Source organism: Serratia sp. X10 (assembly GCF_017811775.1).
GTDB lineage: Bacteria > Pseudomonadota > Gammaproteobacteria > Enterobacterales > Enterobacteriaceae > Serratia > Serratia ureilytica.
The window spans coordinates 113,667-171,337 of record NZ_JAEIOH010000005.1; the positions used below are offsets into that span (position 1 = coordinate 113,667).

The following is a 57,671-nucleotide window of genomic DNA, read 5'->3' on the forward strand; positions in this document are numbered from 1 at the left end:
TTTGTCGCGCTCCGAGCGCGCCAGCTCCGCCGCCCGCTGGGGATCGATCAGGTCGTTTTTCCAGTTGGAGATGGTCGAAATCAGCTGCGCCACCAGCGTTTTATCGCTTTCCAGCCACTTTTCGGTCAGCTCTTTCAGCAATGCCAGCTGATCCTGGTCGTCGAACAGCGAAAAGTTGGACTTCATGCCCAGCGCCACATATTCCCGCTTGATGATCTCCAGCCCCAGGGTGTGGAAGGTGGAAATCATCAGCCCGCGCGCCTCTTTGCGTCCCAGGGTTTGCGACACGCGCTCTTTCATCTCGCGCGCGGCTTTGTTGGTAAAGGTCACGGCGGCGATGTGCCGCGCCTGGTAGCCGCAGTGGTGGATCAGGTGGGCTATCTTGTTGGTGATAACGCGCGTCTTGCCGGAACCGGCACCGGCCAACACCAGGCAGGGCCCGGTAACGAATTCGACGGCTTGTTGTTGGCTGGGGTTTAATCGCATGGCGCTGACTGGCTCGACTGTAAAACGTGGAAGGGAATTGTAGCAGAAAGCGCCGATGAGATTTAGCGGGTATAATCAGCGCAATTTTCGCATCGATAAAGGCAATACCATGGCAAAAACGGCGTGCGCCCTGCACATTCTGGTAGACAATGAAAAGCTGGCCAACGAGCTGCTGGCCAAGCTGAAGCGCGGCGTCAGCTTCGACACGCTGGCGCGCAAATACTCGAGTTGCCCGTCAAAACGCAACGGCGGCTCGCTGGGCGAATTCAACAAAGGCGCAATGGTGCCTGCGTTCGATAAAGCGGTGTTCAGCATTCCGCTGCTCAAACCTTACGGCCCGGTCAAAACCCAGTTCGGTTACCACATCATCAAGGTGCTGTACCGCAACTAGGGGGCCTGAGCCCCCTGCCACGAATTACTGCGCGCCAGCGGCGTCCGTCGCCGGCGCAGCCACCGCGGTGTCGGCCGGTTTGGCTTCTTCCGTCACCACCGCCGGCGCCGGCATCATGATGCCGTCATAGGTATCCTGCAACTGCTTCATGCTCATTTCCGGCTCGCCCTTCGGCTGCATCAGCACCAGCGTCGCCTCCTGAGACAACTGCAGCTTCAGCGCCTGATTCAGCGTCTCCAGCGTCAGGCTGGACAGGAACTCCTGGCGCAGCTTCTGGTACAGCTCCGGCGCGATATCCACCACCCCGCTCTGCTGTGACCGCAGACGCTGGCTCATCAGCACGTCGGTGTCGGTACGGGCGTAGGTCGCGAACAGCTTGCTCAGCTGATCGTTTTTCTGCGCCAGCAGCGCATCGAATTCCTCTTTCGACAGGCCGTTGTCACGCACGTTGGCCAGTTCGCGGGCAATGAAGCCCAGGCTGCCGTTCAGATTGTTGTTCGGCGTATCCAGGTGGATGGCGCACTGCCCGCGCTGGTACTGCACGCGGCAGTCAAAGCCCAAATGCAGGTTTTTCTGGTCGCTTTTTTCCAGCGTCTGCTGGAGGTGCCAGAACAACGCCTCGCGGGCGAGATCGCCACGCCAGTAGCGCAGCAGGCTTTGCGAATCGCGAATCGGGTGCCATGGCGAATCCCACATGATCGACAGCGTATCCTGCTTCACCTGCTCGCTGATCAGGCTCACCGGCTGCTGCGGCAGCGGCGTCAAGGTCGGCAACGGAGCCGGGGTTTCACGTTTGCCCTGCAGCGGCGAGAAGGCCTTGTTGATCTGCTCGCCCAGGCTGCGGCTGTCAACCTTGCCGACCACGAACAGCGTCATGGCGTCCGGTGTGTACCACTGCTGATAGAATTTCTTCAACTGCTCAAGGTTGACCGGCCGTTTCGCCGGCTGCGCCGGATCGTGCGCCAGCAGCGTCGAGCCTTTCAGGCGGTAACGCCACCAGGCGTCTTTGGTATTGGGTGGGAAAGTGCCGACCGGATTGATGCTGGAATTCATCACCGCGTGCACCGTGTGCTCGTCGATCGCCAGTTTGCCGGTGGTGTCCGCCAGCCAGGCCAGCGCTTCTTTCAGCAGATCGGGCCGGTTGTTCGGCAAGCTGAGGTTATACATGGTGAAATCGTACGAGATGATAGCCGGCGGCAGCGGCCGCTCGTTATCTACGCTCTGCTGCCACAGCGCCCGCAGCTGCGGCGCCGTGAAGCTTTCGCTGCGCGTCAACGCCAGCCGCGGCAGCAGGTGGGCAAAGCCGGTCTGCTGCGAAGACTCCACCAAAGAGCCGGTATTGACGATCAGCCGCAGTTCCACGCGGTCGCTCGGCCGCTGCGGCGTATCGAGAATCTGCCATGAAAACCCGTTGGCCAGCGCCCCCTGCTGCCAGGCAGGATCGGGTTGTAGTGCTTCAGCCTGCACGCTGCCACTGGCTGCCGCCAGTAGCAGCCCACCAACTATAAGATGAATTCTGGTGCCCTGCATGTGAACCCCTACTTAATGACTATCCAATTTCTTATGCAAATGCGTGTATTCCATTCAATGGAATCATAAAAATACGCCCTGAGTTTCACGGTGGGGCGGAAAGCAGAAAGTGTACCATCGTGTTAGACCGCGCGCCTTTGCGGATGTCACTCATTAGAGTGAAAAATAATAGATTGCGGGGTTTTTAATGCAAAAAATCGTTACGAGGCAGGGGAAGAAGCTCACCGGCCGCGGATGCGGCCGGTGATTTATCGCCGAAATCAGGCGGAAGGCAGCGTTTTGTCCGCGCCGGTGTTTTTGTTGTTCAGGGTGTCTTTCAGCTGCTTCTCATCCAGCTGATTACACCATTTGGCCACGACCACGGTCGCCACGCCATTGCCCACCAGGTTGGTCAGCGCGCGGGCTTCCGACATAAAGCGGTCGATGCCGAGGATCAGCGCCAGGCCGGCCAGCGGCAGGTGGCCTACGGCGGAGATGGTGGCGGCCAACACGATAAAGCCGCTGCCGGTCACGCCCGCCGCCCCTTTGGAGGAGAGCAGCAACACCACCAGCAGGGTAATCTGATGCATGATATCCATGTGGGTATTGGTCGCCTGAGCGATAAACACCGCGGCCATGGTCAGGTAGATAGAGGTGCCGTCCAGGTTGAAGGAGTATCCGGTCGGGATCACCAGGCCCACCACCGATTTCTTGCAGCCCAACTTCTCCATTTTATCCAGCATGCGCGGCAGCGCGGATTCGGACGACGAGGTTCCCAGCACGATCAGCAGCTCTTCTTTGATGTAGTTGACGAATTTGAAGATGCTGAAGCCGTTGGCGCGGGCGATGCTGCCCAACACCACTACCACGAACAGGATGCAGGTAATATAGAAACACACGATCAGCTGGCCGAGTTGCACCAGCGTGCCGACGCCGTATTTACCGATGGTAAACGCCATGGCGCCGAAGGCCCCCAGCGGCGCCAGGCGCATGATCATGTTGATGATGCCGAAAATCACCCGCGAGAAGCTGTCGATCACGTTGTAGATCAGCTGCCCTTTGTCGCCCAGACGATGCAGGGCGAAGCCGAACAGCACCGCGAACAGCAGCACCTGAAGAATGTTGCCGCTGGCGAACGCGCCGATCACGCTGCCGGGGATGATGTCCAGCAGGAACGGAATGATGCCCTGCTGCTGCGCCTGCTCGGCGTAGATCGCCACCGCTTTGGCGTCCAGCGTACCGGGATCGACGTTCATGCCAGCGCCCGGTTGCACCAGGTTGACGATCACCAGGCCGATAATCAGCGCGAGGGTGCTGACGATTTCAAAATACAGCAGCGCGATGGCGCCGGTGCGCCCCACCGCCTTCATGCTTTCCATGCCGGCGATGCCGGTCACCACGGTGCAGAAAATCACCGGGGCGATAATCATCTTGATCAGTTTGACGAAGCCATCGCCCAAGGGTTTCATCTGGGCGCCGAGGTCAGGGTAGAAGTGGCCAAGCAGGATACCCAGCGTGATCGCCGTCAGCACCTGAAAATAGAGGCTCTTAAAAATTGTTGTTTTCATATGAACATCCTATGGGGGGAAGACACGCACCAGGCGGCAGTCTAAAAATCCAGCCTGTTCATTGCTTGCGCGGAAAATAACACCCACTTAACAACATGGAAATAATTTGTTGCACCCACTCCTCAGGGTTGATGTGAATTTAAGAGCTGAAACGCGTCAGTCGGGGTGCAAAGCTGAAAATTGCGTAAGCCTTTGTTTGCACTAACGCAAAAGAGGTATGAGGAGAATAGCGATTTTCGGACGGGGAAAAGTACCGGAAAGGTAACGCGGCGCTCACGGCGCCGCGCGGCAAAACTCGGTTTCGAACGCTTCACGCGGCAGCGGCCGAGCGAACAGGAACCCTTGCCCGCTGCGAATGCCGTGCTTCAGCAGCCAGTCGCGCTGCTCGGCGTTTTCCACGCCTTCGGCCATCACCGGCAACGCCAGCACTTCGGAGATTGAACTGACGATGCGCACCATTGCATCGTCGGCCGGCAGCCCCTGAATGAAACTGCGGTCGATTTTTATCAAATCGATCGGCAGGGATTTCAACCGGTTCAGGTACTCCAGGCTGGAGTAACCCATGCCGAAGTCGTCCAGCGCGATCGACAGCCCCAGATCGTGCAGCTCGCGCAGCAGCGCCAGCGCGCGGTCGAGATCGTCGATGCGTACCGTCTCGGTGATCTCCAGCAGCAGCTTGCGCGGATCGATCCGATACTGCGCCAGCAGATTTTTCAGATGCGGAACAAACGCCTCGTCCTGCATCTGAATGCCGGAAACGTTGACCGCCAGCGGCAGCGCAATGCCGCGCTGCTGCCAGTCCGCCAGGATACGGCAGGACTCTTCCAGCACCCAGTTGCCGAGCGGCACAATCACGCCCAGCTCTTCCGCGAGCGGAATGACGTCGGCCGGCAGGGTATAGCTGCCGTCGTATTGCTGCCAACGCAGCAACGCTTCTGCGCCAATCACCTCGTTGGACTGCATGTCGATCTGCGGCTGCAGGAACAGCGTGAAATGCCGCTGCTCAATGCCGTGCAGGATCTCGCTCTCCTGCGTCAATCGCTTCTGCGTGCGCTCCGTCAGGCTGGGTTCGAAGAACAGGATCTGATTTTTCCCTTCGCGATGCGCGGACATCATCGCCGAGGTGGCGCTGCGCAGCAGCTGTTCCGCGCTCTCCCCCTGATTGAGGTAGTGGGCGATGCCGATGCTGGCGTTGGGCCGCAGCGCCAGGCCTTCCAGCGTCAACGGCGCGTTGATCTCCGCCATGATGCGCCGCGCCAGCTGCATGGCGTGGAACGGCCGCTCGATGCCCTTGGCCAGGATGGCGAATTCGGTATTGCTCAGCTGTGCCAGCACGCCGTTTTCGTCAATGCAGCCGCGCAGCTTCTTCGCCAGCGCCAACAGCAATGCCTCACGCATCGCCGGGCTCATCACGCCCGACGCTTCATGCAGCGTCTCGATGCCGATCACCAGCAGGTTAAAACGCTCGGGGCGCAGGCTGGAGGCGATATGCTGTTCCAGCAACGCGTTCAGCAAGGCCGGGTTCGGCAGTTCGGTCACCGGGTGGCGGGTGCTCAGGCGGCTCATGTCGGCATGCGCCTTGGCCAGCGTCTGTTGATTGCGGTTGTAGTTGCGCACCAGCAGGCCGAGCTCGTCGTCCTGGTGCAGCGCCGGCAGCATCAGCTGGTGATAAGGCGCCTCGTCCTGCGAGATGTTTTCCAGCTCTTTGGCCATCGCGCGCAGCGGATGCACCATCAGCCGGTTCATGCACCAGGTGATGGACACCGACAGGATCAGCGCCAGCAGCAGGTAGGTCGACAGCATGGTCGACAAAATGCTGAGGATAAACTGGTACATGCGGAACGAATCGGCCTGCAGCACCAGGTAGGCCAGCGGCTGCTGATTGGCCGGCACCCGTTCCAGCGAATAGAGCGGCACGGAAATTTGGATAGGCAACTCAAACAGCCGGGCGATCAGCGTCGGCACCGGCCGCTCCGGCGGGAAATTGGCGTGCAGCGCCTGAAACTCGTTCGGCAAGACGATATCCGCCCGGCTCAGAATGCCGACCGGCAACAGCGTATTCAGCACCTTTTTGGCTTCCGGCACGTCCATGCGCAGCACCGCTTCCGCCAGCGGCTGGCGTACGGAGTGAGCGATATTCTCCAGTTGCTGGGCGTAGTCATCCCTGCGCTGCTGCACAAAATGGAACAACTGAATCACGATAAAGATACAGATCGTGACCAGCGCCACGCCGGACACTGTCGCCATCTGCTTAATCGTTAACGAACGCCTGACCCGCAAACCTGCTCTCCGTAAAATCGGGCTGAAACAAAAAGGGGGCTGACTCTCACCCGCCCCCTCGAACCGGGCTGAGTATACTCGATCATCGGCTGTTTTTATCCGGCTATGCCGCAGGCATAACCAAGAAAATCGCGGGTTTCAGTCTTTTCCTAGAGCGAACAAACACGACCCGGACACAGGGTAACAAAACTCCCCGGTGTCCGACACTCTGAATCTCTCTCCTCCCGGTTACTTGAAGTCGGCATACGGCGTCAGCGGCTGCGGCGGCAAATCGAGGTCCCCCTGCCAGCCGGCCAGAGAATAACGCAGATAAATCAACGCGTGGCTCGGCGTATAGTTCTTCGCCTGCTGAATATCGATGCCGGTGCCGAGCGTCCAGTGCGAACTGAGACGGCGTTCGACGATCGCCCGCAGGGTATAACCGACGCCGCTCGAGGCGCTGCCGTCCTCGACGGCGAACTTATCAGGCAGTGAATCCGGGATCAGGCCTTGCAGCGGATAACGGCGCTGGCTGTCGGTTTTCGAATGCGACAGCGAAACCGAACCGCCCAGCTCCCACGACCAGTTCTCAGTGCGCTGACGATAGTTGACCGGCAGCGACAGCGACAGATATTGCTGCGGGCTGTAATAGCCGCCCTGTCCCAGCGAATAGCCGCTCAAGTCTTTCTGGTAGTGCCACAGCATGGTATTGAGCCCAACGCTCAGGCGGCGATTGTCTTCGTTGATCAGCTTGTAGTAATAGCCGGCCATCAACCGCTGCCGCTGGTTGTCCGCCACGTTCTTGCCGGTGATCTGGTGCGCGCTGAGATCGGCCCACACGCCGTTCGCCTCGCCGCGATCGTAGCTGGCGCTCAGGCTGACGCCGGTGGCGCGCACGCCGCCCCAGGTAGTGCCGGTATTCGGATCCTTGGCGCCGCCAAACGCCAGCAACGAGCTGGAGATCGGCCGCCGCGAGGCCGCCAGCGTCCAGCCGATGTGGTTCCAGTCGCCGCTGTAGGCCAGGCCGCCGCTCCAGTCGACCACCTCGAAGCCCATCGGCGTCGTGCCGATATCGGCGGCCCAGCGATCGTTTTTCCAACCGGCCGCCACGCTGGTGCCGGTGGTTTTCTGGTGTTCATCGCCGCGGCACCCTTGCGTGTGGCAGGTGCCGAAGGTTTCGTAGTATTTGCCGCTGCCGTCGGTCGAGAAGCGGCCGGCATCCAGCTGCACGGTGTCGGTGCGCAAGAAGGCGCGCCCGTCATACAGCGGCATATCCACCTGCAGCATGGTGTCGTGCGCGTTGAAGTCGGAAATGCCGCCGGTGCCGCTCGAGCGCCAGTAATCGTGATCGAGCGTGACGTTCACGTCTTGCTGTCGATACAAATCCGCGGCATCGGAGCGGATGCCGCGTTTCAGCCAGTCGTCGCCCGGATTATTGCGCGTCAAATAGGTGTAGCTGTCATTGTCCTGCGGCAGCGTCGGCGTGATGCCGCCGGCCACCATCGCCTGGCGGTAATCCTGCTGCGCCCGCTCAGGCTGTTGCTGAGCCCGCTCCAGACGGGCGGCGTCGCGGTAGATCAGCGCCTTGGTCTGCCCCGCGGGTTCTGAAGTCGCCGCCGTTTTCAGTCGGTCGAAGATAGCGGTAGCCTGCTGCGCATCGCCGACCGCGCCCCAGGCATTGGCGACCCGCCGTTGGCTGTTGAGCGAAGCGTCTTGCGGCTGCGGTTCGGTTTTCAGCCGCTGGCGCGCCGCTGCCAGATCCCCTTGCGCCACATAGGCTTCGATCTCGCCCAACTGCGCATCCGGATTGTTCGGTTCACGGCGTTTCACCCGCTGATAGTCGTCCAGTGCCGCCGCATACTCCCCGCGCGCCAGCGCCCAGTCGGCGAGCAGCAAGTCAATGCGCGTGTCCGCCGGCTGCCGGCGCAGATAGGCTTCCGCCGCCGGTTCGTCACCGGCCGCCCGCAGCCCTTCGGCATGCGCGATCGTCGCCTGCATTTTCAGCCGCTGCGCCAGTTCGCGCATGTTGTCGTTCCACTGCGCCGCCGGCAGCGTATTGAGCTGCATCAGTGCCTGCCGGTCGCGATCGCTGCCGGAAAGATAGAGCGCATAGGCGTAGACCAACTGCGGATTGGCGTGCTGGCGCTGCGCCAGCTGCCGGAATAAGGCGTCCGCCTGCTGCGGCTGTCCGGCCTGGCGCAGCGCCTGGGCATAGCGGTAGGTCAGCCAGACGTCGTCGGGATCCAACGGCTGGGCGCGGCGATAGATTTCCGCCGCCTGCCGCCACTGTTGTTGCGCCGCTAACGCCTCCGCCTGCTGTTTCAGCATATCGAGCCGCAGCCCATCGAGAGTGCTGCGCAGCTTGGCCTGCTGGTTGCCTGGCAGCTCATTAAGGTAGGCCAGCGCTTTTTCCGGCGACTGGCGCTGATAGATATTCACCAGACCGCGCAGCGCGCTGCCGTTACCGGGATCGCGCCGCAGCGCCTGCCGATAAAACCCTTCCGCCGCGGCGTCATCCTTGCTCGCCACCGCCACATCGCCCAGGCCGATGAACGCGTCGCCGTCGCTGTCGTCGAGCTGACGCGCCTGCTGATATTTCTGCCTGGCCAGCGCGAGATTGCCGGCCTTGAGCGCTTTGTCGCCCTCGTCGATCGCCAGCCAGTAGCCGGTGCTCTTGATCAGGCTTTGCCACTTGCCGCTGTCGTAGCCGTTCTTGTCGGCTGCCAGCGCCTGGCGAAACAGCTTCAGCGCTTGTGGGCGATTGCCGGCGCGCGAATAGGCCTGGCCGAGCGCGCCCAGCACCTCGGCGTCGTTCGGCGTCGCCGCCAACGCCTTTTGCAATTCCGGAATGGCCGCCCGGCTGCCGCCTTTATCCACCTGCGCCAGGCCACGCACCCGCGCCTGATAGGCCGGATCGGCCAACAGTTTCTGCTGTCTGGCCAGCTCTTCGCGGGCGCTGGTCGCCTGATCGCCGGTGTCGAACACGCCGAGGAAACGGTTGAGCGCCGCCACGCTCTGCGCGCTGACCGGCATCGCTTTGACCTTGTCCAACCACAGATCGGCGGCATCGCCGCGCCCGGCCGGATCGGCGGCGATCTTCTGCAGCAGTTCATAGGCCTGCGCGTCCTGATGCTGGCTGAACAGCATGCGCGCCAGCGACATGCGCAGCGCCACGTTGCCGGAATATTGCTGATCCAGCGCCTGCAGCTGCTTTAACGCCTTCGCCTCCTGCCCCGGCAAACGCGCCACCAGCCGCCAGTATTCCACCGCCAGATCGAGCGTCGGCGGCTCACCGTGGAACAGCGCATCGTACTGCGCCTTGGCCTCCGGCAACCGGCCGGCGGTCGCCATCAGGCGGGCCTGCTGCAGCTTTTGCCGGGTTTCCGGCTGGGTCAGCAGCATGTTCATTTGCGCCTGGCGATAAGCGCTGGACTGCGGCGCGAGGGTTTTCAGCTTGTCCAACTGCTGCTGCGCCAGCGCCATGTTGCCCTGCCGCAGCGCCAAACGCATGCGCGCGGCGATCACGTCCGGGTTGTTCGGATCCATCAGCTCAAGCCGGTACAGCGACTGGCGCACCAGATCGTCCTTGTTGCCGGCCTCGCCAATGCGCACCTGCTCCAGCAGCCACTGCTCCGGCGCCACGGCCTCCGCAGCGCGCGCCTGCGGCAGCATCGCCAGACTCAGCGGAATCAAATTCAGCCAGTTTATTTTGAAGTTGTGCATTGGCCGTCCCACGAGGGTTGCAATTCACCCTGACGATTAAAGCGATAACGTTGTTGATCCCACCCCTGGCCGAACAGCGTCAGCGAGGCGCTGAAATAGGCGTCGTCACCCGGCGGGTGTTCGCCGATCCGTTGCCGCTGGGCCGCCAGCGCGTCGGCCTGCGCCGCCAACATCGGCAACATCGCGGCGGAAAAGCCGACCGGGCCGTCGCCGGTGGTTTTGCCGCTGGCGGTATCGGTTTTCTCCGGTGGCACGCCCTGGCTGGCGGTGAGCTGCGCCATCGGCTGGAAGCGTTTGAGCAGCGCCGCCTTGTGTTCATCGTCGTCCGCCAGCATGCCGGCCCACAGATAGACCCGAATGGCGTCGTAGCTGCCGACGTTCGGCTTGACGGTGTCCGGCTGCCAGCCGGCGCCGACCCGCCATACCACCCAGTCCGGCGAGAAGCCGTGCGGCGCGCTCTCCAACCACAGCCGCTGATTGATCTCGCGCATCGCGCGCCACGGGCCGTTCAGCGCCGCAAAACGCGTCAACAGCTGCGGCGGCAGGTAGCTGGGGTTCAGCCGCCAGCGATCTTCCGCCACGAACCCGACTTTGCCCGGCAGCAGCATCAGCCCCAAGCCGGGGATGTCGGCCACTTCCTCGCGGCCGATGCGCTGCAACAGCAGCGTCCCCAGGGTTTGATAACGCCGGCTTTTCCACAGGCGGCCGGCTTCGAGCAGGTTATAAGCGATCCACAGATCGGCGTCCGACGCCGAGTTGGCGTCCAGCACCTTCCACTGCTTGTCGTCGCCCTCGCCCCACAGCCAGGCGGGTAAACGGGCGCTGAGATCGCCCGCCGCCAGGTTGTTCTCCGTCCAGGTCAACAGCTGGTCGAAGGTCGGCCGGTCATTGGCCACCAGGGCGAAGAACAGGCCGTAACTCTGCCCCTCCGACGTGGTGATTTTGTTCGGGCTGCTCGGATCGATCACCCGCCCCTGCGGGCTGATGTAGAACTGCTTGTACTGTTGCCAGCCCGGCCATTCGCAGGCCGCCGCCGCGCTGAAAGCGCACAGCATCAGCATGCCGAGCGACAGGCGTTGCAGCATCGCGTTCACCGCCGTCAATCCCGATCTTCAGGCGCCAGACGCCGCCGGCTGAAGGCCTTCAGGCCGCGCCACAGCATCAGCCCCAGGATCACCACCAGCACCACCGCGAGCACCGCCAGCAGGACCGGATGGGTGGAGAGGGCATACCAAAGCCGCTCCCACCAAGGCAGGTGGCCGACATAGTAAACATCGCCGACGCGCAGGCTGTTGACCCCCGATTCGCGGATCACCGCCACCGAGCCGAACACCGCGGCGCGCTTGCCGCTGTCCAGCAGGGCATTGTTCAGCAGCTCATAGCCGCGCGGGCTGTCCGCCAACAGCGCCACGATGCTGCGCTGGTCGTTGAACGGCGACTGCACGCCAATGATCGCCGACATCGCCCCCTCGGAACTGACGGTGGTCTTGCTGTCCGGCCGAGTATCCTCCGCCAGCACTTCCGAGCTGGGCAGCGGCGGCTGACGCGTCGGCTGTTTCACCCAGCTTTGGGTCGCGTCCACCAGCAGGCTGATTTTCTTGTCGTCGCGCAGCGCCTGCGGAATGGTGCCGACCATCAGGATATCGTCGTCACGATCCTTGGCCTGAGACCAGTCGTCGCTCAGCGTGAAGGCCAGCGCCGGGTAGCCGGTTTGCGCGCCGATCACGCCCAGCGCGTTCAGCAGCGCGCTGACCTGCGCCGGCTGAGGGTTCTGGTTCACCAACACCAGCGTTTGCGACAGATCCGCCAGGCGGCTGAACGGGAAGCCGGCGTTGGCGAAGGCGCGTAGATCCGGCATCGCCATAAAGTGGCGGTAGCCGGAGAAATCGATGGTGGAAGCGCCATCGATCACCGCGTGGTTTTGCGTGAAGGAGTAGGTTTCGCAGCGCCCTTCCGCGCCGCTGGCCAGCAGCGTGGTGTAGTCGAAATCAAAACGCAGCTGGTTGGTAGCCCCGAGCCGCAGCGCCGGGATGCTGACGTTCTTGTCGGAATCGAGCAGCCCCTGCGTCAACGGCAGGCGCAGCAGCTGCGCGCCCTGCTCGTGTTCCGGCACCAGCGAGTAAGCCTGCACAAACTGGTTGTTCAGGCTGACGCTCAGCCGCGAACCGTCCTGAATGCGCGGCGCGGTATAACGATACTTGAGGTGCATGTCGATGCCGGTGCTGCGGATCAGGAACAGATCCGGCGGCAAGTTCATGGTCAGCGAAATCGGGCCGGGCTCGATGCCGCTGGTTTGCAGCTGTTCGGCGTATTGCTGCAGTTCGGCGAAGGTCATCGGCCGATCGGTGCGCACCCAGTTCGGCGCGTCGTAAGGCTGGCGCGGCGCCAGCTGTTCCACCTTGTCCACCGTCACGTTCTGGCCGCGGAACAGGATGTCGCCCTGCGCGATGCCTTTCACCGCGGTGATCAAATCGTTGTCGTCGCGCCCCTGAATCAGCAGCAGTTTGACGTACGGATTGTCGGGATGGCTGATCATTTCCACCGTCGGGCCGTTGACCGCCGGGTAATCGCGCAGGAAATCCGGGCGCTGCTTATTGGTGGCGAACACCACCGCGTGCTGCGTCGGCAGCGCGTTGTACAGCGTCGGGAAGGATTGCCCGCGCCACTGCGCCTTACTGCCGAACCAGGAAGCCAGAATGCCCGCCGCGCGCTGTTGGGCCAGATCCGGCTGGCCGGCGAACACCATCGGCAGCGTCAGCGGCCGATTGTCGCGGCTGTCGAAGAACGGCTCAGGGAAATGCGACAGCTCGTTTTTCACCGGCAGCGTCTGGAAGCGCAGCTTCAGCGCGCTGGATTTGCTGACGTCGAGCCACAGCGAAGTGCTGGCCGGGTTTTCGCAGATGTTCTGATAATGGCCGACGAACACCAGCCGGACGCGGTTAAAATCGGTGATATAGCGCGGATCGATCGCCATCTGGATGCGATTGGGCTTGCCCAACTGCTCCTTGGCGATCGTGGTTACGCCCATCAGCTCGTCGTTCAGGTAGACCTTGACGTGCGACTCGACCGGGATCAGCGCCGGCGACGGCGTAAATTCCAGGTCGAGCATCGCCTGCGAGACCACCTCATCGCTGCGCACGCCGAATTCGATCTGCCCGTCCGGCCGGGTGCCGCGCAGAACAAAGGTGCCCGGCGGCGGCGCTATCTGCGCGAACGGCAGCGACACGTCGCGCACCGGCGCATTCGGATCCTGCGGCGCGGCGGCCGGCGGTGGCGCGGTCGCCGTATCGGCCGCCGCGGCGATCGGCGGCTGGGCCGCCACGGTCGGCGCGGTGGCGGTTTCGGCCTGCGACAGGGTGCTGATGCCTAAGGCCAGAGCAGTTAACCAGGTTATTTTTCTCGTCATCGTATCATCATCAATGTTGGAGCCTGTTCACCGGGCGAGTGAGCGGGCGGTTGAACTCGCAGCTAACCCACGGTTTCTTGTTGACCCAAGGTCGGATCCCTGCCGACGCCGCGCGGAATAAACGACACTACCCAGGCGGTCAGCGACGTGACCCCGACCAGCAGACCGCGCACCAGCGGCGGCGCGTAGTCCGCCATGCGCACATAGCCGCGGAAGCCCAGCGCCAGCACGTCGCGCAGGCTTTCTATCGGCCGGTCTTCAGGGAACCCGTCCTGCCACAGCGCCCAGGTATCGGCGCGGGCGAAGGTGCACTGAATAAAATCGATGTGTTCACGGGTGCCGAGATCGAGCAGGCGCACCCCCACCTTGTTGCCGAAGGCGCGCGTCACCACGCAGGGGAAGCTGTATTCCTGCTGGCCACGTTTGAGCAGCAGCGAGGCCTTGTCGCCCTCTTTCAACGTGTCCGCCACCCGCATCTCGATGCCCACGCCGCCATCGGAGTAATCGCGCAGCGTGCAGGGGTAGAGGTGGCCGTCGGCACGCGCGATCGCCGCCGGCATGGCGATCTCCACGCGGTGCGCCTGACGCACCTGTTTGGCTTCCACCGCCACCGCCACCGCGCCGCCGAGAATGGTCATGTTGTACAGCACCCACACCAGGCTGATGATCACCGTCATCACCTCGTCCGTCGGGCCATAGGCCAGCCGCCAGGCGCCGAACGCCAGCCCGGCGAGGTTAAGAACCACCAGGAACATGTAAGGCCGGGTGATCACCCAGTCGACGTGCTCCTCCTCCACCAGCCCGCCCTTGGCGGTCACGTTGAATTTGCCCTTGTGCGGATTGAACAGCGCCACCGTCGTCGGCCGCGCGATATACCAGGCCAACACCGTTTCATAGATTTCGCTCCAGAATGAATGGCGATATTTCCCCTGGATGCGCGAGTTGGTCAGGCTGGCGTGGATCATGTGTGGCAGCACGTAAAGCGCGATCGCCAGCGCCGGCGCGAAGATGATGTAGGCATGCAACAGCAAAAACGCCAGCGGCGCGGTGAGGAAGATCAGCCGCGGAATGCCCGACAGGAAGTGCAGCATGGCGTTGGCGTAGCACAGGCGCTGCGCCAGTTTCAGCCCCTTGCCAAGCAACGGGTTGTCGAGCCGGAAGATCTGCACCATGCCGCGCGCCCAGCGAATGCGCTGGCCGATGTGCGCCGACAGGCTTTCGGTCGCCAGCCCGGCGGCCTGCGGAATGCGGATATAAGCCGAGGTATGCCCGCGCCGGTGCAAGCGCAGCGAGGTATGGGCGTCTTCGGTGACGGTTTCCACCGCGATGCCGCCGATTTCGTCCAGCGCGCTGCGGCGCAGGATGGCGCAAGAGCCGCAGAAGAAGGTGGCGTCCCACATGTCGTTGCCGTCCTGCACCAGCCCGTAGAACAAAGTGCCCTCGTTGGGCGTCTGACGGAAGCGGCCAAGGTTGCGCTCGAACGGATCCGGCGAGAAGAAGTGGTGCGGGGTCTGCAGCATCGCCAACTTTTTGTCTTTGAAGAACCACCCCATGGTCAGCTGCAGGAAGGAGCGCGTCGGGACGTGGTCGCAGTCGAAAATCGCCACGAACTCGCCGGTGGCCTGCTTCAGCGCGTTGTTGATGTTGCCGGCCTTGGCGTGTTCGTGAGTCGGCCTGGCGATGTACTTCACTCCCACCTCGGCGGCGAACGCCCGGAACTCGGGGCGATTGCCGTCATCAAGGATATAGATGTTCACTTTCTCTTTCGGCCAGTCGATGCCCAGCGCCGCATAGATGGTGGGCTTCACCACCCCGAGGTCTTCGTTGTAGGTCGGCACCATCAGATCGATGGTCGGCCAGGTGGCGCTGTCTTCGGGCAACGGCACCGGCTGGCGGTTAAGCGGCCAGATAGTCTGGAAATAGCCCAGCACCAACACCACCCAGGCGTAGGTTTCCGCCACCAGCAACAGCAGGCCGCAGACCAGGCTGAGCGGATCGTCCCAGTTCAGCGTGGCGGTATAGCGCCACCACAGGTAACGGCAGGAGACGGTCAACGACAGCACGATCAGCATCAACGCAGGCAAGCGCCCCGGCACCCGGCGCACCACCATCGCGATCCCCCACAGCAGCAGAACGAACACGAACTGCGCCGACAGATCGAACGGTTGCGAGATGCACAGCATGGCGAGGATCGCCGCCAGCACGCCGACCAGAATGAACAGCGCGCGCCGTAATCCGCGGTTCATGCGGCCGAGTCGCTCTACCGAGCGCTGTTCCACGCCGGCGTTTTTCAGCCGCTGCGGCAAGCCCTGCAGCCAATCGGCATAGCGCTGCTGCAGCCGCCGCCAACCGGCGAAATAATCGCGCTGCACCGGCGCGCGGCCGCTGCGGAACAGCAGCAGCCACAGCCCTTGCAGCAGATAGCGCAGCGCATCCGCCGGACGCGGACGTTCGGCAGACAGGTGCGGGAACCAATAAGCGCGGCCGGCGCGCACGCGCCGCCAGGCCGGTGACTCCAAACGCAGCAGCATCCACCCCAGCGCCACCAACAGCGTAGTGAAAAAGGCGGTCAGCGCCGACGCCCCGCTGCGGCGATAGGCGCGGTAGCGCGCCTGCACCGCCTGACGCACCGGCGGCACCAGCAGCAGGCTCAGCACCCGACTCATGGCGCAATGCCCCGTTTGAGGTTGATCAGGCACCAGTTGGCCAGCGTCAGCACTTCATCCGCCGCCAGGCTCTCGGGGCGGTACTCGCCCAGCGGCTGTTTGGCCGCCAGCGCTTCCGCCAACGCTTCATCGCGGTGGATAACCACCGGCAACAGGCCGCTCAGCGTTTGCAGCCACAGCTGATGCAAATCCTGCTGCAGCCGGCTGGCCGAAGAGTAATGGTTAATCAGGAAATGACTTGCGTGCGGCAGCGCCTGCTGATGGAGCCGTACCTGGCAGTTGGCGTCGGGGTTCAACAGCACGAACACGCTGTCGGCCAGTTGCAATGCCTGCTGCGCCAAAACGCCGTCCCCGACCGGAACATCCAGCAGGATCCAGCGCTGCGGATCGCCGGCCATCAGCTGACGCAAATTATCGCGCCAGCGATCGGGATGCGCCTGACACCGATGTTGCACTTCCAGCCGTTCCGCCGCATTCAGGCGGCCAAACGGTAAAAAGTCGAGGTTTTCGCAATAGCGCAGCGCGCCTTCCCGCCAACCGCCGCCATCCTGTTCCGCGCGTGCCCAGCCGCGCGCCAGTTCGAACGGCGTATTGAAATGCAGGCGCAGCAGATTATCCGGCGTAAAGTCTATCGCCAGCACCGACTCGCCAAGCTGGCGCAACGCCCAGGCGAGCGCCGCCGTGACTGACGTCGTCCCCATTCCACCCCGTAACCCTTGCAGCGCAATCGCCGGCATAGATCAGTGGCTCCCCGCGTTCTGCGCCAATTCGGCCAGCAGCGGCCAGCGCGTCATCATTTGCGTTAACCGCTCCTGCCGCGAAATATCGACATAGCTTAATTTTGGTAATGAAAAAGCCTGGCTGAGCGCCTGCAGGTCATCCTGGCTCTCCTCCGGCGCCGCTGCACGAAAATGGCTGAGTGCGTTATTCATTCTTCCGCCTTGGCGAAAATAGGCTATGTTAATTAACTATAGCAACGATACAAAAAGAGACAGGCAATAAGATGATTCTCAACAAATATTATTGAAGAGCATCGGAGATTTGTTATTGCCAGCGTAAAAATGGCTATCTTTAAATATAAACGCCTTTAGTCGGCTTTCAACGAAAGTAGAACACATCCTATGGCGCACTCTTTTTCTCTAGGCATTCGGCAGATTTGGGAAGAGCTGTCGGTGATGCAGGCCCCCGGGCTTTATTGGATCAATATCGACAGGCAAAGCGACGCCGCGCTGTTGTGTCGCCAGGCCATCGCCGCCCAGCCGGCCACCCACAAAGTCGCCCTGATCTGCAGCGGAGACAAGCCCGATCGCCTGCTGGCCGAGCTGGCTGCGCCCGCTTTGCAGAAGCTGCCGCTGTATCAACTACCGGAGAAAAAAGCCGCGCTGGCGCAGTTGAGCGACGATCTGATGCGCGCCCTGCGGCCGCAAAACCGCTTACTTATCCTGCTGGCCCACGCCAGCCTGTGGCAAACCTTCACCACCGAAGAACTGCGCGAATGGACGCGCACCCTCGCCGCCTGGCTGCGGCGGCAGGGGTGTACGCTGTTGATCCTCAGCCACGGCGGCGGCATCAATAAGCTCAAAGGGCAGCTCAGCACACAGCACCGCATCCTGAACGGCCTGTCCAGCCTGCAATGGCAGCAGGACAGCGCGCAATACCTGGTGAACTGGTGGAGCACCGAAAACGGCATCAACGCCAATCAGCTGCTGACGCTGTATGCGGCGGAAGGCGGTTGGCAGGGCGAGGATGAAAATAGCCAGCCCTCCCCCACCGCCTTGCGCAGCGACGAAGGCCAGTATCTGGCCGAGCGCAGCATCCTGGAAGGCGCGCCGCCGCTGTCCGCCAACTGGCAGCTGTTGGAGAACAACGACGAACTGGCGCAGCACGGCATGCTGAGACTCTCGGCGACGTTGATTTTCGCATTGTATCAAAGCGACCAAATCGATCATCTGGCGCACCAGATCCACACCCTGCGCCGCAGCCGCGGCAACGGCCTGAAAATCGCGGTGCGCGAGATGAGCGCCAGCCTGCGCTACAGCGACGAACGGCTGCTGCTGGCCTGCGGCGCCAACCTGATCGTGCCGCACGTCGCGCCGCTGTCGCGTTTTCTGACCATGCTTGAAGGCATCCAGGGGCAGCGCTTCTCACGTCACGTGCCCGCCGACATCGATGCGCTGCTGGCCGGGCTGCGTCCGCTGCAGCTGAAAGGCTACATGCGGCCGGAACCGTTTAGCCAAGCGGTGCTTTCGCTGATGGCCAACACCTTGCTGCCCGAGGACGGCAAAGGCGTGATGGTGGCGTTGCGCCCGGCCACCGGCCTGCGCGCCGAACAGGCGATGACCCTGTGCCACCTGCGGCGTTTCGGCGACGTGATGACCGTGGTGCAGGGGCGCCTGGTGCTGTTCCTCTCCACCTGCCGCATCAACGATCTGAACACCGCGCTGAAGTTCATCTTCCGCCTGCCGGTGGATGAAGCCTTCAGCAACCGGGTGGTGTGGCACCAGGATGTCGATATCATCTCGGAAATCAAACGCATGGCTCAGGGGCGCTGGCAGCTTACCGCCACCGGCGCCGCGGGCGTCGCGCCGCCGCCCCCCGTGGTGACGGCCGCAGAGCCCGCAGAACGCCGCCAGCCGATCGCTTTCACGCTGCCGCTTGGCCCGCAGGAGGAAAAGCATGCTGAACCTTAACGACATCCTGCAACTGATCTTGCTGTGCGCGCTGGTCTTCATTCCGCTGGGCTACGCCTTTCACCGGCGTTTTCCGCATTTGCGTCAATACTGGCAAAACCTGTTGTTATCGCCGCGCTATTTGAAATCCGCCGGTTTATGGGTGCGCACAGGCTCATCCTCCCAGATTAAACGTCATAAGAAGCAGCCATGAATCCAAACTCAAATACGCAATCCGATAACGCTCTGTGGCGCTACTGGCGCGGGCTGGGTGGCTGGAACCTCTACTTTCTGGCGAAATTCGCCCTGCTGTGGTTCGGCTACCTGAATTTCCACGCGCTGCCGAACCTGGTGTTCATGGCCTATCTGCTGATGCCGATCCCCTCGCCGCGGCTGCACCGCTGGCGCCATTACCTCGCCATCCCGATCGGCATCGCGTTGTTCTACCACGATACCTGGCTGCCGGGCATCAACAGCATTCTCAGCCAGGGCTCTCAGCTGGCCGGCTTCAGCGCCCAGTACCTGCTGGAGCTGGTCAGCCGCTTTATCAACTGGCAGATGGTCGGCGCCGCCTTCGTGTTGCTTATCGCTTATCTGTTCGTCGCCCAGTGGGTGCGCGTTACGGTGTTCACCGTGGCCGCGCTGGTGTGGCTCAATATCGTCAACATCGCCGGGCCGGCGGTCTCACTGCTGCCCGCCAGTTCCACGGCTGCCGCCGGCGGCGCCGGCACGCCGGCCACGGCCGCGCCGACGGCAGGAGATAATGCGCCCGCAGACAGCCTGCCGCCGACCAGCGCCAACCTGACGGCCTATCTGAACCAGTTCTACGAGCGGGAAAAAGGCCGCGCCACCGCGTTCCCGGCCACTTTGCCCGCCGACGCCCAACCGTTCGATCTGTTGGTGATCAACATCTGCTCGCTCGCCTGGGCCGATATGGAGGCGGTCAACCTGCAGAATCATCCGTTGTGGTCGAAGATGGATATCATGTTCGACAGCTTCAACTCGGCCACCGCCTACAGCGGCCCGGCGGCTATACGGTTGCTGCGCGCCAGCTGCGGCCAGCTTTCGCATCACGATCTGTACCAGCCGGTGAACCAGCAGTGTTACCTGTTCGACAACCTGGCGAAGCTCGGCTTCAAGGAACAGCTGATGCTCGATCACTCCGGGGTGTTCGGCAACTTCCTGAAAGAGCTGCGTGAACAGGGTGATATGCAGGCGCCGCTGATGTCGCAGGCCGGCGTCGGCAACGAGCTGACGTCGTTCGACGGCGAGCCGATTTATAACGATCTGGAATTGCTGACCCGCTGGCTGGATCAGCAGCAAAAAGCCGGAGACGCCCGCACCGCCACCTTCTTCAACGTCATCCCGCTGCACGACGGCAACCGCTTCGTCGGCTCTAACAAGAGCGCCGACTATCAGCCGCGCGCGCAGAAGCTGTTCGATCAGCTGAACACCTTCCTCGATCAGCTGGAAAAATCCGGCCGCAAAGTGGTGGTAGTGATCGTGCCGGAACACGGGGCGGCGTTAGTGGGTGACAAGATGCAGATGTCCGGCCTGCGCGATATCCCCAGCCCGAACATCACCCATACGCCGGTCGGCATCAAACTGATCGGCATGAAGGCGCCGCATCAGGGCAGCCCGCTGCAGATCAAAACCCCGAGCAGCTATCTGGCGCTGTCGGAGTTGGTATCACGTCTGGTGGACGGCAAAGTCTTCAGCGAATCCAGCGTCGACTGGCAGGCGCTGACCCAGGGGCTGCCGCAGACGCCGGTCATCTCCGAAAACGACAACGCCATCGTGATGCAATATCAGGGGAAACCTTACATTCGCCTGAACGGCGGCGATTGGGTGCCTTATCCGCAATAAGCGCGGCCTTATCGACCCAAAGCACGCCGACGGCGTGCTTTTTTATTTGTTTTTTATAAAAAAACAGTGAAGCCGCTCGACCGACAGAATGTAATTAACAACAAACCTTTAAATTCTATTATTCGATTATTATTTTCATGCGAAGATTCTTAAAAAAATAACGACAGGCCGATTTACAGCAACAAAGTCATGAAATATCGGGTGCTGAAGATAGTTTAATGATTAACCCGTTGATTGAATAATAAAAAACGCCGGCGTTAAGCCGGCGTGGGTTTATGCGGTGAAATCCGACGCTTTACGCCCCCGGATGTTCGTCCTGATCGACCGCAAAACAGGCCACCATCTGCTCACCGTACTGCTTCAGCTGCGGCTGCAGTTGTACGCAGGTGCCGAAGGCGCGGCGGCAGCGGGCATTGAATGCGCAGCCCGGTGGCGGGTTCATCGGGCTGGGCAGTTCGCCGGTCAGCTTGATGCGCTCGCGGCGCATATCCGGGTTCAACCGCGGCGTCGCGGACAGCAGCGCCTGAGTGTACGGATGGCGCGGGTTGTTGAAGATCGCCTCTTTGCTGCCCTTTTCCACGCAGCGGCCCAGGTACATCACCATCACTTCATCGGCGATGTGTTCCACCACCGACAGATCGTGCGAGATGAACACGTAGGACAGCCCCAGCTCCTGCTGCAGATCCATCATCAGGTTCAGCACCTGCGCGCGCACCGACACGTCCAACGCCGACACCGGCTCATCGGCGATCACCACGTCCGGATTCAACATCAGCCCGCGAGCGATGGCGATACGCTGACGCTGGCCGCCGGAGAACATGTGCGGATAGCGATCGTAATGCTCGGTCTTCAGGCCGACCTTCGCCATCATCTCCAGCGCTTTTTCCCGCCGTTCGGCGGCGCTGAGCGAGGTGTTGATCAACAGCGGCTCCTCGAGGATCTGCCCGACCTTCTTGCGCGGGTTGAGCGATCCGTAAGGATTCTGGAACACGATTTGGATCTTCTGGCGCCGCAATTTCTCGGCGGAAACGTCCGGCTTCAGCAGATCCTGTCCCTGGTAGTACAGCTCGCCGCCGGTCGGTACTTCGATCATCGTCAGCAGGCGGCCAAGCGTGGATTTGCCGCAGCCCGACTCACCGACCACCGCCAGCGTTTTACCGCGCTCCAGAGTGAACGACACGCCGTCCAGCGCCTTGACCAGCCGCTCCGGCGCGAACAGGCCCTTTTTCACCGGGTAATGCTTTTTCAGGTCGATCGCCTGCAGTAAAGGTTGATTCTGGCTCATACGGTCGGCCTCCCCGCATCATCCAGCGGTGTGTGACATTTAACCTGACGGCCGGGAATGCTGCGCAGTTCCGGCTCCTCGTTACGGCAGCGCTCGTTGGCGTACGGACAACGCGGATTGAGCAGGCAGCCGGTCGGGCGATCGTATTTGCCCGGCACCACGCCCGGCAGCGAAGCCAGCCGCGCCTTGTCGGCGGCGAACTCCGGCAGCGCGCGCAGCAGCGCCTGGGTGTACGGGTGGCGCGGCGCGCGGAAAATCTCCGCCGCTTTGCCGGATTCCACCACCTGGCCGGCGTACATCACGATAATGTGATGCGCCGCTTCCGCCACCAGCGCCAGATCGTGGGTGATCAGCAACAGCGCCATGTTCTCGCGCTGCTGCAGGTCCAGCAGCAGTTCGATGATCTGCGCCTGGATGGTCACGTCGAGCGCGGTCGTCGGCTCATCGGCGATCAGCAGCTTCGGCCGACAGGCAATGGCCATGGCGATCATCACGCGCTGACTCATGCCGCCGGAAAGCTGGTGCGGGTACACGTCCAGCCGCGAGGCCGGATCGGGAATCCCCACCTGCGTCAGCAGGTCGATAGCGCGCTGGCGGCGGGTGCGGCGGTTGCCGCCCTGATGCACCTTCAGCGCCTCCATAATCTGATAACCGACGGTGTAGCACGGGTTCAGGCTGGTCATCGGATCCTGGAAGATCATCGCCACTTCGGAGCCCACCAGCTGGCGGCGCTCTTTTTCGGAGATCTTGCGCAAGTCCTGGCCGTTAAACTCCAGCTTGTCAGCCATCACTTTGCCGGGAAAATCGATCAGGCCCATGATCGCCAGCGAGCTGACGGATTTGCCGGAGCCGGATTCACCGACGATGCCGACCACCTGACCTTGATCCACGCTGTAACTGATGCGGTCTACCGCGCGGAACGGGGTGCCTTCGTCACCGAAGTGCACCGAAAGCTTGTCTACATTCAATAACGCCATCTCTCTCGTCCTCTGTTACTGCTTGAGTTTGGGGTCGAGAGCGTCACGCAAACCGTCCCCCATCAGGTTGAATGCCAGCACCGTCAGCAGGATCGCCAGGCCGGGGAAGGTCACTACCCACCAGGCGCTTTGCGCGAACTGCAACACGTCGGAGAGCATGGTGCCCCACTCCGGCGTCGGCGGTTGCGCGCCCATGCCCAGAAAGCCGAGAGCGGCCATGTCGAGAATGGCGTTCGAGAAACCGAGAGAAGCCTGAACGATCAAGGGCGCCAGGCAGTTAGGCAGAATATTGACGAACATCTGACGCAGCGCGCCGGCGCCCGCTACTCTCGAAGCGGTGACGTAATCGCGGTTCACCTCCGCCAGCACCGCCGCGCGCGTCAGACGCACATAGTGCGGCAAGGCGACGAAGGTGAGCGCCAGCGAGGCGTTGACGATCGACGGTCCGAATACCGCCACCAGCACCAGCGCCAGCAGCAGGCTCGGCAGGGCCAGCATGATGTCGACGACGCGCATGATCACCGCGTCCACCGCGCCGCCGAAGTAGCCGGCCAGCAGGCCGAACACCACGCCCATGACCAGCGACAACACCACCACCAGACAACCGACCAGCAGCGACAGCCGTGCGCCGTACATCAGGCGCGACAGCACGTCGCGGCCCACGTCGTCGGTGCCCAGGATGTATTGCCAGCTGCCGCCCTCCTGCCACACCGGCGGCTTGAGCAGCGCGTCGCGGAACTGGTCCGCCGGCGCATGCGGCGCCAGCACCCCGGCGCCGAGCGCGATCACCAGCATCAAAACGATATACACCAGGCCGACCACGGCCCCTTTATTGCGCTTGAAATAGTGCCAGAACTCCTGAAACGGGGTCATCGGCTTCGGCGCACCTTTAACTGCAGACTCAGTGATTTGAGACATGAGAGCGCCCCTTATTTCTTGTGGCGAATACGCGGGTTGACCACGCCGTAGAGCACGTCTACCAGCAGGTTAACCAGAATGATCATACAGGCGACCAGCAACACCCCACCCTGCACTACCGGGTAATCACGGCGCTGCAGCGCGTCGATCAGCCAGCGGCCCAGACCCGGCCAGGAGAAGATGGTTTCGGTCAGAATGGCGCCGGCCAGCATGGTGCCGACCTGCAGCCCGATCACCGTCACCACCGGCAGCAGCGCGTTGCGCAGCGCGTGAACGACGATCACCCGCATGCGGCTCACGCCCTTGGCGCGCGCGGTGCGGATATAGTCTTCGCCCAACACCTCTAGCATCGAGGAGCGGGTCATGCGCACGATCACCGCCAGCGGGATGGTGCCCAGCACGATGGCCGGCAGGATCATGTGCATCACCGCATCGATAAAGTCGCCCGGTTCGCCCCATATCAGGGTGTCTATCAGCATGAAGCCGGTCAGCGGGTGGCTGTCGTCGAGGAATACCGTGTCGCTGATGCGCCCCGACACCGGCGTCAGGTTAAGCTGCACCGACACCAGCATGATCAGCATCATGCCCCACCAGAAAATCGGCATCGAATAGCCGGTCAGCGAGATGCCCACCGCGGTATGGTCGAAGACCGAGCCGCGTTTGACCGCCGCCAGCACCCCGACCGGGATGCCCACCAGCACCGCGAAGATCATCGCGCACAGGCCCAGCTCCAGCGTGGCCTGAAAGCGCGGAACGAACTCGCTCCAGACGGAGATGCGGCTTTTGAGTGAGGTGCCCAGATCGCCGTGCAGCACGTTGGACACATAGGAGAAGTATTGTTGATAGAGCGGCTTGTCCAGCCCCATTTCCGCCATCAGCTGCGCGTGGCGCTCGGCGGAGATACCGCGTTCCCCGGCCATGATGGTCACCGGGTCGCCGGGGATCATATGGACGAATGCAAAAGTCAGCAATGTAATGCCGATAAACGTTGGGATAACTAACCCCAAACGTCGGAGTATGAACTGCAACATATCCCGAACTCTCTGTATCAATGCCCGGCAGCTCATCGTCCGCCAGGCTTATTAACGCTCACATGCCTTTGAACGATCCAACGGCCATACGCCGGAGACTGGTCAGCAGAGGCGCAAACCTGTTGCGCCCCTGCAAGTCCATTCGTGCATCTCCGGTTTAGGTCGGAATCAGTCTACAGAGACATTCTCGAAGTGATGCTTGCCGAGCGGATCCACGACGTAGCCCTTCACTTCCTTACGCACAGGCTCATACACGGTGGAGTGCGCGACGATCAGCGCCGGAGCCTGATCGTGCATCACCACCTGCGCCTGCTTGTACAGTTCGATGCGTTTGTCGTGGTTGGACTCGGCGCGCGCCGGTTGAATCAGATCTTCAAACGGCTTGTAGCACCAGCGGGAGTAGTTGGAGCCGTCTTTCGCCGCCGCGCAGCTGAACAGCGTGGCGAAGAAGTTGTCCGGATCCCCGTTGTCGCCGGTCCAGCCCATCATCACCGTCTGGTGCTCGCCCGCTTTGGCGCGCTTGAGGTATTCACCCCACTCATAGGTCACGATTTTGGCTTTCACGCCGATCTTGGCCCAGTCGGCCTGGATCATTTCCGCCATGCGGCGCGCGTTCGGGTTGTAAGGACGCTGTACCGGCATCGCCCACAGGTCGATGCTGAAACCGTCGGCCATGCCCGCTTCTTTCAGCAGTTCTTTCGCCTTGGCCGGATCGTAAGCGTAATCCTGCACCGCGTCGTTATAGCCCCACATGGTCGGCGGGATCAGGTTCTTGGCCGCCTGGCCCGCGCCCTGATAAACCGCGTCGATGATCGCCTGCTTGTTGACCGCCATGGTCAACGCCTGACGCACCTTCACGTTATCCAGCGGTTTTTTCTCGGTGTTGAACGACAGGTAACCCACGTTCAGCCCCGGCTGCTCCATCAGGTTGATGGATTTGTCCTGCTTCATGCGGGCGATATCGGCCGGGTTCGGGAACGGCATCACCTGGCATTCGTTTTTCTGCAGCTTGGCGTAACGCACGGAAGCGTCAGGCGTGATGGAGAACACCAGACGATCGATCTTCGGCTTGGTGCCCCAGAAACCGTCGAACGCCTTGTACAGGATTTTGGAGTCTTTCTGGTATTGCAACAGCTGGAACGGGCCGGTGCCGATCGGGTTCAGGTCGACTTTTTCCGGCGTACCGGCTTTCATCATGACGTCAGCGTATTCGGCGGACAGGATGGACGCGAAGTCCATGCCCAGGTCAGCCAGGAACGGCGCCTCCGGGCGGTTCAGCACGAAACGCACGGTGTTGTCGTCTACTTTTTCGATCTTGGCGATCAGCTTCGGCATGTCCATGCCTTCAAAGTATTCGTAACTGCCGCCGGACACTTTGTGGTAGGCGTTATTGGCATCCAACTGGCGTTCGAAGGAGAACACCACGTCGTCGGCGTTGAAGTCGCGCGTCGGTTTGAAATCTTTGCTGCTCTGCCACTTCACGCCTTTGCGCAGGTGGAAGGTATAGGTTTTGCCGTCTTCGCTGACGTCCCACTTCTCAGCCAGGCCCGGCTGCAGTTCGGTGGTGCCGACTTTGAATTCGACCAGGCGGTTGTAGATCGGTACCGAACTGGCGTCGTAGGTGGTGCCGGAGGTGAACAGCTGCGGGTTGAACCCTTCCGGGGAACCTTCAGAACAGTAAACCAACGTCTTGGCCTGTACGCTGGCCGCCACGGTCAGCGCGATCAGCCCAATGCCGAATTTCAGAACCCCCGATTTACCCAAGGAACGTGTCATCGTTAGTGCTCCATTGTGTGATGTGATGTGTGTAATTGCCGCCAGACCTGTATTTTTTATTGCGTGGCCTGTGCGGTCAGCGCCCGAAGGCAGAAGGCGTACGATGAGAGGATGCCGGATGGAACGCATCGCGACGGGGACGTCTGAGCGCGTGGAATTCACTCAAACAACTCTCGCTCTTACCCCTGAGGCTATCAAGTTGCCAACTGTTTGGGGTGTCGTCAATATAACCAGTGGGGATTTACGCAGACTGTGAGAAACAGCAAACAAACATAAAAAAAACCTTTTGTTAACAGTTCCAGCATGAAAATTTATGCTAAGCGGTCATTTTTAGCGCATTGGTCTGACCCTGATAAATTTACTGGTTTTAAACTCCGCTAAAAAACCCCAAAACTTTGTTGCTGAACGATGAATATCTGAACGGTTATTTTTGTGATCGCCGTTAAAGACAGAAGGAAATGCTGAAGGATTACCCAAAAGGGTGAGTCCGATGAGCGCATTTTTCGCCGGGCAGGCCCACAATCTGTGCGGCGTAAAAAAACTTTCGGCGGCGAAAAAGCCGGGGGCGAAAGGATATCCCCCGGCAACGCACTGCAACCGATTATTGAACGCCGGCGCTGTTGCCCAGGCTGGCGTTCATGCTGTTGAGAATATCGCCGTTGTCCGCGTCGATCTCCCAGGAGAACAGGCCGCCCAGCTGCTTATCCAACACGTACTTGCCTTTGGCCTGCACCGAGCGGGCATCGTCAAAGGTGATCAGATCGCCGGTGGAAGGTTTGAACACGTAAGGCGCTTCCGCCGTGGCGTCGTAGGTGTACTGCCACTCGCCGCTCATGAACTGGCTGGCGATCTGCCGGTAGTCCACGATGCCGTTCTCCCAGGTGCCTTTGACCGGCCCGGTGGCGGTGCCGGTGAACGGAATGTTGTTCTGGTAGCCGTTCACGCCGGTCCAACCGCGGCCATACATGGCGGTGCCGACCACGATCTTGCCCGGCTTGACGCCCTGCGCCAGCAGCGCATTCACGCCGTTCACCGTGGTGTAGGCGGTGTCCGGTTTCCAGGCCGGCGCATTCAGCGCGGTCTGATGCCCCAGGTTTTTCAGATCGAAGGCGCCGTAGAAGTCGTAGCTCATCAGGAAGATGTGATCCATCGAGTTCTGCGCGACGTTGTATGCCACCTTATCGATCTTGTCCTTGCCGGCGCTGATGGCGGAGGTCAGCTCATACTTGCGGCCGGTTTCCGCCGACAGCTGATCCAGCATCGCCCGCAGTTCTTTCATCAGCAGCACATAGGTTTCCCCGTCCTGAGGGCTGCCCAGATTCGGGTTGGCGCCTTTGCCGCCCGGGAACTCCCAGTCGATATCCACGCCGTCGAAGAACTTCCAGGTCTGCAGGAACTCTTTCACCGAGCCGACGAAGCGATCGCGCTTCACCTTGTCGCCCATGAAGAAGAACGGATCGGACAGCGTCCAGCCGCCGATCGACGGCAGGATTTTCAGATCGGGACGCGCCTGCTTCAGCGCCATCAGCTGGCCAAAGTTGCCCTTGTAGGGGTCATCCCAGGCGGTGACGCCCTTCTGCGCTTTTTGCAGCGCGGCGAACGGATCGTGGATAGAGACTTTGAAATCCTCGCGGCCCTGGCAGGAGCGCTGCAGCGCCTGGAAGCTACCTTCGATCTCTTTCAGGCTGTCGTTGATGCCGTTGCCGCCGCAGATCGGGATAAAGCCGTACAGCAGGTGAGTCAGGTTCTGCGCCGGGATCTTGTCGACGGTGAAATTGCGCCCGTAAACGCCCCACTCGACGAAATAAGAACCGACGACTTTGCCGGAATTCTGTTTATACGGTTTATTCTTTTCCAGCAGCGGCTCTTTCAACGGCGCCAAATGGCTGCCGTCGGTGTCGGCCACCACAATTTCAGTGGCGTCGCTGGCGGTGCAGCCGTCGGCATTGCACAATGCCACCTGCATTTGATAACGGCCGCCTTTATTGACTTTAAAATTCGCCGTACCGGAAGAACCGGTTGAAGGGCCGCTCCACGCCTCTTTGCCATTTAATAAAATCTTGGCCGTCGTGCCCGCGTCGCCATTCCATAAATTCCAGGAGACCGAAACATCGGCGGCATTTTTTACCTTCACCAGATTATTATAAGCGGTAGCCGCCTGGTCAACTTCAACGATAGCGAACTTGGTGTTACCCCAGGCGATGGTCGGCTTGCCCGGCGCGGCGGCCTGCGCCGCGGAACACAGCGTGCTGCCGATCAACAGCGCCAACAGCGGTTTATTAAATTTGCGCATAACTGATTCCTTTATTCCGAGAGGATAAACATAAAAGAGTTAATCGTCGCGATGCATTGCCGAAGCGAAAAAATTCCGCAATAATCCTCGAAGATTAAAATCAATAAATAGCAACAGCGTCTTTCCACGTGGCGAAATAATCATTCCCACCGCGTACATTCAGACTATAAATAAAAAAGGCGTGAAAACAAGAGCGCTATCCACTGGGTTTTATTCAGCAAGTGTGAATTTATTTTAATATAAATAAAAGAAAGCACGACAAATAAGGATAGTGAATTTTTTATTAAGGAAAGATAAATATTTATCAGGATTACACCACACTCCGCAGTCAGGGTGTTGTCATTATTGACAACACCCTGACTGTGTTGGTACTGTGAACAACACTTAAGGAAAGAGCATGCCTTCGCAGCTAATTTACCAAGACAGGATCCCCCTGCCACCTGCCGCATTTGCACAACTCGTTATTTGGCGGGTAGAGCCGCCCGTCAGGGCCAGCGGCCACTGTTATAAATACCGATTTGCCTATGTAAAAGACGGCATTTGTCGACTGCGCTATGACAATGAAGCGGGCAAAGGCGATCACAAACATATCGATGGCAAAGAAGAGCCGCTTAATTTCACGACCATTGATGCCTTGCTCGACAGTTTCTGGCGCGAGGTTATGCAGCTTACAGAGGAGTCATGATGAACACAGTCACCATTCGAGTCGCTTCAGTCGAAGAAATGAAACTCGCACTGAAGGAAGCCGCAACAGGCCAGCAAAGCGCTCAAGGGCATTACATCACATTCCTGGATTGGGAGCGGCTGTGGAAAACCTTATCACCCAAGAAAATGCATATCTTGCATACCATGACCGGCGCCGGCGAGCTTTCCATTCGGGAAGTTGCACGCCGAGTGAAACGCGATGTGAAAGCGGTGCATACCGATCTGCAGGCGCTGTTAGGCTGCGGCATCGTCGATAAAGGTCAACGAGGCGTGATTTTCCCCTATGACGAAATCCATTTTGACTTCGTTGTAGGCAAAGCCGCCTAAACGACAGGCGAAAAAAAACCTGCTTTAAAAAGCAGGTTTTTCAAATGGTGGTCGGCGAGAGAGGATTACGCGCATCATTGATGCGCGCCCTGCGGGCCGTTGCTGAAGCAACGTTGTCTCGCTTCGCGAGGCTCGAACCTCCTGCGGAGGTACTCATCCTCATAAACGACAGGCGAAAAAAAACCTGCTTTAAAAAGCAGGTTTTTCGAATGATGGTCGGCGAGAGAGGATTCGAACCTCCGACCCACTGGTCCCAAACCAGTTGCGCTACCAAGCTGCGCTACTCGCCGATGCGGGGCGCATCTTACTGCTGGCGGTTATAGGCGTCAATCACTTTTTTTCCCCTGCATTTCAAGTGGTGATAAAAGCGCCATAATGCGCTGCACCGGGGGTTGCGCAGCGCATTTTACTCAGGCTTTGGCGGTTTTCAGCGCCGGCGTCTGTGCACGCAGGAACGGCAGCAGGAACAGCGCCGACAGGCAGGCGGCGATGGAAATCACCACGAAGAAACCGTTCCAGTGCCAGATTTCCATCACCCGCGCGATCGGGTAGCCGGACAGCGCCGCGCCCAGGTAGGCGAACAGGCCGACGAAACCGGTCGCCGCGCCCGCCGCATCTTTATGCGAGCACTCCGCCGCCGCCATGCCAATCAGCATCTGCGGGCCGAAGATGAAGAAGCCGATGGCGAAGAAGCAGCAGGCCTGCAGCAGGTAGGTGACGCCCGGCATCAGCCACAGCGCCGCTACCGACAGGAAGATGCCGATGGCGAAGATCAGGTTCATCGGGCCGCGGTTGCCGCGGAACAGCTTGTCGGAACCCCAACCGGCCACCAGCGAACCGATAAAGCCGCCCACTTCAAACAGCGAAATGGCCGAGTTGGCGGTCATCAGCGAATAGCCCTTTTCCTGCGTCAGATAGAGGTTGCCCCAGTCGTTGATCGCGGTGCGCACGATGTACACCAGTACGTAAGAGACCGCCAGCAGCCAGATGTACTTGTTGGTCAGCACGTAGCGCTTGATGATCTCGCGGTTGCTCAGCCCCTGGCCTTCCGATTCCTGCACCAGCTCCATGGCGTCGTTGCGCCATTTGCCAACGCTCGGCAGCCCCAGGGTAGATGGCTTGTCGCGCAGGCGCCAGCACATCAGCAGGCCGAGCACCACGCCGATGATGCCGGGAATGATCATGCCGTAACGCCAGCTGAAGTGCAGCGAGATAAAGCCCACCAGCAGCGGGATCAGCGCGCCGCCGACGTTGTGCGACGTGTTCCAAATCGCCCACCAGCTGCCGCGCTCGGAGCGCGAATACCAGCTGGTGAGGATTTTGGAGCACGGCGGCCAGCCCCAACCCTGGAAGAAGGCATTGAGGATCCACAGCGTGCCGAGCATCAGCAGCGACGAACTGAGGCCGAAGAAGATATTCAGCACCCCAGTCATGATCAGGCCCAGCCCCATAAAGTAACGCGGGTTGGAACGATCGCTGATCATGCCGGAAATGAATTTCGAGCAGCCGTAGGTGATGTAGAACAGCGTGCCGAGGATGCCGACGTCGGACATCGTCAGGCCCAGATCGCTCAGCATCGCCGGCATGATGAAGTTGAAGCTTTTGCGCGTGAAGTAAAACGCGGCGTAGCCGATGTACATGGTGCACATCAGCTGGATGCGCCAGTATTTGTAGCTGGCGTCGATCTGCCGTTGATCGGTGACCTGCGGCACATCCGGGCGGCTTTTAAGGAAAGACCACATGTGGAACCTCAGAGGATTGAATAAAGTGCCGCTATGATGCTCCCCGCGCGCGCGGGAGGCTTACGCCGGATTCCCGACGCGGTTAGGAGTTTTTCCTAGTTTTGCGCTTGCGCCGGTGAAACTGTGGGCAAGATCACACTCAAACAGGCGCCCCGCTCAGAGGTGAGCCGCAGGCTGCCGCCGAGGGCGCTGATGCGCTCCTGCATGCCGCGCAGGCCGTACCCCGGCTGATGGTGGTCCGCATCGAAGCCCACGCCGTTATCGCGGATGGTCAGGGCAATCTGCGGCGCGGCGCCTTTGCGCGACCGCAAGCGCGCGTCCAATTCCAGGCGGCTGGCGCCGGCGTGGCGGCACACATTGGTCACCCCTTCCTGGCACACCCGGTACAGCGTGATTTTCAGCGTTTCATCCAGCAGTTCGTCCGGCACCTGCCACTGCATGCTGCTCACCAGCGAGGCGTCCTGCGGCAGCGACTCCCGCAGCATCGCCGCCACCGCCGCCGACAGCGGCAGGTTGTTCAGCGCCGCCGGCCACAGCTGGGTCAGCACATCATGCACCCCATCGTAGACCCGCAGCGCCAACGCATCGATGGTATCGGCGCAGCCGATCACCGCCGGCTCCGGCGCCAGGCGTTTGACGATGCTGGCCTGTGTGCGGATCACGGTGATGGTCTGCCCCACTTCATCGTGCAGCTCGCGCGCCACCTCGCGCCGGGTTTGTTCCTCCGCCGTCACCAGCGCCCGCGCCAGCTGCCGGTTCTCCGCCAACCGCAGCCGCAGCTGCTGATTCAGTTCGCGCTGGCGCTGAATACCGGCGCCCAGCAGCAGCCCGGTCAGGCTTTGGGCCAGCAGCGACAACAGCAAGTCGCGGTGCGACTCGGGCTGCGGCGGCTCGTTGACCATCAGCGCCACGCCGTTGAGCAGCGTCGCCAACAGCGCGCCCTGCCAGCCATAACGGTAAGACATGAACACGATCGGGATCGCCAGGCAGAAAGGCGCAAAGCGGCGCAGCTCGGCGGCGTTAACCTGCTGCTGCAGCCAGATGCTGAATGCAAACAGCAGCAGATAGCTGGCCAGGTGGCCCAGGCGCAGCTCCACCGGCTTGTGGATCAGCCCCGGCTCCAGCGGAACCCAGATTTGGCGCGCCAGATAGTGCCACAACAGCAGGCAGGTCGGCGCGATGGTGAAACCGCCGGTCAGGCCGAGCAGCAGCGCGCGGGCGCCTTCGCCGCTGACCAGCTGCCACACCAACGCCTGCAGCAAGGCGGCGATGGCGACCACCGCGCCCTGCAACAGCGGCCAGCGCCATTCGCTGTCGCTCTGCTGATGGCGCAACAGCCACGGCGAGGCCAGCAGGCTGAGCAGCACCGTCAGCACCAGCACCGCCACCGACGCCCACAGCGCCGGGCCGTAGCCGTACTGGTCCGCCAGCAGCGCCATCAGCAGCAGATCGGCCAGCAGGATCCCCGGCCAGAAACGGTACGGGCTCTGCAGCAAAATGCCCATGCGCAGGCCGAACGGGAACAGCAACAGCGCCTGCCAGGGCGGGTCGATCAGCGCGGTGCCGATGCCCCACAGGCAAAATGCGCTGGCGGCATAGATGAAGAACAGCGCCAGCTGGGTGATCAGACGCTGCGTCACAGGTTCAGCATCCGTCTGGCCAGCTCGACATTATTGGTGATGCCCAGCTTGGCGAACAGGTTGGCGCGATGCACATGCACCGTCTTCGGCGACAGCCCCAGCGCGGCGGCGATCTCGCGCACCTCCTGGCCCTGCGCCAGCAATAGCGCTATCTCGCGCTCGCGGCGGGTCAACGGATCCACCTTCACCCGCGCCAGCTGCTGGGCGATTTCCGGCATCAGATAGACGCCGCCGCCGGCGACGGTGCGCACGGCGGTGATCAGATCTTCCGGCTTGCAGCGCTTGGAGAGAAAGCCGCTGGCGCCGCGTTCCAGCGCCATTTCCACCAGCGCCGGATTATCGTGCATCGACAGCATCACCACGCGGATGCCGGAGGGAATGTCCGCCAGCAGATCCAATCCGCTGCCGTCGGGCATCGAAATGTCGCAAATGCAGATTTCCGCCTCCAGCCCCGGCAGGCCGGCACGCGCCTGCGCCGCGCTGCTGAACTCGCCCACCACCTGAATATCGGCCTCCAGCGACAGCAGCTGCACAAAGCCCGAACGCACAATGTCATGATCGTCGATAAACGCCACGCGCAGGGTCATGGAAATCTCCGGTTAGCAGGGAAAGTGCGCAAGTATACCGTATGCACACACCGGAATAATTGATGAAGAGAATGTATTGGCGGAAATTACCGGGTGCGCAAGGCACCCGGCGGGAGGGATTACAGGCGGGCAGGCGCCGTTTTATTCTGCGGGAGATGGCACCAGTTGTTTTTATCCACGATGCCGCCGTTCGGCGAGGTGTAGCCGAGGCAACCGAGGACGGTGTCGAACAGCTCGACGTGACGGTGCGTTCTGCCGATGCGTTGCTGCGCCTGCAGCTGCTCAAAGGCGCTCAGGTGCTGCGGGTTCTCGAGGAATTTGTCCGACGCCCACACCATCATCGGCACGCGGAATTGTTCCGGCGGCGCCATTTCGCGCGGCGTGCCGTGCAGGTGCGTATTCTCGCCGATCGACTCGCCGTGATCGGCGGCATAGAACACGATGGCCTTCTTGTCCCGCACCTGGTCGATCACATTACTGATAAAGCTGTCGGTATACAGCACCGTATTGTCGAAGGCGTTGATCAGCTGCGCCTTGGTGCAGGAGTCATCCACCCCCATGCACTCCGGTTGATAGCGCGCATAGCTGCGCGGATAACGCTGCGAGTACAGGTAGTGCGAGCCTTTGGTATGCAGGATCACCAGGTGTTTGCCCTTCGGATAACGCGCCAGCGACTCCTTCATTTCGTCCACCAGCAGCATATCGTCGACCGCCTTGCCGTCGTTGCGCTTCTCGGACGCGATCATCTCGCGGAACGAATAGTTGTTCACCTCGGTGTTGTTGTAGAACCACACCTCACTCTGCATGGCGAACAGCTCGGAAGAGAAGCCCAGTTCCTTCATCACCGCGAACACGTTTTGCTCTTTCAGCGTGCGCTGCGGGTTGTCCTCGGTGCCGCCTTCGCGCACGAACATGCAGCGCAGCGACAGCTTGGTGGCGGTGTCGCAAGACTCGCCGCGGAACGCCACCAGATTCTTCTCTTTCGACAGGCGCGGCGTAGTATCGCGCTCGTAGCCCAGCATGCCCATGTGATCCCAGCGCGTGGTCTCGCCGATGATGAACACCACGTAGGTATCGTCGATGCCCGCAGGCGGCACATAGGTGAAGTGTTTGCCCGGATCGAACAGCGTGCTCTGATCCTGACTTTCGTCATAGCGGGTATAGGCGAACAGCCCCAGCGCCGACAGCCAGTTAGACGGCAGGTACGAATGCGCCACCACGCCGCCGTAGCTCGGCAGATCGACGTTGGCGAGCTTCTCCTGCACGCTTTGCTCGTCGTCCAGCATGCGCAGCGGCAGCCAGACCAACGCCACCACCGCCAACAACACCAGCAGCGGTTTGATGCGGTGGCCGGGGGTTTTCAGCTGTTCGATCAGGGTGAAGCGCAGGCTGTTTTTCCAGATCAGCAGCAGCGGCAAGGCGCTGAGCGCCACCATCCACAGCACGAAATGCAGGCCGACCACCTCTTTCGACAGATCGATATCGGTGGTCATCACCGACACCACGATGCCGTAGCCGATCACCACGTTGAAAAACGTCATGTAGTAGCTGGCGGCAACCGAAATCAGCACCAGCAGCGAGGCGACGATGCGATAAAACAGCCGGCCGCCGAGCGATACCAGCCGCATGATGAAGAACGTGAACAGGACGATAGCGATGACTTCCGTCACCGCCGAAATAAGCTTAATTCCCTGAATGCCGTGCGCCAGCGAATCAAAACGGCGATAAAAAACGGACAGGTTTAGAAAGATGCCGATATAGATCGCTAACAATAACGATAAATTCTGCTGTGATAGCGATTTAACTTTGTTCATGTAACGCGGTGGCTCCGGGGACGGTGTAGCGGTTCTGACTCAGTCAGACACTGATTGCGGCTTCTGGTTCAGCCAACCGGCAATAAGCGTTATTTTGCGAGTAATAATCAAGAGAATTCTCACAAAACGGGCAAAATTTACCGCTTTTTTGAGCACTTTTCAGACGGGATATCAAAGAAAATGGAGGGATAAACCCTCCATTTTTTCCATGGTGTCGGCAAAAAACTTACTTAACGTTCAGCGTAACGTCGATATTGCCGCGGGTGGCGTTGGAATACGGGCACACCACGTGCGCCTTTTTCACCAGATCTTCCGCCACGCTGCGCTCGATGCCCGGCAGCGAAATATCCAACTGCACTTCGATGCCGAAGCCGTTCGGGATTTCACCGATGCCGACGGTGCCGTCGATCTTCGCTTCGGCCGGGATTTTGACCTTTTCTTTCGCCGCGACAAACTTCAACGCGCCGAGGAAACAGGCCGAGTAACCGGCGGCGAACAGCTGCTCGGGGTTGGTGACTTCGCCGCCGGCGCCGCCCATCTCTTTCGGTACGCCCAGTTTCACGTCCAACACGCCGTCGGAGGAGGTTGCACGGCCGTCGCGGCCACCGGTTGCGGTGGCGTGAGCGCGGTAAACCACTTTCTCAATAGACATCGTTCATTCCTTCTTGCTGGTTGGCGAGATGACAACGGCCCCCGCGAGGGGTAGCCGGTCACAGATATATCTTTTACGATTAAATCGTGCACTACTTATTTTTGACGCTTATTAACCAGTGTAGACCACCCCTGCCGTTCTTGCGTCCGGCGTCGGTGGGTCAAATCTGATCGATCAGGCTGCCGCGCAGCTTTTCCAGCTGCTGTTTGAGCGAGACGATCTCGTCCAGGCTGCAGTCGGTGGCGCACATCACCGCCTCGGGCACCGACTGCGCCCGTTCACGCAGCGCGCGGCCGGCGTCGGTGAGCGCGATGATCACCTGGCGCTCGTCGGTGGTGGCGCGATAGCGCACCAGCAAACCGGCGGTTTCCAGCCGTTTCAGCAGCGGCGTCAGCGTGGCGGAATCGAGGAACAGCCGCTCGCCGATATCCGATACCGTCACCCGATCGCGTTCCCACAGCACCATCATCACCAGATACTGCGGGTAGGTGAGCTCGAGCTGATTCAACAGCTTGCGGTAGACTTTGTGCAGCGCCAGGTTGGCGGAGTACAGCGCGAAACAGAGCTGCTGATCGAGCAGCAGCAGGTTCTTCGCGTTGGGTTGTTCGGTATCGGTGCTTTTCATGTGAGTGAATATAGATAGCGCACGATGTAATCGCAAGCTATTTCTTGTGAGGTATGCTACATTTTTTTCATGCAGAGGATGCCGGGAGGGAAAGGAAATGACGAATACGCTTGCAGAACGCGCGCGCCGCTACGCCACCAAGGCGCATGCGGCCATCGATCAGCGCCGCAAATACACCAACGATCCGTACATCGTCCACCCGCAGGCGGTCATGGAGCTGGTGCGCAGCGTGCCGCACACCGAAGAGATGCTGGCGGCCGCCTGGCTGCATGACACGGTGGAAGACACGCCCACCACCCTCGGCGATATCGAAAGCCACTTTGGGCCGCAGGTAGCAGAGCTGGTGCGGATGTTAACCAACGTCAGCCACGCCGAGGACGGCAACCGCTTCGAGCGTAAAAACCGCGATCGGCGCCACAGCGCCGGCGCATCGCCGCAGGCCAAAACCATCAAACTGGCGGATCTGATCGACAACACCCGCTCGCTGCTGGACTACGACAGCCACTTCGCCCAAACCTATCTGATCGAGAAACAGCGCCTGCTGGAAGTGCTGACCGAAGGCGACCCGACGCTGTGGCGCCAGGCCAGCCATATCGTCGAACAGGGGCTGCTCAGATTACAGCAGCCGCCGCACAACGTGCCGGCCAGCTGGTTTGAGCACGCCCGCCGGCGCTACCGCGAGAACGACGCGGCCTGATCAGAAGGTCACCACCGTTTTCAACGCCGTCACCCAGGCGTCCTGCGTCTCGCTGACGCCCGCCGGATGATGCCAGTATTGCAGGCCCGGCTGCAGCTGCAGCCACGGCGTGACGTTAACGCGGTAGTACAGCTCCGCCGTCACCGAGTGGCCCGGCACCGGCCGGTAGTTCGGATCGTGATAATCGCTGATGCCGCTCATCTCGTTGAGGTAACGCTGATTGTCTTTATAGCGGTCGCTCAGTTTCACCACCGAAACGCCCAGCCCCAGCCAGTCGTCCGGCCGCGCATCGAACAGCCCGCGATAGCGGATGCCGGTCGAAGTGGACCAGTGCAGGTAGTTGCTGCGCTGATCCCCCAGCCCCAGGCTGTAGAACACGCTCAGGCCACGGTTGACGTCATCCGCATGGCGCGTCACCTGCTGGTTGAAACCGGTATACAGGAACCAGGTGCGATCGTGGCTGCGATAGCCCTGCGGATCGCTGGCGCCCGGCCCGCCAGATACCCCTTCATAAAGATCGCGCTGGCGCGCATTGGTAAACAACACGCCCAGGTTATACACCCCCGGCAGCTGGTTGACGGCGTGGGTTTTCAGCTCCAGCTCCATCGGCAACAGAAAGCCTTTGCTGCCCTTGGTGGACCAACTCCAGGCGTGGCTGCGGCTGGGGGCGCTCGGGTTCTGCTCCATCACGCCGCCCTTGAGCGTCAGGCCGTCGGTCAGCTTGTATTGCAGCGTGGTGCCCCAGTAATGCACGTTCCAGTTGTACCAGGTCAACGAGTTGGCGGACTTGCCGCCGCACAGCGTCAGCGTTTGGAAATCGCAGGGGATGATCTGATCGAAATCCTGCACCTTGTTCATCATGCCGATACGCCATTGCAGCCGGCTGTCGAGGAAGGAACGGCTGAAGGTCAACCAGCCCAGCCGGGTGATCGACTGCCCGCCAAAGCTCTCCTGCGACAGATCGGTCAGGCCGACGCGCGGATCCTGCAGCCGATCGCGGGTCAGGTTGTTGTCATGGTTGCGGTTGACGATATTGCCTTCGATCGCCGCGTCCGGAATGCCGGTCAGCGCCTGCAGATCCTGGCTGAAGGTCAGCGAAAATTGGTCAATGTACGACGCCTGTTTATCGTGGTTGTAACCGCCGCCGGCGTTATACGACAGCTGGCTGAGGTAGCCGAGATTATAGTGGAAACCGTGATCCTCCAGGATCGGCCTGATCCCCAGCATATCCCCCAACAGCCCAGGCTGCGGCGGTTCAAAGCCGAGCGCCACCCCTTCCCATTTGGCGGTGGGAGCTTCAACGTCCTTGCCGGTTTGCAGCGTTTCCGCCTGCGCCTGGCTACAGAGCAGCGCCAGCGCCGCCAGGGTCATGGAACAAGGTAATAAGCTTTTCATCATTATTATATTTCTCCGCATAACGGCTGACTGCGGGCAACAGCATTCCCTGGGAGAGAATTTCCCATCATGAACAGCAGCGAATAAGGTTAGTTAACGCCCGGCACTTGCCGCCGGGCTGAAGGGTTAGCGCCGGTCTTTCAGGCTGGCGCCGTTGCTGTGGATCACATCGCGGTACCAGTAGAAACTCTTCTTGCGGCGGCGCTCGAGGCTACCGTTGCCGGCATCGTCTCTGTCCACGTGAATGAAGCCGTAGCGCTTCGACATTTCGGCCTTCGAGGCGCTGACCAGATCGATCGGCCCCCAGCTGGTGTAGCCCATCACCTCGACACCGTCGTCGATCGCCTCAGCCACCTGTACCAGATGGTCATTGAGGTAGTTGATGCGGTAGTCGTCGTTGATGCTGCCGTCGGCCTCGACGCGGTCTTTGGCGCCCAGCCCGTTCTCGACGATGAACAACGGCTTCTGATAGCGGTCGTACAGCACGTTGAGCAGGTAGCGTAGCCCGATCGGGTCGATTTGCCACCCCCACTCCGAACTGGCCAGGTGCGGGTTCGGCACCATATCGAGAATGTTGCCGCGCGCCGTTTCGTACTGCTCCGGGTCGGCGGTAACGCAGCCGCTCATGTAGTAGCTGAACGAGATGAAGTCGATGGTTTCGCGCAGCGTTTGCCGATCTTCCTCGGTGATCGCCACCTGAATGCCGTTTTCACGGAAGAAGCGCTGCATGTAGGCCGGGTAATAGCCGCGCGCCTGCACGTCGCCGAAGAACAGCCAGTCGCGGTTTTGCCGCTGGGTTTCCAGCAGATCTTCCGGCTTGCAGCTCAGCGGATACAGAATGCCGCCCAGCAGCATGTTGCCGATTTTCCCCTCCGGCACGATCTCGTGACAGGCCTTCACCGCTCTGGCGCTGGCCACCAGCTGATGGTGGATCGCCTGATAGACGGCGCTCTTGTCGCTCTCTTGCGGCAGGCCAACCCCGGTGAAGGGCGCGTGCAGCGACATGTTGATCTCATTGAAGGTCAGCCAGTGTTTAACCTTGTGCTTATAGCGTTCGAACACGGTGCGCGCATAGCGCTCGAAGAAATCGATGGTGCGGCGATCGCCCCAGCCGCCGTAGCGCTTCACCAGACCGTAAGGCATCTCATAGTGCGACAGCGTGATCAGCGGCTGAATGCCGTATTTCGCCATCTCATCGAACAGCCGATCGTAAAACGCCAGCCCGGCTTCGTTCGGGGTCTCTTCGTCGCCCTGCGGGAAAATGCGCGTCCAGGCGATCGAGGTGCGCAGGCACTTGAAACCCATCTCGGCGAACAGCGCGATATCCTCCGGGTAACGATGATAGAAATCGATCGCCACGTCCTTGATGCCGCTGTCGCCCGCCGTGCGCGGCGTGATGGCGCCGAAGATGCCCTGCGGCTGCAGATCGGAGGTCGACAGCCCCTTGCCGTCGGCCTGATACGCGCCTTCTACCTGGTTCGCCGCTACCGCGCCGCCCCACAGGAAATGTTGCGGAAACTTGCCGTTCATCGCTTGCTCCTCAATTAACGTAATAAAGTCAGCAGCGGCGCCTGTTCCTGCACCGGAGACAGGCCGCTGGTCAACACGTCCACGTAGTCATCGCTGTTGCTGATGATGATCGGCGTGGTGGTGTCATAGCCGGCGGCATGGATCGCCGCCTGGTCGAACTCGATCAGCAGATCGCCCGGCGCAATCCGCTCGCCTTCCCGCACGTGGGCGGTGAAATGCGTCCCGTCGAGCTTCACGGTATCGATGCCGACGTGGATGAGAATCTCCGCGCCGTCGTCCGATTCGATGCCGATGGCGTGTTTGGTTTTGAACAGCGACGCCACGCTGCCGCTCACCGGCGCCACCACCCGCCCCTGCTGCGGCGCGATCGCCACGCCTTTCCCCAGCAGGCCGCTGGCGAAGGTCGCGTCGTTCACCTGATCCAGCGGCACGATGTCGCCGGCGATCGGGCTGAGGATGGCCTGTTTGCGGTTAAGCGGCGCGGCGGCTTCAGGCTGCGCCGTCTCTTCCGCCGGCGCGACGCCGAACAGGTAGCTGGCCAGCGCGGCGAACACGAACGACAGCAGGGTGCCGCCGATCGCGCCCCACACCGTGGCGTCGATGCCGCCCTTGGGAATGATTTGCGCGAAGGTGAACACGTTCACCAGGCCGAACGAGTAGACCGAGGTATGGAAGTAACCGATCATCGCCCCACCCAGCGCGCCGCCGATGCAGCCGAAGATGAACGGACGCTTGTTCGGCAGGGTGACGCCGTACACCGCCGGTTCGGTGATGCCGAAAATCCCGGCGCCGATGGCCGAACCGGACAGCGCCCGCAGCTTGGCGTCGCGAGTGCGCAGCATCACGCCCAGCGTGGCGCCGACCTGCCCCATCACCGCCGGCAGCAGCAGCGGCACCATGGTGTCGCGCCCCAGCACGCTCAGGTTGTTGATCATCAACGGCACCAGCCCCCAATGCAGGCCGAAGATCACGCATACCTGCCACATCGCCCCCATGAAAGCGCCGGCGATGATCGGGTTGAAGGCGTAAATGGCCTGATAGCCGTTGGCCAGCAGATGGCTGAGCCAGGTCGCCGCCGGGCCGATCAGCAGGAAGGTCAAGGGCACGGTGATCGCCAGACACAGCAGCGGCGTGATGAAATTGCGCAGCGCACTGTGGATCACCCGGTTAAACAGCGGCTCCAGGCGACAGGACACCCAGGACGCAAAGATGATGGGGATCACCGACGAGCTGTAGTTGATGAAAGTCAGCGGAATGCCGAAGAAATATTCGCGCACCGCGCCCGGCTGTTGCGCCGCCTCGAACGCCGCCATCATCAGCGGATGCGTCAGCGCGCCGCCGATCGCCATGGTGACGAACGGGTTGCCGCCGAATTTTTTCCCGGCGGTGTAACCGAGCATGATCGGGAAGAAGTAGAACAACGCGTCGCTGGCGGCGAACAACATTTTGAAGGCGCCGCTGCTTTCCAGCAGCCAGCCGCAGGCCAGGCTCAGCGCCAGCAACCCCTTCAATACCCCCGAGGCAGCCATCACCCCGAGCAATGGGGTGAAGATGCCGGAAACCACGTCGATAAAGCGGCTGAGCAGATTGTCTTTTTTACCGTCCGCATCGCTGCCGTTCGACGCGCCTTCGGCTAACCCGCCGACCCGGTTGACCGCGTCGAATACCTCCGCCACGTGGTTCCCCACCACCACCTGAAACTGGCCGCCGCTTTCCACCACCATGATGACGCCCGGATTTTTCTTCAGCGCTGCCGCGTTGGCGCGGCGGTCGTCACGCAGCTTGAAACGCAGGCGGGTGGCGCAATGCACCAGGCTTTTCACATTGTCGCGGCCACCGACGTCGGCCAAAATCTCACTGGCTAATGTGTCATATTTCATACGGTTATCCTTAGACTTCACGTTCTGCCGATCCCGCCTTTGCGCTGGCCTGGCGCAGGAGCGAAATTCGGCGCAAAAAAAAACCTAAACCTCGCGGCCTCTGCCCCATCGGGGAACAGAAACGCGAGGTTTAGGTTTTGCCTGCCGCAGCAGTAACAACCCTAAATCGGTTGAGTTATAACCTTAACACCGTGAATTTTAGCGGAGCAAGGCTTTGCGACGGCAAATTGCCGAACTGTGATCGCAAAGGCAAAACGGCCTCAATGCGCGAAATAATGCATGCCGCCCTCTACCGGGATCACTGCGCCGATGATATATCGCGCGAGCGATAGAGAGGGATTAGAGGGTATCGCCCGGCTTTACGCCAAAAAACATAAGATTAACTAACCTAATAATTCACTATCAAGCTAAAGCGAAACACGTATTTTCCAGCGGCCAATCGGCTTTTCTGGCAATATTCGCAGCCATTAAGGCAAATACATCGCCAAATCTCATCGAATATTGTTAGCACCCCACGATATTCACCCGCGCAAAAATCACCGTGCGCAATTGAATACGGCGAATAAACATCAGAATAACTAATTAAAACAACTAGACAAAAATCACACGGGGGATTATTACTGGTCAACGCTTAATCGAGAGTAGGGATGACAGTCACCATGGTGTTGCGTACTGATGTAGGACGGATTTTGATTACCGGCGCCGGCGGCCGAGTCGCCACCGCGTTTCGCCAGGCAGTGGGCGATCGCTATGCATTGCGGCTGGCGGAACGAGATCTCGCTCTGTTGCGCGATCGCCGGCCCGGCGATGAGGTCATCAGCTTCAACATCGCCGATCTCGACGCCTGCCGTGAGGCCTGCGCCAATATTGACACCGTGTTGCACCTGGCCGCCGATCCGGCTCCCGACGCCGACTTCTGCGGCTCATTGATGGACAACAACATCCTCGGCACCTTCAATATCTTCCGCGCGGCGAAAGACGCCGGATGCCGGCGGGTGGTGTTCGCCAGCAGCGCGCAGGCGGTGGAAGGCTATCCGCTCGATTATCAAATCCGCCCGGATGACGCACCGAAGCCGAAAAATCTGTACGGCGCCAGCAAGGCGTTCGGCGAAGGCATCGCGGCCTATTTTGCCTATCAGGAAGGGCTTTCCGCCCTGTCGGTGCGCATCGCCAACTTCACCACCCTAAGCCCGGGTGATCGGCTCAGCGCCCGCGATATGAGCGCGTTTCTCAGCCATCGCGACGCCACCGACCTGCTGGAGCGTTGCATTCGTGTCGAAGGGGTGCAATATGCAGTGGTGCACGGGGTTTCCAATAACCGCTATACGCGTTTATCGCTGGAAGAGACCCGCCGCCTGCTCGGCTACGCCCCGCAGGACGATGCGTTCAGCCTGCTCGGTTTCGACTGAACGGTTCCGGCTCATGATACAAATAAGGGGATAGCCACGCGGCAATGGGCTCGGCGAGGAGCCCCAACTCCACCGGGATCCCCGCCTGTTCTAATAGAGCGATCCCGGCACCACGATTGCGCGGATGTGGATCGAGAATGCCGACATAAACTTTACCGACGCGCCGCTCGACTATCGCCTGGGCACAAGACGGCGTACGCCCGTGAAATGAACAGGGCTCCAAAATAACGTACAGCTCATATTCTTCCAGCGTTCCCTCTACCTGCGACAGCACATCGGCTTCGGCATGAGAGTGCCCTGGGGCTCGGGTATACCCCTGTGTGACGATACGGTCTTGTTTAACCAAAATACTGCCAACGGGGGGGTTAGGCAGGCAATCGGGCAGGGCTTGCCGCGCACATCTCAATGCCTCTTGCATAATCCATGCTTTACTCATCGTGGTTCCCCTCTCTCATGTGGATGGCGATCGCTTCCACGCCGCTCCCCCCTACCGGCGCAGGAATGAACGTTTGCCCGCACGCGGTAATTCCCACGACACGCGCCGTCTATTTCCTCGGAAAAACACCCATACCCGGAATGTCGAGACTAAAAGGTAATGAATGCTGCTACTGAATGCCTAATGAACCGTGACATTAGTCACAAAAACGAATAACCATTCAGGACAGTTAAACTAAAAAAAAACCTATCAGCATGAAATATCATTAAAAAGTACCACCATAGACACACTGTCATATTTAACTTTTTATTAAATTATACTTTACATTTAAGCAACACTAATGTTAATGAATTGTTTGTTTTATTCTAAATAGAAGGAAGCCGACGAATGAAAGATACCTTTGATTCGTTAGATGAAAACAATAATGATATAAATCAATCAATTAAAAAATCAATCATCTCATGTGGTTTCACATTCTTTAGCATCACTATGTTTCTTTCCCGTTCACTGACCAAAACGGAACGCTTAGTGATTGAAAATTATCCTAAAGAATGGCGAATACATTATGATGAAAACAATTACCATGATTACGATCCCATCCTGGCTCATGCGAAAATATCCAGCACGCCAGTTCATTGGCATAAGCTGTTAAAAGATGCTCATCCTGATGGCAAAGCCGTATTGAAAAACGCATTGCGCTTTGGCATCGGGCCCGGTTTCAGCATCCCTTTTAGAGGGAAAAGCAGCACTTTGGGCATTGTCAGCATCAACGCGGTCGACGAAAATCCCAGCCATGACGACTATGCACGCTGCATCAAAGAGATCCTGGCGATAACACCCTACATCCATGAAAAAATGATGCAGTCTCTAGAGCAACAAACCATCAAGCTGACCAAGCGCGAGCAGGAATGCCTTTTCTGGGCTTGTGAAGGCAAAACCTCATGGGAAATCGCGCAAATCATCGGCTGTTCCGATCGCACCGTCGTCTTTCATCTGAACAACATTTCCGAAAAGTTCGGCACCCAGAATCGCTATCAAACCATCACGCATGCTTTGCTCTCCGGCGCAATCACGCCGCTGCTGTGCTGAAGCAGCGAGCGTACAAAAATTTAGGGCGTCTTGATATCTTCAGCCAATCGAAAGCCCATAACATAAATGGCTTTTGGATACGCCCCGTGTCGCCTGGTGCAGCGAGCCAAATCATGGTGTCGGGTGAAACTGCCGCCGCGAGCGACACGGTAAGGCGTTTGCTCATCCAACCGAAACAGATCGTCATCCACCACCTCGCCGCCGGGATACGGCAGATACGGCGTCGCGGTAAACTCTTCCACATTTCCCGCCATATCAGCCAAACCAAAGGCCGAATTTCCCTTAGGGAACATGCCGACGGGCGTGGTGGTCAGCAACCCCAGCTCCAACGTATTGGCACAATCGCGCCGGTAGCTTTCTCCCCAGGGAAATTCTCGCCGGACGCCACCGCTGGCGGCATACTCCCATTCCGCCTCCGTCGGCAAACGAAATGTGCGATTCGTTTTGGCGGAAAGCCAGCGGCAGTAGGCTTCACAATCCTCCAGCGCCAACGAATTCACCGGATGATTGGCGAGATGGGCGGGATATTTGCCGAACGGCCAGCTTTCGGGCAATCTTTCATAGCGGCTATCGAGCAGAAAATCGCGATATTCCTGATGCGTGACGCAATACTTCGCCAAGTTGAACCGTTTGATCCGGCAACGATATGCCGGCGCTTCCTTGGCAATCCACTCCCGTTTGACGCCCACCGCCGCATATTCTTGCCATATCTCATCGACTTGTTCCGCATCGCGCCCCAGCACCACGTCCGCTTCGCACAGCGCAATCATCGCGGGAGCCAGAGTGTTGATGCGCGGATCGCCGTGCAATGCCAGCAATGAACCGGCGGCATAACGCACCGTCAGTGGCCGGTGTTCGTCTTCAACGATGCCGGCCAGATCGCTGACGGCGCAGCGGGATAATGACGCCATCGCGCCATCAAGATTATCCAGCTCGGAAGCATAGAAAGATGGCTCCATCCCCATCGCTTCACGATCGGACAGTTGATTGATGTCACGCATAGGCCGCATGTTTCCCCCCTGTGCGGCTGAAAGCCTCCGCGTGGATGAAATGCAATTCACCCAGGTAACTGCCGGCGATGAAACGACCATTGGAGACGTCAAAAACAAGACAGGAAATACCGGCGGTGGAAACCTTCCTCATCATGACCCAGCGTTGCTGCGTGAGGTCGTACACAGCAGCGGTTCCCCGATAGTCGCCCGACATAATCAGATTGTATCCGGGCGCATAGCTGATGCATTTAATCGAGTTCTGGTGCGGTGAGTCGATAATCTGCTGCTCCCCCGTGAGGCTCCACAACCGCAATGTTTTGTCGCGGCTGATAGAGGCAAAACCGTTATCCAAGGCGACGCACCCATTCACAATCATGTCGTGTTCACCGACGAAGCGTAATGTCGGCTGGGCCAGTTCCGTTAAATCGTGTGCGGCCACGGTGTGATCCGCACAGGCGGTGAATAATATGGCACCATTGATCGCCATGCCTTTTATCGCGTTCTTATGCGCCTGGATATTTTTCTCCCAACTCACACATCCGTTATCATCTACGCGCAATAAAATCACCTCGCCGGTATAGGCACCCACCAAAACAAAGGTACCCTCAGGGTGTTTCAGCACCGTCTGGCAATTCAACGGGGAATGATGTTGATAGACGACTGCGCCGGTTTCGCCATTATAAACCGCGCCATCTTGCCCTCCTTGCAACACTACACCGCCCACTTGAATAATGAAGTTACATAGCGAGGGAAGCTGATTGATGACTTTACCGTTGCGCACCACCTTGCCGGCATCACCGGTAAAAATAATATCGTCGCCACAGGCATAAACGGCATTAATTCCGTGAGTGTCTTTAATTTCATTTTCCACCCACACCCGTTTATCTAAATCATAAGTGGCATATCTATCGCCAAAAGTGACAAACACCAAATAACGATCCCCAATGATGTCGCTGGAGCGCGGCCAGACTTGTGGCAGTATTTTGTCTTGGTGAACCAGGCTTAATCCGCCACGATCTAAATTCCAAATTCTGAAATACCGATCATAACTTAAGCTGATGACCGTGTTATTTTTAACAATCAGGCGTTTGACGCCTGATTGATGCGCATCCACTTGCGAAACCTGCCGCCCCTGCTCGTCGAACACAGTGATGCGACCTTCATCATCACCGGAAACCAGCAACCCTTCTTTCGTCAGGCACAGCGTATCCGTTTCCACCCCGACCATATCAATCATGGCGATTTGTTTCTGCTGAGAGAGGCTCCAATAACGAATCGTGCCGTCATCCCCGCTGGACACCAATACGTCCTCATCCTTCCATTCAACGGAAATGACATCGGCAGTGTGTCCCAAGAATTTGACCAACAACTTCCCGTGCAGATCAAAAACGCGAACGTGCCGATCGCGAGACGCCGTCGCTATCCAGGGCTGGGTCGGGTGAAAACTGATGCCCTCAACGTCATCGTCATGCCGCATGACCGCATAAAGTTGCAGATCCGGCACGCTCCACACACGCAGGCTGTAATCGCTGCTCGACGAGGCGACGAAACGGCCGTCAGGACTGAACGACACCTGATTGGCCAAATGGTCATGATAGCTGACAGAAAGAGGCAAATGCGTTTCCGCATCCCAGAGAATCACTTTATTGTCATAACCGGCAGTGGCAACATAAACGTTGTTTGTCGCTATACCGCTAATCGGACTGGTGTGATACATAGTCATCTCCTGGTTCTATTAGATAGAAACAACTTTCCCGAACGTATGTCTGGCGATATCCGCCTTTGCCTGTATGTATTTCTGGTTGTCGCGTCCCATAAAGCACGATGTGGAAACCACTTTTTCAACCACGATGCCTGAATCGGTTAGCGCCTGATGCTTATCGGGATTATTCGTCAGCAAAAATACCTTTTCTATTCCCACCGCCAACAGCATTTCAGGGACACAATGATATTCCCGCGCATCTTCAGGGAATCCCAAAAGCTTATTTGCCTGGAACGTATCATGCCCCTGGTCTTGCAAGGCATACGCATCAAGTTTGTTATACAGCCCGATACCTCGACCTTCCTGAGGCAAGTAAGCGATATATCCGCCATACTCCGTCATGATTTTTATCGATTCGTGTAATTGGTTGCCGCACTCACAACGCTTAGAACCGAAAACATCGCCAGTTAAACACTGGGAATGAATACGAAGATAGGGGGTCCCCTGCGATTGCGATGCAATTTCGCCACCTTCTTTATTCTGCTTTGGGATATGAATAAGAAGCGCCTCACAATCAATGTTATTGAAGCTATAAAACCATGACGTTATCTTATTGTCTGTGATAAAAATCTTTATCTTATTTCTGATTGTCAGCATAGCTACTCTCCTCAGAGATCATCGAAAAGAGAGTAAGTCAGCATGCTGGAATAAATAACTGTCAGTCTTGACAGGTGAGAGACCATAATAAAAAAATGGTATGAAACCGCCGCCAGACAGATATAAAAAACCATAAAACAAAAACAAATCAGAACATAGCACCAGAAAAAAGCGCGAAACAGATAACAATCGGCGAAAAAAGAGCAAAACACCGTCCTGTAAGATTCAACAGTTTTACATCCTCAAACACATCAAGCAATACTGATTGCAGCATGAAAGCTGTCATGCTAACTGCAAACCGACATAAACTTAGGAGATTCACATGAAAGTAATCAAAACTGCAACTGCAAATGCACCTAAGACTATCAGCGTTCAGAAAGCTATTCGTTCTGAGAAGTAATCGCTTTATTTTTTGTTAGTCATAAATGGTGAACAGGTGATCCTGCTCACCATTTATCAATATTGGCGCCGCTTACCAAAGGATGCGATATGTCTAAAGAGAACATTAATGCTTTCGCCTACGACCGGGAAATGAATATTGCTTTTGCCGGAACGAAAGGCGGCGAGATATTAATCATACCTGTAGATTCGTTCACGGTAAGCATGCGAAAAAAAATCCACTGGGGAACGATTGAAGCGATTGCCATTTCTCCGGAAAGGAAGTTATTGGCTTGTTTATCTGGCGACAGGAAAGTGTCCATCCTGCGCTACGATGCCGACCATCGCCTCGACATCGTTTCCCTGTTCTCGGTTCGCGACCTCGGGGCGGACGATTTCGGCATCTTCCATTCGACCTCTCAGGCGATCGCCATCCACCCGACCAAAGCGCAGATAGCCACGCGCAGCGGCAACAGCGCCGTTGTCGAACTGGACTTTATGGGAACGCAGCTTTCTCAAGTGCGCGTATGCGAAGAAGATATTGCAACGCTCTGCTATTCATCATCAGGCCACTATCTGCTGGCAGGCAGCACGGGCGGCACCATCGGCCTCATCGCTAACGGCGAGTTGCAAAACAGCATCAAACCCGAAGGGCTCACAGAAACCGTGCATTGGTTCGAACCGCTGGAGGACAACCGCTACATTGTCGCTTGCGACTCACGCCGCGTATTGGAATTGCAAATCGATGAGAACAGGCGACTGACCTATCGCAACGGCGAAATTTTCGCGCATGATGACATGGAGCATGTCACTCTCAACCACGACAAGAAAATTTGCCTGGCCAGCAGCTTTGACAGACGGATCTACCGCATTGATCTTGATTCGCTGAAAAGCACGGGAGTGGCGCTGACGGCGGCATTCAAGCTACGGTGGACAAAATTCGTTAAAAATAGCGATCGCATCGTCATTGTGCAAAATCGCGACGGCAGTTTACTCAAAAGCGATATCCTGACGGGGGAAACGTTGGCGATGGTGAAGAATACGCCAGACGCCATCTGGACAGCCTATCGCCGCCGAGACGAAATCATTTGCGCCGGCGAACGCGGCTATATGTACCGTATCCCGCTGCAAGAGGATGGCGCTGTTCTCGGTCTTCCAACCAAACACCCTTTAACGGATACGGACAGTGGATACATCAAACGCATTGTTCCTATGGAAGACGACGATTTTATCGCCGTGATGAGCCGTGGACGCATCATCGTCAAGCAAAACGGTGCCAGCATGACGCACGACTTGCCCACCGCCTTTCGCGACGTTTGTTACTGCCCGCAGCGCCAGTGTTGCTATCTGGCCAGCGAAGACGGCACCGTCTATCAATATCACCGCGGCCAGATCACCGCTCTTCACCAAGGGGACGAACCGATTTGGTCGCTGGGCGTCTCGCCGGATGGTGCGACGCTGGCTTTTGCTGAACGCCTGGGAAAAATCTATTTATATGATCTGGAACAGAACCAAGTCGTTGAAACCACCGACTGCCGATTGCCCAAACGCCTCAAGTGGTTCGATAACCGGACGCTCTATATTTCTTACAGTGGTTCTATCCATAAAATCTTCTTTGATGAACAGTGGCAACATCATGTTGAATTTATTCGCCCGAACGACAATACGGTAGAGGACTTCGTTTTCATTGACGACTATATCGTTTTCATCACATACAACCGAAGAATCTGGCTCTACGACCGTTTGTCCGCGACTCAGTTAGACAGCGTCTATAACAGCGAGGACTATATGAAAAACATTATACATATCAACGACAATATATTTGCGACTTTAGGGCGCTCAGGCTATCTTCAACAATACGAACTGCATAACGAGCAGATAAAACCCGGTGCACCGTTGAAAATGGCGTGATACTCATGAATTTGTCGCAAAACACTTGCCTGGCCTTATTGATAGCATCCAATTTCTTCTCCTCGGTCGCCGTCAGCATAGGGATGTATATCATCCCTTGGTATATCAGTAATGAAGGAGAGCAACCCAGACTGTTGGCGATGATGGCGACAATGTCCTCATTAACGCTGATCTTCGTCACGCCATGGATCGGCATGCTGGTCGACAAATTCAATAGAAAAAACCTGCTCACGGTGCTCAACGCCCTTATTTGCATCGCTTTCATTCTGGCTATTTTCAGCCGGTATTTTTCTTTCAGCATTATGCTGCCTTTAGTCATCACCTATTTTGTCGTTCAATTCTATTACGCTATTTTTTATATCGCTCGACAGGGGTTTATTAAAGATATTTTTAGCGGTGATTATCTGTCACGAACCAACTCTCTTCTTGAGATGGAATCGCAAGCATCGACGCTCATCTCTGCGCTTTTGGTCATCTCCGTGTCGTCCTATTTGAGCTATGACACTATTTTTGTGTTGTTGGTCGTGCTGATTGTCATTTCTCTGTTCATCTTGTTAGCCATCCCCTACCAGCGGCACTCCCCCGTAAGCACTCAGATGCCAAAAAGCTCGCTCATTCAGTTCCAGCCTGAAAATCGGAATGTCATTTTGTATCTTCTGATCGGCGCAGTACCCTTCGTCTGCATCATGGTGGTCAATGTGATTCAGGCCCCCTTTATGCATGAAGTTCTGCATGCCTCGATTGAGTCTTACGCTTCTTTCGGCATCATTTATGGCCTGGGCGCCATTTTAGTCAGCCTGCTGCTGGGTTGGTTGGCACCCAAATTCCCCGCGAGAAAATTGGTTCACCTTTTTACCGGTGGTTTCGCCTTAACGGTTCTGTTGATCGCCAGTTCCCCCACGTTGCCGGTGATTTTATGCGGGGCTTTCTTCCTCGGCTTATTCAACTCCGCATCACGTATTAGCAGCCAGAATGTCGTTCTTACCGAAATAGGCAGTGAAAAAATTGGGCGCGTTTTTTCGACCGGCCAGTTATTCACCTTGATCAACCGCGTGCTTGCGACGGGGCTGGTCGTCATCCTATTCCAGGAAAGTTACGAATATGCCTGGTCCTATGTGCTGATAATCAGCGCCATCGCCCCTGCCAGCTTAATGTTGTGGTCGTTTTATGCCAATCGGCCGCAGAAAATAAGGAGATCGTAATGAACATCGCTATCGTGACCGGCAGCCATCGCAAACAATCAAACTCCCGGAATGTGGCGAATTATATTGCCCGTCAGCTCCAGCAGAAGGATCACTTTGTCGATACGCTTGAATTAGCGGAAATCAATCTTCCCCTGTGGGATGAAGATATGGAAACGAATGAGCAGAAATGGTCGGTGCTTAAAACGTGCCATGAACGTTTGAGCAAAGCCGAGGCCCTGATTATCGTTACTCCAGAGTGGAACGGCATGGCACCGCCGATGCTGAAAAACTTCTTACTGCTCTGCGAAGCAGAATATGTCGGCCATAAACCGGCGCTGTTGGTCAGCGTGTCATCGGGCATGGGCGGCGCTTATCCGATCCATGAACTGCGGAGCAGTGGCTATAAAAACAACCATATTTGTTACCTCCCGGATCACATTATCGTGCGCTACGCCAACGATACGTTGAGAACCCCGCTGCCCGCTGACGACTATGAGCAGCTACTGCGGGCAAGGATCGACTATCAGCTGAACCTGTTGCTGCAGTATGGCGCGGCGTTGTCTCAAGTGCGCGCGTCCGGCGTCGTTGATTTTGAGCAATTCCGATACGGCATGTGACTATCCGCTGCGTGCAATGCCCGGCCTCCTCAACCAATACGCGCTCAAAAAGCGTGCGGTGGGTAAAACCCGCCGCACGCTGCCGTTTTTAACCGTTGGCGTAGGCCACCTTTTCGGCTCGGCGACTGGTGAACAATACCAACAGCAGCGCCAACCCGGCGATAATCGCCCCCATCACCGGCACGAAGCTGTAACCCAGACCGGCGGAGACCACCGCGCCACCGGCGGCGGCGCCCAGCGCATTGCCCAGGTTGAAGGCGCCGATATTGACCGATGACGACAGACCCGGCGCTTCGCTGGCCACGCGCATCACGCGCATCTGCAGCGGCGGCACCACCGCGAAGGTCGCCGCACCCCAAATCACCATGCTGACTGCGGCGCCGATTTCACTGCGCGCCAGGAACGGGATCACCAGCATAATGACCACCAGCAGCAGCAAGAACCCCTTCAGCGTCGCGCTCTCGGAGCGGTCGGCGAATTTGCCGCCCAGGTAATTGCCGATGGAGAAACCGACGCCGATCAACACCAGCATGACCGTCACGAACAGCGGCGTCGCATCGGTGATGTGCTGCAACACCGGCGAGATATAGGTATAGAGCGTGAACATCGCGCCCGCGCCCAGCACGGTCGTCAGCAAGGCGGACAGCACCTGCGGGCGCACCAACACCGACAGCTCGCGTTTCACATCAGGGCGCGCGCCGGCGCTGCCTTTCGGCAACGAGAACCACAGCCCCAGCATGGCGATCACGCCCAGCCCGGCCGTCGCCAGGAACGACATGCGCCAGCCGATGGTTTCACCCAGCCAGGTCGCAGCCGGCACCCCGCCGATATTGGCGATGGTCAGGCCCATAAACATGGTCGCCACGGCGCTGGCCTGTTTCTCCTTCGGCACCACGCTGGCGGCCACCACTGAACCGAGACCAAAGAACGCGCCGTGGTTCAGGCTGGTGATGATGCGCGACAGCATCAGGGTGGTGTAGTCAGGCGCAACCGCCGACAGCACATTACCCAGGGTAAAGATCGCCATCAGGAAGATCAACGCGCTTCTGCGCGCCCGGTGAGAAAGCAGCAACGTCATCAGCGGTGCGCCGACCATCACGCCAACGGCGTAGGCGCTGATCAACATGCCGGCCATCGGGATGGAGACGTCCACCCCTTTGGCGATCGTCGGCAGCAACCCCATCGGGGAAAACTCGGTCGTGCCGATGCCGAACGCCCCCACCGCCAGGGCTAATAAGGGATAGTTAATTTTCATTCAACAACTCCGGTTAACCGCTGCCGAAGCGCGGGAAAGTTAAGATGCCAAAAGTATGACATTGATCACACCAAAGATAAGCAGGCGGAAGGCTAAAAGACTTTTGCGATTTTGTTAAAAGTGCGGCGGGAGGGGGCGGATATCGGCATCCGTCACCCGATGCGATCTCGCGTGGCGGCCGGTTTACCGGCGGCTTTCTATCCACGCAAGAAAATCCATCATCCGATCGGCAAAGGCGGCGTCATTCGCCTCGCCAAGCGCATGGACAAGCAAATATGTCATTTCAGCCTGCTGTTCCGGATAGCGCGCCAACAGCTGTTCGGCATAATCGGTTAGCGTTGTTGGCCAGAATTCGCTTTCCTCGGCGCGCAGCATATTGGTGGCGCGGATCAGCTTTCTGGCCGCTTCGCGTTTTAAGCGCCGTTCATCCGAAGACGGCTCTGCCAGCAACAGCTGCTCCCGATAACGCTCCAATACGCGGCGCACATCGGCATTAACCGCCAACGCGATGCGCCGATCGGGTCGAAACAGCGGAAAAACGGCGGACACGTCTTCGCCCCACAGGCAGCGGCAGTGATGCTTCAGCCAAAATCCCCAGGAATCGTGATGCTCCGGCGCCAATGCTTCATCAACGCAGCCGATGTCAAAGTCGACCTTGCTCACGATACGCTGCTCCAGCTGAAAGGCTTGCCGCCACACCTCAAGACGCTGCAACGCCCCGCTATCGGCCGGCTTGATGAGCAACAGCGTGATGTCCAGATCGGACACGCCGGGAAGGGCTGCGCCGCGCGCGACGCTGCCATAGAGGTAAATACTGTGGATGAGCGCCGGGAATTGGCGCGGCAGCTCCGCCGTCAGCGCCTCCAGCAGCGGGATAAAAGCCTGCTGCAGCGGAAACGCCGTCACCGTGGGAATCAACGCCACCTCAGCCCCTCCCGTTGCGCACTTTGCCCGAGCGCATTTCGATGTTCCGCTGCAGTTCGCGTAGCCCGCCGGCCAGGAAGCAGGCTTCCGCCAGCACGAACAGCGGGCCGATGACAAGGCCCGTCACGTCGTCCATAAACGCCGGTTTTCGCCCCTCCCAGAAATGCCCGACAAACTGAAACAGCCAGCCGATGACGAAGCCGCCGATGCTGACGCTCAGCCACGCCGCCGTCGACAACGACGCCAACCAGGCGCCGAACACGAGGCACAGCAGCAGCAACGCCAGCATCAGAATGCCAAGGCGCAGATTCAATCGCAGGTAATAAAGGGCCGCAACGATAACCATCGCGCAGGCCGGCGAAAACGGCAGCCCCCCCGCGCCCCATACCGGCCGGGAGAGCAGCGCCAGCAGGCTGACGACGATCAGGGGGATGCCGATAAAATGCGTGGCGATATTGCGCGCATCGCGGTGATAGGCGGCATAAGCGGCAAGTTGATCTTCCAAGCTTCGCATGTTGACCTCCGAATGACGCGCACAGCCGAGCTTACTCATTGCATTAAAGATAGCCGTATCGTTCAGCATAGGAAAATGGTCAGGGATTGGCGGAATCACAGGAGTCACATTTGATAGCAATTTCAGTTGAATTTACTCAGTTTTATCCAGTTCGATTTTGAACCATGCCCCCTATTCTGCCCCCAAATGATTTTGCTTGTGGAGTTTAAGAGGCTTTATGGCCGCTTTTTGGTATCGGTTTTCCACTGCAGTAAACCGGCGATATCCTGTTCCCCCGCAGCTTCTTTTAAGCGGCGCTGCTGCTCGGCATACTGGACGTATTCAGCCTGCGCTTTTTCATCTGCCGCTTTCTTACTGAGCGTGCCAGCACCTTGTAGAACGTCACGGTCGTTAAATTGCAGAAACTGATCCAGCTTATCCTGCCAATCACGCAGGAACACCTGTTGGCGACGCCGCGCCTGATCTTCAGCGAAATCCAACCACATGTTGACCACGCGGTTGAGTTCGCTGACTTCGTCTTGATTGAGGTAATTTTTCGCCACCGTCACGTCGCTTTTACGTACTTCCTCGCCCTTATAGTTGCTCAAGCCCATATGGGGCTGGTTGGCGTCAGCCCGCTGATGGATGAGTTCAGCATCGGTGTGGCCTGTGCAGGCAAAATGCAGCTTGTTTTGGATAGTTTGGAAAAACAACGTTGTCTCTTTAAGTGACGGCTGATAGTCGGCGGCTAATGCGAAGATCTCCCTAACCCGCAAATAAACCCGACGCTCACTGGCACGGATATCACGGATGCGCTCCAGCATCTCATCAAAGTAATCAGGTACAGAGGATGAACCCACGGGCGGATTTTTAAGCCGTTCGTCATCCATCACGAAGCCTTTGATCAGGTATTCCTGAAGCGTTTGGGTCGCCCATTGGCGAAATTGGGTGCCACGAGGCGAACGAACACGATAACCAACAGCAAGAATAACGGGCAGACTATAGTGCAGGATATTGCGACTTACCTGACGGGCCCCTTCCTGCTGAACCTGTAAGTAAGACTTACAGGTTGCGTTTTGTTCAAGTTCCGCTTCTTCGTAGATCGCTTTGATGTGCTGCGTAATCGCCTGGGGAGTCACTTGATAAAGATTCGCGATGGTCGACTGGGGCAGCCACAGCGTTTCTTGTTCAAAAAGGCATTCAACGCGCACTTCGCCGTCATCGCTGGCAAACATAACAAACTCACCTGCCGGTGATTGGGTTAAGTGCTTGTCTGTCATGTCGCCTCCGCTTTAATCTGACTTACAGCGCTGTAATTCGCTTAGTATGCCAGAGAAGCACATCGAAGCTCATTACTCGAACAACTGTTATTTTCCAAAAAAATGTCTGCAAGCTGACTCGCTTGGATAGGATTTTGTTGAATTTAAGAAAGTGAGGGAAACAGTAATTTGGCGGAAGATCACAGGAGTCGAACCTGCCCAGGACCGCTGGCGGCCCCAACCGGATTTGAAGTCCGGCCGCCCCACCGGGGACGAGGATCTTCCTTGGAGAAGAGAAGAAGCAAGGCGCTGATTATAGCGCAGTTTGTTCGCTGCGCTAAGCGGGAAATGGCGGCCGCCGGCGATTCGGCGGCCGGGGAGCGCTACTTCAGGAAATCCTTCACGTCCAGCAGGATGAACTCGTTGTCATCCGCCATATTGGGCTGGCGGCTGGAGGAGAACGGGAAGTTGTTGTCGTTGCCGACGATGATGTGGTTGGCGTCCACCACGTCCACGTTCTCGATGGTGAAGAACGGGAAGGTCAGCACGCCGTCGTTCAGCGGCTTGCGCGCCAGCTTGTTCGGATCCTGAATGTTCATCAGGTCGATATAGCCCAGTTTTTCGACCGGTTTGCCGACATTGGCGTCCGAGAAAGCGATTTTATACACTCGCTTGAACTTGGCCACCTGGCTGAAGCAGTTGTCGGTTGGCGCGCCGGCGGCGCAGGCTTTATCCGGCGTGCCTTCGCCGTTGTCGCGCTCGATCACCAGCCCGTGGCTGGCGTCGATCATGTTGAAGTCGCCGATGGCGTTCTGGTTGTCTTCCAGTACGTACTGCCAGCTGCGGCCGGTCCAGGCCTGCTGTTTGACGTCGAACTCCAGCACCCGCAGGTAGCGTTTGCCGTCGACGTTCTCGAACTGTTCGCCATCCCACAGCGCCCCTTCCAGC

General features: G+C 58.8%; 46 protein-coding genes, 2 tRNA genes and 1 other RNA gene (2 of these 49 cut by a window edge). 12 read left to right on the forward strand and 37 right to left on the reverse strand.

Annotation, left to right across the window (positions count from 1 at the left end; all coding sequences use genetic code 11):
- Nucleotides 1–486, reverse strand: the 5' end (the start) of a protein-coding gene (gene rep, locus J9788_RS17585) for a DNA helicase Rep (RefSeq protein WP_033652441.1). 1,539 nt of this gene lie to the left of the window's left edge; the window shows 486 of its 2,025 coding nt (coding positions 1–486); its start codon is at nucleotides 484–486; its stop codon lies off the left edge, out of view.
- A gap of 109 nt (nucleotides 487–595) precedes the next feature.
- On the opposite strand from rep, the gene ppiC reads away from it, so the two are divergent.
- Entirely contained in the window at nucleotides 596–877 is a 282-nt protein-coding gene (ppiC, locus tag J9788_RS17590; RefSeq protein ID WP_004934175.1) for a peptidylprolyl isomerase PpiC, read from the forward strand.
- A 24-nt stretch (nucleotides 878–901) separates the two neighbouring features.
- On the opposite strand, the gene J9788_RS17595 is transcribed toward ppiC, so the two are convergent.
- From J9788_RS17595 to bcsR, 9 genes are all read right to left on the reverse strand, one after another.
- Nucleotides 902–2,407 (reverse strand): pitrilysin family protein, encoded by a 1,506-nt coding sequence (locus J9788_RS17595; RefSeq protein WP_182265642.1) that lies wholly within the window; start codon nucleotides 2,405–2,407, stop codon nucleotides 902–904.
- A 260-nt stretch (nucleotides 2,408–2,667) separates the two neighbouring features.
- Nucleotides 2,668–3,954: a dicarboxylate/amino acid:cation symporter gene (locus J9788_RS17600; RefSeq protein WP_033645049.1), complete on the reverse strand. Its 1,287-nt coding sequence runs from the start codon at nucleotides 3,952–3,954 to the stop codon at nucleotides 2,668–2,670.
- A 273-nt stretch (nucleotides 3,955–4,227) separates the two neighbouring features.
- Entirely contained in the window at nucleotides 4,228–6,234 is a 2,007-nt protein-coding gene (hmsP, locus tag J9788_RS17605; RefSeq protein ID WP_042783438.1) for a biofilm formation regulator HmsP, read from the reverse strand.
- Between the two features lie 228 nt (nucleotides 6,235–6,462).
- Nucleotides 6,463–9,936 carry a cellulose synthase complex outer membrane protein BcsC gene (gene bcsC, locus J9788_RS17610; protein ID WP_182265641.1) on the reverse strand — a complete coding sequence of 1,158 codons (3,474 nt, stop codon included), beginning with the start codon at nucleotides 9,934–9,936 and terminating at the stop codon, nucleotides 6,463–6,465.
- Entirely contained in the window at nucleotides 9,918–11,030 is a 1,113-nt protein-coding gene (bcsZ, locus tag J9788_RS17615) for a cellulose synthase complex periplasmic endoglucanase BcsZ (protein WP_080350234.1), read from the reverse strand. The genes bcsC and bcsZ overlap by 19 nt, the downstream gene beginning before the upstream one ends.
- Nucleotides 11,031–11,035: 5 nt before the next feature.
- Entirely contained in the window at nucleotides 11,036–13,342 is a 2,307-nt protein-coding gene (bcsB, locus tag J9788_RS17620; protein ID WP_046898821.1) for a cellulose biosynthesis cyclic di-GMP-binding regulatory protein BcsB, read from the reverse strand.
- A gap of 62 nt (nucleotides 13,343–13,404) precedes the next feature.
- The gene (gene bcsA, locus J9788_RS17625) at nucleotides 13,405–16,008 is read right to left on the reverse strand and encodes a UDP-forming cellulose synthase catalytic subunit (RefSeq protein ID WP_182265640.1); all 2,604 of its coding nucleotides are present in this window, start codon (nucleotides 16,006–16,008) and stop codon (nucleotides 13,405–13,407) included.
- Nucleotides 16,005–16,745 carry a cellulose biosynthesis protein BcsQ gene (gene bcsQ / locus J9788_RS17630; protein WP_033645054.1) on the reverse strand — a complete coding sequence of 247 codons (741 nt, stop codon included), beginning with the start codon at nucleotides 16,743–16,745 and terminating at the stop codon, nucleotides 16,005–16,007. The genes bcsA and bcsQ overlap by 4 nt, the downstream gene beginning before the upstream one ends.
- Before the next feature lie 3 nt (nucleotides 16,746–16,748).
- On the reverse strand, nucleotides 16,749–16,940 hold the full coding sequence (gene bcsR, locus J9788_RS17635) for a cellulose biosynthesis protein BcsR (protein ID WP_182265639.1): 192 nt from the start codon (nucleotides 16,938–16,940) through the stop codon (nucleotides 16,749–16,751).
- A 189-nt stretch (nucleotides 16,941–17,129) separates the two neighbouring features.
- Between bcsR and bcsE the strand changes: the two genes are divergently transcribed.
- Genes bcsE through bcsG form a run of 3 tightly spaced genes read left to right on the forward strand, consistent with a single transcriptional unit; the run spans nucleotide 17,130 to nucleotide 20,543 of the window.
- The gene (gene bcsE, locus J9788_RS17640; RefSeq protein WP_182265638.1) at nucleotides 17,130–18,698 is read left to right on the forward strand and encodes a cellulose biosynthesis protein BcsE; all 1,569 of its coding nucleotides are present in this window, start codon (nucleotides 17,130–17,132) and stop codon (nucleotides 18,696–18,698) included.
- Nucleotides 18,685–18,891, forward strand: coding sequence for a cellulose biosynthesis protein BcsF (gene bcsF / locus J9788_RS17645; protein WP_033645228.1), 207 nt, complete (start codon nucleotides 18,685–18,687; stop codon nucleotides 18,889–18,891). Before bcsE ends, bcsF begins: the two co-directional genes overlap by 14 nt.
- Entirely contained in the window at nucleotides 18,888–20,543 is a 1,656-nt protein-coding gene (gene bcsG / locus J9788_RS17650; protein ID WP_033645057.1) for a cellulose biosynthesis protein BcsG, read from the forward strand. The genes bcsF and bcsG overlap by 4 nt, the downstream gene beginning before the upstream one ends.
- A 295-nt stretch (nucleotides 20,544–20,838) precedes the next feature.
- Here bcsG and dppF read toward each other — a convergent pair whose 3' ends face one another.
- The 6 genes from dppF to J9788_RS17680 form a co-directional block, all read right to left on the reverse strand.
- A complete protein-coding gene (gene dppF / locus J9788_RS17655) occupies nucleotides 20,839–21,828 on the reverse strand; it encodes a dipeptide ABC transporter ATP-binding subunit DppF (RefSeq protein WP_015376237.1) in 990 nt (329 codons plus the stop codon).
- A complete protein-coding gene (gene dppD, locus J9788_RS17660) occupies nucleotides 21,825–22,805 on the reverse strand; it encodes a dipeptide ABC transporter ATP-binding protein (RefSeq protein ID WP_033645058.1) in 981 nt (326 codons plus the stop codon). The genes dppF and dppD overlap by 4 nt, the downstream gene beginning before the upstream one ends.
- Nucleotides 22,806–22,820: 15 nt before the next feature.
- The gene (gene dppC, locus J9788_RS17665; protein WP_033645059.1) at nucleotides 22,821–23,723 is read right to left on the reverse strand and encodes a dipeptide ABC transporter permease DppC; all 903 of its coding nucleotides are present in this window, start codon (nucleotides 23,721–23,723) and stop codon (nucleotides 22,821–22,823) included.
- Nucleotides 23,724–23,734: 11 nt separating this feature from the next.
- Complete coding sequence (gene dppB, locus J9788_RS17670; RefSeq protein WP_033645060.1) at nucleotides 23,735–24,754, reverse strand: dipeptide ABC transporter permease DppB; 1,020 nt, start codon at nucleotides 24,752–24,754, stop codon at nucleotides 23,735–23,737.
- A 168-nt stretch (nucleotides 24,755–24,922) separates the two neighbouring features.
- Entirely contained in the window at nucleotides 24,923–26,530 is a 1,608-nt protein-coding gene (gene dppA / locus J9788_RS17675; RefSeq protein WP_042783430.1) for a dipeptide ABC transporter periplasmic-binding protein DppA, read from the reverse strand.
- Nucleotides 26,531–27,131: 601 nt separating this feature from the next.
- Nucleotides 27,132–28,823, reverse strand: a complete 1,692-nt coding sequence (locus tag J9788_RS17680; protein ID WP_033645062.1) for a glycosyl hydrolase family 18 protein — start codon at nucleotides 28,821–28,823, stop codon at nucleotides 27,132–27,134.
- A 397-nt stretch (nucleotides 28,824–29,220) separates the two neighbouring features.
- On the opposite strand from J9788_RS17680, the gene J9788_RS17685 reads away from it, so the two are divergent.
- Both J9788_RS17685 and J9788_RS17690 read left to right on the forward strand, forming a co-directional pair.
- Entirely contained in the window at nucleotides 29,221–29,508 is a 288-nt protein-coding gene (locus J9788_RS17685; protein ID WP_182265637.1) for a DUF6516 family protein, read from the forward strand.
- Nucleotides 29,508–29,855, forward strand: a complete 348-nt coding sequence (locus tag J9788_RS17690) for a glycosyl transferase family 1 (protein WP_182265672.1) — start codon at nucleotides 29,508–29,510, stop codon at nucleotides 29,853–29,855. The genes J9788_RS17685 and J9788_RS17690 overlap by 1 nt, the downstream gene beginning before the upstream one ends.
- Before the next feature lie 48 nt (nucleotides 29,856–29,903).
- On the opposite strand, the gene J9788_RS17695 is transcribed toward J9788_RS17690, so the two are convergent.
- The 8 genes from J9788_RS17695 to J9788_RS17730 all read right to left on the reverse strand — a co-directional run bounded on the left by J9788_RS17695 (nucleotide 29,904) and on the right by J9788_RS17730 (nucleotide 36,915).
- Nucleotides 29,904–30,032: non-coding RNA, RtT sRNA (locus J9788_RS17695), on the reverse strand.
- 36 nt (nucleotides 30,033–30,068) lie between these two features.
- A tRNA-Pro gene (locus J9788_RS17700) sits at nucleotides 30,069–30,145 on the reverse strand.
- A 120-nt stretch (nucleotides 30,146–30,265) separates the two neighbouring features.
- Nucleotides 30,266–31,597: an MFS transporter gene (locus J9788_RS17705; RefSeq protein WP_182265636.1), complete on the reverse strand. Its 1,332-nt coding sequence runs from the start codon at nucleotides 31,595–31,597 to the stop codon at nucleotides 30,266–30,268.
- 95 nt (nucleotides 31,598–31,692) lie between these two features.
- Entirely contained in the window at nucleotides 31,693–33,237 is a 1,545-nt protein-coding gene (uhpB, locus tag J9788_RS17710) for a signal transduction histidine-protein kinase/phosphatase UhpB (RefSeq protein ID WP_182265635.1), read from the reverse strand.
- Complete coding sequence (uhpA, locus tag J9788_RS17715) at nucleotides 33,234–33,824, reverse strand: transcriptional regulator UhpA (RefSeq protein WP_033645065.1); 591 nt, start codon at nucleotides 33,822–33,824, stop codon at nucleotides 33,234–33,236. Before uhpA ends, uhpB begins: the two co-directional genes overlap by 4 nt.
- A gap of 119 nt (nucleotides 33,825–33,943) precedes the next feature.
- Entirely contained in the window at nucleotides 33,944–35,638 is a 1,695-nt protein-coding gene (eptB, locus tag J9788_RS17720) for a kdo(2)-lipid A phosphoethanolamine 7''-transferase (protein ID WP_046898812.1), read from the reverse strand.
- A gap of 226 nt (nucleotides 35,639–35,864) precedes the next feature.
- Entirely contained in the window at nucleotides 35,865–36,290 is a 426-nt protein-coding gene (locus J9788_RS17725; protein ID WP_004934114.1) for an organic hydroperoxide resistance protein, read from the reverse strand.
- Between the two features lie 160 nt (nucleotides 36,291–36,450).
- Complete coding sequence (locus J9788_RS17730; protein WP_033652279.1) at nucleotides 36,451–36,915, reverse strand: MarR family winged helix-turn-helix transcriptional regulator; 465 nt, start codon at nucleotides 36,913–36,915, stop codon at nucleotides 36,451–36,453.
- 97 nt (nucleotides 36,916–37,012) lie between these two features.
- On the opposite strand from J9788_RS17730, the gene J9788_RS17735 reads away from it, so the two are divergent.
- Nucleotides 37,013–37,612 carry an HD domain-containing protein gene (locus J9788_RS17735; RefSeq protein ID WP_033652280.1) on the forward strand — a complete coding sequence of 200 codons (600 nt, stop codon included), beginning with the start codon at nucleotides 37,013–37,015 and terminating at the stop codon, nucleotides 37,610–37,612.
- Here J9788_RS17735 and J9788_RS17740 read toward each other — a convergent pair whose 3' ends face one another.
- The 3 genes from J9788_RS17740 to bglF all read right to left on the reverse strand — a co-directional run bounded on the left by J9788_RS17740 (nucleotide 37,613) and on the right by bglF (nucleotide 42,417).
- Entirely contained in the window at nucleotides 37,613–38,983 is a 1,371-nt protein-coding gene (locus J9788_RS17740) for a carbohydrate porin (protein ID WP_370571523.1), read from the reverse strand.
- Between the two features lie 150 nt (nucleotides 38,984–39,133).
- Nucleotides 39,134–40,537 (reverse strand): glycoside hydrolase family 1 protein, encoded by a 1,404-nt coding sequence (locus J9788_RS17745; protein ID WP_046898810.1) that lies wholly within the window; start codon nucleotides 40,535–40,537, stop codon nucleotides 39,134–39,136.
- A 14-nt stretch (nucleotides 40,538–40,551) separates the two neighbouring features.
- Nucleotides 40,552–42,417, reverse strand: a complete 1,866-nt coding sequence (gene bglF, locus J9788_RS17750; RefSeq protein WP_182265634.1) for a PTS beta-glucoside transporter subunit IIABC — start codon at nucleotides 42,415–42,417, stop codon at nucleotides 40,552–40,554.
- A 659-nt stretch (nucleotides 42,418–43,076) separates the two neighbouring features.
- Here bglF and J9788_RS17755 point away from each other — a divergent pair.
- Complete coding sequence (locus J9788_RS17755) at nucleotides 43,077–43,826, forward strand: NAD(P)-dependent oxidoreductase (RefSeq protein WP_046898808.1); 750 nt, start codon at nucleotides 43,077–43,079, stop codon at nucleotides 43,824–43,826.
- Here the strand turns inward: J9788_RS17755 and J9788_RS17760 are convergent.
- On the reverse strand, nucleotides 43,804–44,262 hold the full coding sequence (locus J9788_RS17760) for a bifunctional diaminohydroxyphosphoribosylaminopyrimidine deaminase/5-amino-6-(5-phosphoribosylamino)uracil reductase RibD (protein ID WP_072056096.1): 459 nt from the start codon (nucleotides 44,260–44,262) through the stop codon (nucleotides 43,804–43,806). The genes J9788_RS17755 and J9788_RS17760 overlap by 23 nt on opposite strands.
- Nucleotides 44,263–44,649: 387 nt before the next feature.
- Here J9788_RS17760 and J9788_RS17765 point away from each other — a divergent pair, with 387 nt between their 5' ends.
- Entirely contained in the window at nucleotides 44,650–45,351 is a 702-nt protein-coding gene (locus tag J9788_RS17765; RefSeq protein ID WP_046898806.1) for a LuxR family transcriptional regulator, read from the forward strand.
- Nucleotides 45,352–45,371: 20 nt separating this feature from the next.
- Here J9788_RS17765 and J9788_RS17770 read toward each other — a convergent pair whose 3' ends face one another.
- From J9788_RS17770 to ribA, 3 genes are read right to left on the reverse strand one after another with little or no spacing between them, the layout of a single operon-like run.
- On the reverse strand, nucleotides 45,372–46,352 hold the full coding sequence (locus J9788_RS17770) for an SUMF1/EgtB/PvdO family nonheme iron enzyme (RefSeq protein WP_182265633.1): 981 nt from the start codon (nucleotides 46,350–46,352) through the stop codon (nucleotides 45,372–45,374).
- Nucleotides 46,345–48,060, reverse strand: coding sequence for a WD40 repeat domain-containing protein (locus J9788_RS17775; RefSeq protein ID WP_046898804.1), 1,716 nt, complete (start codon nucleotides 48,058–48,060; stop codon nucleotides 46,345–46,347). The genes J9788_RS17770 and J9788_RS17775 overlap by 8 nt, the downstream gene beginning before the upstream one ends.
- A gap of 18 nt (nucleotides 48,061–48,078) precedes the next feature.
- Nucleotides 48,079–48,702, reverse strand: coding sequence for a GTP cyclohydrolase II RibA (gene ribA, locus J9788_RS17780; RefSeq protein WP_182265632.1), 624 nt, complete (start codon nucleotides 48,700–48,702; stop codon nucleotides 48,079–48,081).
- 489 nt (nucleotides 48,703–49,191) lie between these two features.
- Here ribA and J9788_RS17785 point away from each other — a divergent pair, with 489 nt between their 5' ends.
- From J9788_RS17785 to J9788_RS17795, 3 genes are read left to right on the forward strand one after another with little or no spacing between them, the layout of a single operon-like run.
- On the forward strand, nucleotides 49,192–50,991 hold the full coding sequence (locus tag J9788_RS17785; protein ID WP_152665263.1) for a WD40 repeat domain-containing protein: 1,800 nt from the start codon (nucleotides 49,192–49,194) through the stop codon (nucleotides 50,989–50,991).
- A gap of 5 nt (nucleotides 50,992–50,996) precedes the next feature.
- Nucleotides 50,997–52,193, forward strand: a complete 1,197-nt coding sequence (locus tag J9788_RS17790) for an MFS transporter (protein WP_046898801.1) — start codon at nucleotides 50,997–50,999, stop codon at nucleotides 52,191–52,193.
- Nucleotides 52,193–52,792 (forward strand): NADPH-dependent FMN reductase, encoded by a 600-nt coding sequence (locus tag J9788_RS17795; protein ID WP_046898800.1) that lies wholly within the window; start codon nucleotides 52,193–52,195, stop codon nucleotides 52,790–52,792. The genes J9788_RS17790 and J9788_RS17795 overlap by 1 nt, the downstream gene beginning before the upstream one ends.
- Before the next feature lie 88 nt (nucleotides 52,793–52,880).
- On the opposite strand, the gene J9788_RS17800 is transcribed toward J9788_RS17795, so the two are convergent.
- The 6 genes from J9788_RS17800 to J9788_RS17825 form a co-directional block, all read right to left on the reverse strand.
- The gene (locus J9788_RS17800) at nucleotides 52,881–54,047 is read right to left on the reverse strand and encodes an MFS transporter (protein ID WP_182265631.1); all 1,167 of its coding nucleotides are present in this window, start codon (nucleotides 54,045–54,047) and stop codon (nucleotides 52,881–52,883) included.
- Nucleotides 54,048–54,230: 183 nt separating this feature from the next.
- Nucleotides 54,231–54,971, reverse strand: coding sequence for a nucleotidyltransferase domain-containing protein (locus J9788_RS17805; RefSeq protein WP_046898798.1), 741 nt, complete (start codon nucleotides 54,969–54,971; stop codon nucleotides 54,231–54,233).
- Nucleotide 54,972: 1 nt separating this feature from the next.
- Nucleotides 54,973–55,485, reverse strand: coding sequence for a DUF962 domain-containing protein (locus J9788_RS17810; protein WP_046898875.1), 513 nt, complete (start codon nucleotides 55,483–55,485; stop codon nucleotides 54,973–54,975).
- Between the two features lie 215 nt (nucleotides 55,486–55,700).
- Nucleotides 55,701–56,744, reverse strand: a complete 1,044-nt coding sequence (locus tag J9788_RS17815) for a virulence RhuM family protein (protein ID WP_182265630.1) — start codon at nucleotides 56,742–56,744, stop codon at nucleotides 55,701–55,703.
- A gap of 169 nt (nucleotides 56,745–56,913) precedes the next feature.
- Nucleotides 56,914–57,008: transfer RNA gene (locus tag J9788_RS17820), tRNA-Sec, on the reverse strand.
- Nucleotides 57,009–57,106: 98 nt separating this feature from the next.
- A protein-coding gene (locus tag J9788_RS17825; protein ID WP_182265629.1) for an esterase-like activity of phytase family protein crosses the window boundary here: on the reverse strand, nucleotides 57,107–57,671 show its 3' portion. The gene runs 779 nt beyond the window's last position; 565 of the gene's 1,344 nt are visible here — the last part of the coding sequence; its start codon lies off the right edge, out of view — the gene reads right to left on this strand; it ends in the stop codon at nucleotides 57,107–57,109.

Coding starts and splice junctions, on each gene's coding strand:
- J9788_RS17785 (WP_152665263.1), top strand. CDS start 49,192: ATGTCTAAAGAGAACATTAATGCTTTCGCCTACGACCGGGAAATGAAT.
- J9788_RS17790 (WP_046898801.1), top strand. CDS start 50,997: ATGAATTTGTCGCAAAACACTTGCCTGGCCTTATTGATAGCATCCAAT.
- dppF (WP_015376237.1), bottom strand. CDS start 21,828: ATGAGCCAGAATCAACCTTTACTGCAGGCGATCGACCTGAAAAAGCAT.
- J9788_RS17795 (WP_046898800.1), top strand. CDS start 52,193: ATGAACATCGCTATCGTGACCGGCAGCCATCGCAAACAATCAAACTCC.
- J9788_RS17595 (WP_182265642.1), bottom strand. CDS start 2,407: ATGCAGGGCACCAGAATTCATCTTATAGTTGGTGGGCTGCTACTGGCG.
- uhpA (WP_033645065.1), bottom strand. CDS start 33,824: ATGACCCTGCGCGTGGCGTTTATCGACGATCATGACATTGTGCGTTCG.
- J9788_RS17685 (WP_182265637.1), top strand. CDS start 29,221: ATGCCTTCGCAGCTAATTTACCAAGACAGGATCCCCCTGCCACCTGCC.
- bcsA (WP_182265640.1), bottom strand. CDS start 16,008: ATGAGTCGGGTGCTGAGCCTGCTGCTGGTGCCGCCGGTGCGTCAGGCG.
- J9788_RS17760 (WP_072056096.1), bottom strand. CDS start 44,262: ATGAGTAAAGCATGGATTATGCAAGAGGCATTGAGATGTGCGCGGCAA.
- bglF (WP_182265634.1), bottom strand. CDS start 42,417: ATGAAATATGACACATTAGCCAGTGAGATTTTGGCCGACGTCGGTGGC.
- J9788_RS17745 (WP_046898810.1), bottom strand. CDS start 40,537: ATGAACGGCAAGTTTCCGCAACATTTCCTGTGGGGCGGCGCGGTAGCG.
- J9788_RS17810 (WP_046898875.1), bottom strand. CDS start 55,485: ATGCGAAGCTTGGAAGATCAACTTGCCGCTTATGCCGCCTATCACCGC.
- J9788_RS17775 (WP_046898804.1), bottom strand. CDS start 48,060: ATGTATCACACCAGTCCGATTAGCGGTATAGCGACAAACAACGTTTAT.
- J9788_RS17690 (WP_182265672.1), top strand. CDS start 29,508: ATGAACACAGTCACCATTCGAGTCGCTTCAGTCGAAGAAATGAAACTC.
- ribA (WP_182265632.1), bottom strand. CDS start 48,702: ATGCTGACAATCAGAAATAAGATAAAGATTTTTATCACAGACAATAAG.
- bcsB (WP_046898821.1), bottom strand. CDS start 13,342: ATGACGAGAAAAATAACCTGGTTAACTGCTCTGGCCTTAGGCATCAGC.
- bcsQ (WP_033645054.1), bottom strand. CDS start 16,745: ATGCCGGCGATTGCGCTGCAAGGGTTACGGGGTGGAATGGGGACGACG.
- bcsR (WP_182265639.1), bottom strand. CDS start 16,940: ATGAATAACGCACTCAGCCATTTTCGTGCAGCGGCGCCGGAGGAGAGC.
- bcsC (WP_182265641.1), bottom strand. CDS start 9,936: ATGCACAACTTCAAAATAAACTGGCTGAATTTGATTCCGCTGAGTCTG.
- J9788_RS17740 (WP_370571523.1), bottom strand. CDS start 38,983: ATGACCCTGGCGGCGCTGGCGCTGCTCTGTAGCCAGGCGCAGGCGGAA.
- bcsG (WP_033645057.1), top strand. CDS start 18,888: ATGAATCCAAACTCAAATACGCAATCCGATAACGCTCTGTGGCGCTAC.
- dppA (WP_042783430.1), bottom strand. CDS start 26,530: ATGACACGTTCCTTGGGTAAATCGGGGGTTCTGAAATTCGGCATTGGG.
- dppB (WP_033645060.1), bottom strand. CDS start 24,754: ATGTTGCAGTTCATACTCCGACGTTTGGGGTTAGTTATCCCAACGTTT.
- J9788_RS17765 (WP_046898806.1), top strand. CDS start 44,650: ATGAAAGATACCTTTGATTCGTTAGATGAAAACAATAATGATATAAAT.
- dppC (WP_033645059.1), bottom strand. CDS start 23,723: ATGTCTCAAATCACTGAGTCTGCAGTTAAAGGTGCGCCGAAGCCGATG.
- J9788_RS17680 (WP_033645062.1), bottom strand. CDS start 28,823: ATGCGCAAATTTAATAAACCGCTGTTGGCGCTGTTGATCGGCAGCACG.
- bcsF (WP_033645228.1), top strand. CDS start 18,685: ATGCTGAACCTTAACGACATCCTGCAACTGATCTTGCTGTGCGCGCTG.
- J9788_RS17730 (WP_033652279.1), bottom strand. CDS start 36,915: ATGAAAAGCACCGATACCGAACAACCCAACGCGAAGAACCTGCTGCTG.
- J9788_RS17735 (WP_033652280.1), top strand. CDS start 37,013: ATGACGAATACGCTTGCAGAACGCGCGCGCCGCTACGCCACCAAGGCG.
- ppiC (WP_004934175.1), top strand. CDS start 596: ATGGCAAAAACGGCGTGCGCCCTGCACATTCTGGTAGACAATGAAAAG.
- J9788_RS17770 (WP_182265633.1), bottom strand. CDS start 46,352: ATGCGTGACATCAATCAACTGTCCGATCGTGAAGCGATGGGGATGGAG.
- bcsE (WP_182265638.1), top strand. CDS start 17,130: ATGGCGCACTCTTTTTCTCTAGGCATTCGGCAGATTTGGGAAGAGCTG.
- J9788_RS17815 (WP_182265630.1), bottom strand. CDS start 56,744: ATGACAGACAAGCACTTAACCCAATCACCGGCAGGTGAGTTTGTTATG.
- J9788_RS17600 (WP_033645049.1), bottom strand. CDS start 3,954: ATGAAAACAACAATTTTTAAGAGCCTCTATTTTCAGGTGCTGACGGCG.
- J9788_RS17755 (WP_046898808.1), top strand. CDS start 43,077: ATGGTGTTGCGTACTGATGTAGGACGGATTTTGATTACCGGCGCCGGC.
- J9788_RS17800 (WP_182265631.1), bottom strand. CDS start 54,047: ATGAAAATTAACTATCCCTTATTAGCCCTGGCGGTGGGGGCGTTCGGC.
- dppD (WP_033645058.1), bottom strand. CDS start 22,805: ATGGCGTTATTGAATGTAGACAAGCTTTCGGTGCACTTCGGTGACGAA.
- J9788_RS17725 (WP_004934114.1), bottom strand. CDS start 36,290: ATGTCTATTGAGAAAGTGGTTTACCGCGCTCACGCCACCGCAACCGGT.
- J9788_RS17705 (WP_182265636.1), bottom strand. CDS start 31,597: ATGTGGTCTTTCCTTAAAAGCCGCCCGGATGTGCCGCAGGTCACCGAT.
- eptB (WP_046898812.1), bottom strand. CDS start 35,638: ATGAACAAAGTTAAATCGCTATCACAGCAGAATTTATCGTTATTGTTA.